The sequence below is a fragment of the Staphylococcus sp. FSL W8-0305 genome (assembly GCF_037966415.1).
Classification (GTDB): Bacteria; Bacillota; Bacilli; order Staphylococcales; family Staphylococcaceae; genus Staphylococcus; species Staphylococcus aureus.
On record NZ_CP150198.1, the window covers coordinates 2364531 to 2422201 of the forward strand.

Annotated in this window: 53 protein-coding genes and 3 pseudogenes (2 of these 56 cut by a window edge); 37 read left to right on the plus strand and 19 right to left on the minus strand. The window is 32.4% G+C overall.

Annotation, left to right across the window (positions count from 1 at the left end; genetic code table 11):
- The 18 genes from NST10_RS11420 to nreC all read left to right on the plus strand — a co-directional run.
- Window positions 1-33, plus strand: the 3' portion of a protein-coding gene (locus NST10_RS11420) for a type II toxin-antitoxin system Phd/YefM family antitoxin (protein ID WP_000584497.1). 219 nt of this gene lie to the left of the window's left edge; only the last 33 of its 252 coding nucleotides appear in the window; its start codon lies off the left edge, out of view; the stop codon is at window positions 31-33.
- Window positions 33-299: a Txe/YoeB family addiction module toxin gene (locus NST10_RS11425; RefSeq protein ID WP_000251928.1), complete on the plus strand. Its 267-nt coding sequence runs from the start codon at window positions 33-35 to the stop codon at window positions 297-299. Before NST10_RS11420 ends, NST10_RS11425 begins: the two co-directional genes overlap by 1 nt.
- 292 nt (window positions 300-591) lie before the next feature.
- On the plus strand, window positions 592-2139 hold the full coding sequence (gene adcA, locus NST10_RS11430) for a zinc ABC transporter substrate-binding lipoprotein AdcA (RefSeq protein WP_000727771.1): 1548 nt from the start codon (window positions 592-594) through the stop codon (window positions 2137-2139).
- Between the two features lie 185 nt (window positions 2140-2324).
- Window positions 2325-2792, plus strand: a complete 468-nt coding sequence (locus NST10_RS11435; protein WP_000153340.1) for an SRPBCC domain-containing protein — start codon at window positions 2325-2327, stop codon at window positions 2790-2792.
- An 86-nt stretch (window positions 2793-2878) separates the two neighbouring features.
- Entirely contained in the window at window positions 2879-3061 is a 183-nt protein-coding gene (locus NST10_RS11440) for a hypothetical protein (RefSeq protein ID WP_000079140.1), read from the plus strand.
- A gap of 202 nt (window positions 3062-3263) precedes the next feature.
- Entirely contained in the window at window positions 3264-4088 is an 825-nt protein-coding gene (locus tag NST10_RS11445; protein WP_000594640.1) for a formate/nitrite transporter family protein, read from the plus strand.
- A gap of 467 nt (window positions 4089-4555) precedes the next feature.
- A complete protein-coding gene (locus NST10_RS11450) occupies window positions 4556-5092 on the plus strand; it encodes a GNAT family N-acetyltransferase (protein ID WP_000024292.1) in 537 nt (178 codons plus the stop codon).
- 227 nt (window positions 5093-5319) lie between these two features.
- Complete coding sequence (locus tag NST10_RS11455) at window positions 5320-6072, plus strand: sirohydrochlorin chelatase (RefSeq protein ID WP_001014082.1); 753 nt, start codon at window positions 5320-5322, stop codon at window positions 6070-6072.
- A 45-nt stretch (window positions 6073-6117) separates the two neighbouring features.
- Window positions 6118-8523, plus strand: coding sequence for a nitrite reductase large subunit NirB (gene nirB, locus NST10_RS11460; protein WP_001118708.1), 2406 nt, complete (start codon window positions 6118-6120; stop codon window positions 8521-8523).
- Between the two features lie 3 nt (window positions 8524-8526).
- Window positions 8527-8841 (plus strand): nitrite reductase small subunit NirD, encoded by a 315-nt coding sequence (nirD, locus tag NST10_RS11465; RefSeq protein ID WP_000448227.1) that lies wholly within the window; start codon window positions 8527-8529, stop codon window positions 8839-8841.
- Complete coding sequence (gene cobA, locus NST10_RS11470; RefSeq protein ID WP_000115658.1) at window positions 8832-9809, plus strand: uroporphyrinogen-III C-methyltransferase; 978 nt, start codon at window positions 8832-8834, stop codon at window positions 9807-9809. Before nirD ends, cobA begins: the two co-directional genes overlap by 10 nt.
- A 306-nt stretch (window positions 9810-10115) precedes the next feature.
- Window positions 10116-13805 carry a nitrate reductase subunit alpha gene (locus tag NST10_RS11475; protein WP_000514375.1) on the plus strand — a complete coding sequence of 1230 codons (3690 nt, stop codon included), beginning with the start codon at window positions 10116-10118 and terminating at the stop codon, window positions 13803-13805.
- A complete protein-coding gene (gene narH / locus NST10_RS11480; RefSeq protein ID WP_000692652.1) occupies window positions 13795-15354 on the plus strand; it encodes a nitrate reductase subunit beta in 1560 nt (519 codons plus the stop codon). Before NST10_RS11475 ends, narH begins: the two co-directional genes overlap by 11 nt.
- Window positions 15347-15922: a nitrate reductase molybdenum cofactor assembly chaperone gene (gene narJ, locus NST10_RS11485; protein ID WP_000606763.1), complete on the plus strand. Its 576-nt coding sequence runs from the start codon at window positions 15347-15349 to the stop codon at window positions 15920-15922. Before narH ends, narJ begins: the two co-directional genes overlap by 8 nt.
- Window positions 15915-16592 (plus strand): respiratory nitrate reductase subunit gamma, encoded by a 678-nt coding sequence (narI, locus tag NST10_RS11490; protein WP_000934153.1) that lies wholly within the window; start codon window positions 15915-15917, stop codon window positions 16590-16592. The genes narJ and narI overlap by 8 nt, the downstream gene beginning before the upstream one ends.
- Window positions 16593-16611: 19 nt before the next feature.
- Window positions 16612-17064: a nitrate respiration regulation accessory nitrate sensor NreA gene (gene nreA / locus NST10_RS11495; protein ID WP_000186931.1), complete on the plus strand. Its 453-nt coding sequence runs from the start codon at window positions 16612-16614 to the stop codon at window positions 17062-17064.
- Window positions 17065-17087: 23 nt separating this feature from the next.
- Entirely contained in the window at window positions 17088-18122 is a 1035-nt protein-coding gene (gene nreB / locus NST10_RS11500; RefSeq protein WP_000606550.1) for a nitrate respiration regulation sensor histidine kinase NreB, read from the plus strand.
- A gap of 22 nt (window positions 18123-18144) precedes the next feature.
- Window positions 18145-18798, plus strand: coding sequence for a nitrate respiration regulation response regulator NreC (gene nreC / locus NST10_RS11505; RefSeq protein WP_000706314.1), 654 nt, complete (start codon window positions 18145-18147; stop codon window positions 18796-18798).
- 253 nt (window positions 18799-19051) lie between these two features.
- Here nreC and NST10_RS11510 read toward each other — a convergent pair whose 3' ends face one another.
- Both NST10_RS11510 and NST10_RS11515 read right to left on the minus strand, forming a co-directional pair.
- Window positions 19052-19792, minus strand: a complete 741-nt coding sequence (locus tag NST10_RS11510) for a MerR family transcriptional regulator (RefSeq protein ID WP_000332074.1) — start codon at window positions 19790-19792, stop codon at window positions 19052-19054.
- Window positions 19771-20685 carry a DUF2268 domain-containing protein gene (locus NST10_RS11515; protein WP_000276770.1) on the minus strand — a complete coding sequence of 305 codons (915 nt, stop codon included), beginning with the start codon at window positions 20683-20685 and terminating at the stop codon, window positions 19771-19773. The genes NST10_RS11510 and NST10_RS11515 overlap by 22 nt, the downstream gene beginning before the upstream one ends.
- 508 nt (window positions 20686-21193) lie before the next feature.
- Here NST10_RS11515 and NST10_RS11520 point away from each other — a divergent pair.
- A complete protein-coding gene (locus NST10_RS11520) occupies window positions 21194-22363 on the plus strand; it encodes a nitrate/nitrite transporter (protein ID WP_000278556.1) in 1170 nt (389 codons plus the stop codon).
- A gap of 107 nt (window positions 22364-22470) precedes the next feature.
- Here the strand turns inward: NST10_RS11520 and NST10_RS11525 are convergent, their stop codons facing one another.
- Both NST10_RS11525 and NST10_RS11530 read right to left on the minus strand, forming a co-directional pair.
- On the minus strand, window positions 22471-22899 hold the full coding sequence (locus tag NST10_RS11525) for an Hsp20 family protein (RefSeq protein ID WP_001801558.1): 429 nt from the start codon (window positions 22897-22899) through the stop codon (window positions 22471-22473).
- 216 nt (window positions 22900-23115) lie between these two features.
- Entirely contained in the window at window positions 23116-23562 is a 447-nt protein-coding gene (locus NST10_RS11530; protein WP_000289212.1) for a MarR family transcriptional regulator, read from the minus strand.
- A gap of 396 nt (window positions 23563-23958) precedes the next feature.
- On the opposite strand from NST10_RS11530, the gene NST10_RS11535 reads away from it, so the two are divergent.
- Both NST10_RS11535 and NST10_RS11540 read left to right on the plus strand, forming a co-directional pair.
- Window positions 23959-24324 carry a DUF3139 domain-containing protein gene (locus NST10_RS11535; RefSeq protein ID WP_000727537.1) on the plus strand — a complete coding sequence of 122 codons (366 nt, stop codon included), beginning with the start codon at window positions 23959-23961 and terminating at the stop codon, window positions 24322-24324.
- 181 nt (window positions 24325-24505) lie between these two features.
- Window positions 24506-25783, plus strand: a complete 1278-nt coding sequence (locus tag NST10_RS11540) for a cation:dicarboxylase symporter family transporter (protein WP_001173164.1) — start codon at window positions 24506-24508, stop codon at window positions 25781-25783.
- A gap of 243 nt (window positions 25784-26026) precedes the next feature.
- Here the strand turns inward: NST10_RS11540 and NST10_RS11545 are convergent, their stop codons facing one another.
- The 4 genes from NST10_RS11545 to NST10_RS11560 all read right to left on the minus strand — a co-directional run bounded on the left by NST10_RS11545 (window position 26027) and on the right by NST10_RS11560 (window position 31130).
- Window positions 26027-26383: a DUF4889 domain-containing protein gene (locus tag NST10_RS11545; RefSeq protein WP_000727325.1), complete on the minus strand. Its 357-nt coding sequence runs from the start codon at window positions 26381-26383 to the stop codon at window positions 26027-26029.
- Between the two features lie 277 nt (window positions 26384-26660).
- The gene (locus NST10_RS11550) at window positions 26661-27083 is read right to left on the minus strand and encodes a pyridoxamine 5'-phosphate oxidase family protein (protein WP_000071899.1); all 423 of its coding nucleotides are present in this window, start codon (window positions 27081-27083) and stop codon (window positions 26661-26663) included.
- A gap of 70 nt (window positions 27084-27153) precedes the next feature.
- Entirely contained in the window at window positions 27154-29259 is a 2106-nt protein-coding gene (rsp, locus tag NST10_RS11555) for an AraC family transcriptional regulator Rsp (protein ID WP_000128367.1), read from the minus strand.
- A gap of 1487 nt (window positions 29260-30746) precedes the next feature.
- Window positions 30747-31130 carry a YbgA family protein gene (locus NST10_RS11560; RefSeq protein ID WP_339209876.1) on the minus strand — a complete coding sequence of 128 codons (384 nt, stop codon included), beginning with the start codon at window positions 31128-31130 and terminating at the stop codon, window positions 30747-30749.
- Window positions 31131-31312: 182 nt separating this feature from the next.
- Between NST10_RS11560 and NST10_RS11565 the strand changes: the two genes are divergently transcribed.
- Window positions 31313-32755, plus strand: coding sequence for a sucrose-specific PTS transporter subunit IIBC (locus NST10_RS11565; RefSeq protein ID WP_001108122.1), 1443 nt, complete (start codon window positions 31313-31315; stop codon window positions 32753-32755).
- An 85-nt stretch (window positions 32756-32840) separates the two neighbouring features.
- On the opposite strand, the gene NST10_RS11570 is transcribed toward NST10_RS11565, so the two are convergent.
- Window positions 32841-33785 carry a magnesium transporter CorA family protein gene (locus NST10_RS11570; protein WP_000633068.1) on the minus strand — a complete coding sequence of 315 codons (945 nt, stop codon included), beginning with the start codon at window positions 33783-33785 and terminating at the stop codon, window positions 32841-32843.
- Between the two features lie 45 nt (window positions 33786-33830).
- Window positions 33831-34454, minus strand: coding sequence for a TetR/AcrR family transcriptional regulator (locus NST10_RS11575; RefSeq protein WP_000656768.1), 624 nt, complete (start codon window positions 34452-34454; stop codon window positions 33831-33833).
- A 160-nt stretch (window positions 34455-34614) separates the two neighbouring features.
- Between NST10_RS11575 and NST10_RS11580 the strand changes: the two genes are divergently transcribed.
- The 6 genes from NST10_RS11580 (at window position 34615) to NST10_RS11605 (ending at window position 38567) form a co-directional block, all read left to right on the plus strand.
- Window positions 34615-35892 (plus strand): YhgE/Pip domain-containing protein, encoded by a 1278-nt coding sequence (locus NST10_RS11580; protein ID WP_001020012.1) that lies wholly within the window; start codon window positions 34615-34617, stop codon window positions 35890-35892.
- Window positions 35893-36097: 205 nt separating this feature from the next.
- A complete protein-coding gene (locus NST10_RS11585) occupies window positions 36098-36529 on the plus strand; it encodes a DUF2871 domain-containing protein (RefSeq protein ID WP_001253464.1) in 432 nt (143 codons plus the stop codon).
- A 99-nt stretch (window positions 36530-36628) separates the two neighbouring features.
- A complete protein-coding gene (locus NST10_RS11590) occupies window positions 36629-36745 on the plus strand; it encodes a hypothetical protein (protein ID WP_001805726.1) in 117 nt (38 codons plus the stop codon).
- Between the two features lie 10 nt (window positions 36746-36755).
- Entirely contained in the window at window positions 36756-37790 is a 1035-nt protein-coding gene (locus NST10_RS11595; RefSeq protein ID WP_000655979.1) for an NAD(P)/FAD-dependent oxidoreductase, read from the plus strand.
- Between the two features lie 35 nt (window positions 37791-37825).
- Window positions 37826-38227 carry a GNAT family N-acetyltransferase gene (locus NST10_RS11600; RefSeq protein WP_000241604.1) on the plus strand — a complete coding sequence of 134 codons (402 nt, stop codon included), beginning with the start codon at window positions 37826-37828 and terminating at the stop codon, window positions 38225-38227.
- A 163-nt stretch (window positions 38228-38390) separates the two neighbouring features.
- The gene (locus tag NST10_RS11605; RefSeq protein ID WP_000687296.1) at window positions 38391-38567 is read left to right on the plus strand and encodes a hypothetical protein; all 177 of its coding nucleotides are present in this window, start codon (window positions 38391-38393) and stop codon (window positions 38565-38567) included.
- Window positions 38568-38791: 224 nt separating this feature from the next.
- Here NST10_RS11605 and NST10_RS11610 read toward each other — a convergent pair whose 3' ends face one another.
- Window positions 38792-39796, minus strand: coding sequence for an oxidoreductase (locus NST10_RS11610; RefSeq protein ID WP_000140783.1), 1005 nt, complete (start codon window positions 39794-39796; stop codon window positions 38792-38794).
- Window positions 39797-39985: 189 nt separating this feature from the next.
- Here NST10_RS11610 and NST10_RS11615 point away from each other — a divergent pair, with 189 nt between their 5' ends.
- Together NST10_RS11615 and NST10_RS11620 are read left to right on the plus strand one after the other, a co-directional pair.
- Complete coding sequence (locus NST10_RS11615; RefSeq protein WP_000907329.1) at window positions 39986-40501, plus strand: GNAT family N-acetyltransferase; 516 nt, start codon at window positions 39986-39988, stop codon at window positions 40499-40501.
- A 315-nt stretch (window positions 40502-40816) separates the two neighbouring features.
- Window positions 40817-41446: a hypothetical protein gene (locus NST10_RS11620; protein ID WP_000737711.1), complete on the plus strand. Its 630-nt coding sequence runs from the start codon at window positions 40817-40819 to the stop codon at window positions 41444-41446.
- A 153-nt stretch (window positions 41447-41599) separates the two neighbouring features.
- Here NST10_RS11620 and NST10_RS11625 read toward each other — a convergent pair.
- A pseudogene (locus NST10_RS11625) lies at window positions 41600-43273 on the minus strand (CDP-glycerol glycerophosphotransferase family protein).
- A 316-nt stretch (window positions 43274-43589) separates the two neighbouring features.
- Here NST10_RS11625 and NST10_RS11630 point away from each other — a divergent pair.
- Entirely contained in the window at window positions 43590-45188 is a 1599-nt protein-coding gene (locus tag NST10_RS11630) for an L-lactate permease (RefSeq protein WP_000960862.1), read from the plus strand.
- Window positions 45189-45568: 380 nt separating this feature from the next.
- Window positions 45569-47047, plus strand: coding sequence for a malate dehydrogenase (quinone) (gene mqo, locus NST10_RS11635; protein WP_000211357.1), 1479 nt, complete (start codon window positions 45569-45571; stop codon window positions 47045-47047).
- A 126-nt stretch (window positions 47048-47173) separates the two neighbouring features.
- On the opposite strand, the gene NST10_RS11640 is transcribed toward mqo, so the two are convergent.
- A complete protein-coding gene (locus NST10_RS11640; RefSeq protein ID WP_000696073.1) occupies window positions 47174-48256 on the minus strand; it encodes an ABC transporter permease in 1083 nt (360 codons plus the stop codon).
- Window positions 48253-48981 (minus strand): ABC transporter ATP-binding protein, encoded by a 729-nt coding sequence (locus NST10_RS11645; RefSeq protein ID WP_000388431.1) that lies wholly within the window; start codon window positions 48979-48981, stop codon window positions 48253-48255. The genes NST10_RS11640 and NST10_RS11645 overlap by 4 nt, the downstream gene beginning before the upstream one ends.
- A 133-nt stretch (window positions 48982-49114) precedes the next feature.
- Here NST10_RS11645 and NST10_RS11650 point away from each other — a divergent pair.
- A pseudogene (locus tag NST10_RS11650) lies at window positions 49115-49677 on the plus strand (TetR/AcrR family transcriptional regulator C-terminal domain-containing protein).
- A gap of 176 nt (window positions 49678-49853) precedes the next feature.
- Here the strand turns inward: NST10_RS11650 and NST10_RS11655 are convergent.
- From NST10_RS11655 to hssR, 4 genes and pseudogenes are all read right to left on the minus strand, one after another.
- A complete protein-coding gene (locus NST10_RS11655; protein ID WP_000793166.1) occupies window positions 49854-50309 on the minus strand; it encodes a DUF3021 domain-containing protein in 456 nt (151 codons plus the stop codon).
- A complete protein-coding gene (locus NST10_RS11660; RefSeq protein ID WP_000977031.1) occupies window positions 50306-50749 on the minus strand; it encodes a LytTR family DNA-binding domain-containing protein in 444 nt (147 codons plus the stop codon). Before NST10_RS11660 ends, NST10_RS11655 begins: the two co-directional genes overlap by 4 nt.
- A gap of 162 nt (window positions 50750-50911) precedes the next feature.
- Window positions 50912-52285 carry a heme sensor histidine kinase HssS gene (gene hssS / locus NST10_RS11665; RefSeq protein ID WP_339209884.1) on the minus strand — a complete coding sequence of 458 codons (1374 nt, stop codon included), beginning with the start codon at window positions 52283-52285 and terminating at the stop codon, window positions 50912-50914.
- A pseudogene (gene hssR, locus NST10_RS11670) lies at window positions 52278-52953 on the minus strand (DNA-binding heme response regulator HssR). Before hssR ends, hssS begins: the two are co-directional and overlap by 8 nt.
- Window positions 52954-53088: 135 nt before the next feature.
- On the opposite strand from hssR, the gene NST10_RS11675 reads away from it, so the two are divergent.
- The gene (locus tag NST10_RS11675) at window positions 53089-54144 is read left to right on the plus strand and encodes an ABC transporter permease (RefSeq protein ID WP_000761409.1); all 1056 of its coding nucleotides are present in this window, start codon (window positions 53089-53091) and stop codon (window positions 54142-54144) included.
- Complete coding sequence (locus tag NST10_RS11680) at window positions 54144-54809, plus strand: ABC transporter ATP-binding protein (protein WP_001229922.1); 666 nt, start codon at window positions 54144-54146, stop codon at window positions 54807-54809. The genes NST10_RS11675 and NST10_RS11680 overlap by 1 nt, the downstream gene beginning before the upstream one ends.
- Window positions 54810-55038: 229 nt before the next feature.
- On the opposite strand, the gene NST10_RS11685 is transcribed toward NST10_RS11680, so the two are convergent.
- Window positions 55039-56007 (minus strand): YdcF family protein, encoded by a 969-nt coding sequence (locus NST10_RS11685; RefSeq protein ID WP_001573541.1) that lies wholly within the window; start codon window positions 56005-56007, stop codon window positions 55039-55041.
- A 194-nt stretch (window positions 56008-56201) separates the two neighbouring features.
- Here NST10_RS11685 and NST10_RS11690 point away from each other — a divergent pair, with 194 nt between their 5' ends.
- Window positions 56202-56657, plus strand: coding sequence for a MarR family transcriptional regulator (locus NST10_RS11690; RefSeq protein WP_000238542.1), 456 nt, complete (start codon window positions 56202-56204; stop codon window positions 56655-56657).
- 239 nt (window positions 56658-56896) lie between these two features.
- Window positions 56897-57671: the 5' portion of a glycopeptide resistance protein TcaA gene (tcaA, locus tag NST10_RS11695; RefSeq protein ID WP_000833805.1), read on the plus strand. The gene runs 608 nt beyond the window's last position; 775 of the gene's 1383 nt are visible here — the first part of the coding sequence; it begins with the start codon at window positions 56897-56899; its stop codon lies off the right edge, out of view.

A 57671-nucleotide genomic window follows, 5' to 3' on the forward strand; every position in this document is an offset into this window, starting at 1 on the left:
GGGAAAACTGTAACGAAAGATATAGATGTATAATGGTTAGGTTAAATATTACGTTTTCGCCTCAAGCCTTTGAAGATTATAAGTATTTTCAGCAGAACGATAAAAAAATGGTGAAGAAGATTAATGAGTTAATTAAAAGTATTGACAGAAATGGTGCGTTGAAAGGTATAGGTAAGCCTGAAAAGTTAAAATCGAATCTGACTGGGTATTATAGTAGACGTATCAATCACGAACATAGATTGGTTTATACAGTAGATGACAATCATATAAAAATAGCATCATGTAAATACCATTATTAAATCTAAAAGTCACACTATAAAAATAGGGTAAGTTATTTTAGGACAATATGAAAGGCAATTTCTATTAGCAATATGATAGAGATTGTCTTTTTTCTTATATTACGACGTTCGTAAATACTATAAAGTTTTCTGTATCATATTTGTACAATAGTCATGTATTAGATAAAACGAAAAGTGGTAAATACCTAAAGTATGATTCGACTTTATATTATTTATAAAAACAGTGCTTGTATTTTAAGTAGCATGAGTATATAATTTTAAAACGTAAAGATTACTATTTAGGAGGGTGACTATGAAAAAGAAATTAGGTATGTTACTTCTTGTACCAGCCGTAACTTTATCATTAGCCGCATGTGGGAATGATGATGGAAAAGATAAAGATGGCAAGGTAACAATTAAAACGACAGTTTATCCATTGCAATCATTTGCAGAGCAAATTGGTGGAAAACACGTGAAGGTATCATCAATCTATCCAGCAGGGACAGATTTACATAGCTATGAACCAACACAAAAAGATATATTAAGTGCAAGCAAGTCAGACTTGTTTATGTATACAGGGGATAATTTAGATCCGGTTGCTAAGAAAGTTGCATCTACTATTAAAGATAAAGATAAAAAACTGTCTTTAGAAGATAAATTAGATAAAGCAAAGCTTTTAACTGATCAACACGAACATGGTGAAGAGCATGAACATGAGGGACATGATCATGGGAAAGAAGAACATCATCATCATGGCGGATATGATCCACACGTATGGTTAGATCCTAAAATTAACCAAACTTTCGCTAAAGAAATTAAAGATGAATTAGTGAAGAAAGATCCAAAACATAAAGATGACTATGAGAAAAACTACAAAAAATTAAACGACGATCTTAAGAAAATTGATAACGATATGAAGCAAGTTACTAAAGATAAGCAAGGTAATGCAGTATTCATTTCACATGAATCAATTGGATACTTAGCTGATCGTTATGGTTTTGTTCAAAAAGGTATTCAAAACATGAATGCTGAAGATCCATCACAAAAAGAATTGACTAAAATTGTTAAAGAAATTAGAGATAGCAATGCTAAATATATTCTTTACGAAGATAATGTTGCGAATAAAGTGACTGAAACAATTCGTAAAGAAACAGATGCGAAGCCTTTAAAATTCTACAACATGGAGTCTTTAAATAAAGAACAACAGAAAAAAGATAATATTACCTATCAATCATTAATGAAATCGAATATTGAAAATATCGGTAAAGCTTTAGACAGTGGTGTTAAAGTGAAAGACGACAAAGCTGAAAGTAAACACGACAAAGCAATTTCTGATGGGTATTTTAAAGATGAGCAAGTTAAAGACCGTGAATTAAGCGATTATGCTGGTGAATGGCAATCTGTTTACCCTTACTTAAAAGACGGTACGCTTGATGAAGTGATGGAACATAAAGCTGAAAATGATCCGAAGAAATCTGCTAAAGATTTAAAAGCTTATTATGACAAAGGATATAAAACTGATATTACTAACATTGATATAAAAGGAAATGAAATTACATTTACTAAAGATGGTACGAAACACACTGGTAAATATGAATACAATGGTAAGAAAACATTGAAATATCCTAAAGGTAACCGTGGCGTGAGATTTATGTTTAAATTGGTCGATGGTAATGATAAAGACTTACCGAAATTCATCCAATTTAGCGATCACAACATTGCACCTAAAAAGGCAGAACACTTCCATATCTTTATGGGTAATGATAATGACGCGTTATTAAAAGAAATGGATAACTGGCCAACATATTATCCTTCAAAATTAAATAAAGACCAAATCAAAGAAGAAATGTTAGCGCATTAATTCAACAGGTTTGCACACTCTACTCAACTGTTAATAGCTGAATAGAGTGTGTTTTTTATTTCGTAGTTATCAATTTCAACAGAGGGAATGATTAATATTACTATAGTTTATAACAAATGATTTGGTAACATATGTCACTCAATGCATGTTAAGATGAGTAAATATAAAAGATAGGGAGTGGGAAGATGACGATTAAAGTTGAAGATAATAAAATTATTTTTTCAAGAACGATAGAAGCACCGATTGAAAAGGTGTTTGATGCCTATACGACAAAGGCATTATTTGAAAAATGGTTTCATCCAAAAGACGCTAGTACCAAAGTGTTTCGCTTTAATGCTGTTTCAGGCGGTGATGCATTTTACGCGATTAAAACACCCACAATGACAAGCTATACATTAGCAGAATATAAAACGGTTAAGCGTCCATATTTAATTGAATATATTGACTCGTTTGCGACACCTCAAGGTGCAAAAGATACAAAAATGCCAAGCATGAAGATTACTTTGTCATTTTCCGAGTTCAATACAACGAAAACGACAGTGACATCAACATCGGTATTTCCAACTAAAGAAGCCGCTCAACAAGTCATAAACATGGGTGTTGAGCAAGGGATGAATCAAACATTGGATCAACTTGATGCTTTATTGAAATAAAGTTGTTGAAAATATGTAAAAAATTTTATATGCTATTCAGTTTATAATAATAACGTAATATTATTAATTGAATGAAGGGTGATTCGATGGCACAACGTTACATTAAAGTATTAATATTATATATTTTTACTACGCTTTTATCTTCAATTACTGTTACTTCGAAATGTGTACCAAATAAAGTTGTTAGATTTATTTTGCGTACAGTCGTAGGCTACGGTATATTTGCATATGGTTTACATTACTTTTCAAATTTAAAAAAGAATAAGTAATACTTACATAAAGCGAGATGAGCGCAATTAAAATGATACCAATTGTTTTATGTCGCGATATCTATCTCGCTATTTTTATGAGTAAATATTAGTTTTGAATTGGTAAAAAGAATTTTCTGAATTTTAATCTATGAATTACATCTAAATACTAATATAATTAATAGGTAAAATTTATTTGATAATAGTAAATGGGGGAAGTGCTGTGATAAAAAATAATAAAACAGTTGAAGATACGTATTCAACTAAAGCAATCGTAGACTCAATATCATCATCTGTTCAAATGAAACAAGTGATGGTACAGCAAACACCAGGACGATACATGCTTAAATCTATGATGGCAGGTTTCTTATTGTCCATTGTTACTGTTTTTATGTTTGGTATTAAAACACAATTCGCAAGTACACATGTTGATGGTCTCATTAATTTAATGGGAGCAATTGCTTTCAGCTTAGGATTGGTCTTGGTTGTACTAACGAATTCTGAATTATTAACAAGTAATTTTATGTATTTTACAGTTGGCTGGTATTATAAAGTTGTTTCTCTTAATAAGATGATGTGGATTTTATTATATTGTTTCCTTGGAAATATTTTAGGTGGTTTTGTATTATTCTTCTTAATGAAATATGCACATGTTATGACACCAGAAATGACACAAGCCTTAACTGCCTTAGTTCAGAAAAAGACAGTCGATTCGACTTGGTTGAATATTTTTACAAAAGGTATTTTCTGTAACTTCTTTATTAATATCGGTATTTTTATTTCTATGCAATTCAAAGGCGGATTGACAAAAGCATTCTTCATTGCTTGTGGTGTTATAGTCTTTGTATACATGGGATATGAGCACGTTGTATTCAATGCTGGTTTATATGCAGGTATGGTGTTCTTCAACCTTGATGCTGTATCTTGGTTACATGTATTAAAAAATATCGTTTTTGCATTCCTTGGTAACTTTGTAGGTGGCGGTATTTTTGTAGGACTTGTTTATGCATTTTTAAATGGTAAACGCAATCGTTTAGAGCAACAGTAATGAAGTAATAATTGAAGATGTTGTGACAACAATGAATTTAGAATCATCCTTTTTGGGGGCATCGTTCCCCAACTTGCACATTAATGTAAGCTGGCCTGCCGTCAGCTTCTGTGTTGGGGCCCCCGCCAACTTGCATTGTCTGTAGAATTTCTTTTTGAAATTCTCTATGTTGGGGCCACGCAGTCAGCTACTGCCAATATAACATTGTAGAGTCTAGGACATTATGAACTGCACGCTTCAAAGTAGACATTGAAAAATGAAAGCTTTGAAGCGTGCATATCATTAATTCATGTCCTAGACTTTTACTTTGCTTTCAATAATGAAATAATTGATGATCACATACTTATCTTATATCAATGAGGCATGTTATCTGACACATGTGCTAAATGTTGGTACGCTATAAAAGATAAGCATAGCTAAAATTAAAGATGATTCATTTAAAATAAACAGAAAGTGTGTGGATTCAAATGGCAAATACGACGATTCGACTCGCAAATGAAAATGATGCAGTAGCACTACATCAATTAATGCATGAGGCGTTTACACCGTTGAGAGAACTTGGCATAGACTGGCCTTCGGTAAATGCAAATTTAGATGCTGTGAAAGAAAATATAGATAAAAATACTACATTTGTCATGACAATTGATGATGAAATTATATCTACGATTACGGTTAGATATCCTTGGGGAAGTGTGAAAAGCATTTCGGGCTATCCTTTTGTCTGGTGGTTTGCGACAAATCCTGAGTATGAAGGGAAAGGCTATGGTAGTCAATTACTTACTTATGTTGAAGAAACATTTTTACGAGATACATTAAAGGCAGCTGCTGTAACTTTAGGTACATCTGCAAGATTGCATCCGTGGTTACTTAAAATTTATGAAAAAAGAGGTTATGAAATATACAGCGAACATGAAAATGATGATGGCGATTTAGGTGTGATCATGCGCAAAGTATTGATACCCGAGCGCTTTGACGAAACAATATTAGGCCAACCACCATTTTAAGATAATAATATACACTACAAGCGACCGATATATTGATGCTTGCTCAAATAAATGTTGAGTAGGGATTCATATATGGTCGCTTTTTTGATTTAACAAAAAGGGAAAATTTATAAGGAATATGCATGACTACAGGCATCAGGGAATTCCCTGATTTTACATTATAATGTGATTCTTTTCACAAAAACGAAATGATTTGGTATACAATACGTGTGAAAGGGTTGGTAAATGTGAATGGGAATATCATTGTTGCACATGGCATGAGGCGCGGTCGGCAGAATCAAGCGTTAGAAGCGTTTATATCTGAATTAGTAAAAGATGACATACATCATTACCATATTGCATTTTTAGAAAGTGAGCATCAGGATTTAGAAACAGTAATGACAACGTTGATTCAAAGTGGCGTTAAACAGCTTAAGATTGTACCTTTGCTTCTCTTTAGTGCCATGCACTATCTCAAGGATATACCGAATATCGTTCATGAAATGAAACGACGGTATCCAGACATAAAGGTAGAAGTAAGCGAGCCACTTGGCACACATCCTTTAATGACAGAAATAATCATGCAACGTATTGATGAGGTGCGCGTGGATGAAATGCAACAAGTCGGTGTTGTCGTTGTTGCGCATGGCAACATTAATGGCAAGTTTACAAAAGCACATGAAGAGTTACAGACATGCGTTCAACATTTGCAGATTAATAAACCTACTTATGCGAGAACGCTATATGGTGAGATTAGTTTTATACATGATTTAGAAGATATTGCGAGACAGTATCAAAAATTAATTGTCGTACCTTTATTTTTATATGACGGAAGACTTGTTAACAAAGTGAAGCAGCAAATGAATGACATGGTTATTAATACAGATATACACATCACACCTTCAATTAACTTCGACCCGATTTTAAAACAAATTATTAACGATAGATTAGAAAGTCTTAATGACTCCAATGAAAACATAAAAGCACTAACGAAAAGTTAACACCTTTTTTTGAAATAAATATTATGTAGTAAAGGGGCATATTTTATGGCAAAGCAAAAACTAGTAATGATTGGTAACGGTATGGCGGGCATTCGAACAATCGAAGAAATATTAGAGCGTGCCAATGATTTATATGATATTACGGTAATTGGTAAAGAACCTTATCCAAACTATAACCGCATCATGCTTTCAAATATTTTACAAAATAAAATGACAGTTGAAGAAACAATTATGAATCCATATGAGTGGTATGAAGAACACGATATTAAGTTAATTACCAATGATCCAGTAGTTGACGTGGATAGAGCAAATCAAAATGTAACGACTGCAAATGGTATTGAAGTAGCATACGATAAATTAATATTTGCGACAGGATCTAAAGCATTTGTCATTCCAGTGCCAGGTTCGACATTACCAAGTGTTATTGGCTGGAGAACAATTGATGATACTGAACAAATGATGAACATTGCTAAGACTAAAAAGAAAGCAATTGTAATTGGTGGAGGCTTACTAGGTTTAGAGTGTGCACGTGGTTTATTAGATCAAGGTATGGAAGTAACGGTGTTACATTTAGCTGAATGGTTGATGGAAATGCAGCTAGACCGTAAAGCTGGAAATATGCTTAAAGCAGATCTAGAAAAGCAAGGTATGAAGTTTGAAATGCAAGCCAACACAACTGAAATCTTAGGAGAAGATGATGTTGAAGGTGTTAAATTGGCTGATGGACGCGAGATTCCGACAGACTTAGTTGTTATGGCAGTAGGTATTCGACCATACACAGAAGTAGCCAAAGAATCAGGTCTAGATGTTAATCGTGGTATTGTTGTCAATGATGTGATGCAAACAAGTGATAGTAATGTATATGCAGTTGGTGAATGTGCAGAACATAACGGCAAAGTTTATGGACTCGTTGCACCACTATATGAACAAGGTAAAGTATTAGCTGATCATTTAACAAATAAAGAAACGAACGGATACAAGGGATCAACAACATTTACGTCATTAAAAGTTTCTGGGTGTGACCTATATAGTGCTGGTCAAATTGTTGAAAATGCTGAAATTAAAGGTATTGAAATATTTAATAGCGTTGATAATAACTATAAAAAAATCTTTTTAAAAGACGGTAATGTAGTTGGTGCAGTACTATATGGTGATATCGATGATGGTTCACGCTTTTATAACATGATGAAAAAAGGTGAATCTACTGAAGACTACACACTGGTATCATTGCTTACTAAAGGTGGAGAAGAGGCATCGCTATCAATTGCTGATATGGCTGATGATGAAACAATTTGTGGCTGTAATGGTGTCGATAAAGGCACGATAGTAAATGCAATTACGGAAAATGGTTTTACTACAGTTGAAGAAGTTACGGCTAAAACGAAAGCAGGTAATTCATGTGGTAAATGTAAACCGCAAATTGCTCAAATCTTACAGCACACGTTGGGCGATGACTTTGTTGCTGCTAAACCTGCAGGTATATGTGGTTGTACTGATTTGACACGTGATCAAATTGTTACGCAAATACGAGCGAAAGGTTTAAAAACATCTAAAGAAGTTCGACATGTTTTAAACTTTAAAAACAAAGGTGGATGTCCAAAATGTCGACCTGCGATTAACTATTATTTGAATATGGTTTATCCACATGATCATGAAGATGAAAGAGAATCAAGATTTGCTAACGAACGTTACCATGCGAATATTCAAAATGATGGTACATTTTCTGTTATACCTCAAATGCGTGGGGGTGTTACAGATGCAGACCAACTGATTCGTCTAGGAGAAGTGGCTAAGAAATATCATGTGCCACTAGTTAAAGTGACAGGTTCGCAACGTGTTGGTTTGTATGGAGTTAAAAAAGAAGAATTACCAAATATATGGGAAGACCTAGGTATGCGTTCAGCATCAGCTTATGGTAAGAAAACACGCTCAGTTAAAAGCTGTGTTGGTAAAGAGTTTTGTCGATTTGGTACGCAATACACGACACGACTTGGCATTCGTTTAGAAAAAACATTTGAATACATCGATACACCTCATAAATTCAAAATGGGTGTATCAGGCTGCCCAAGAAGTTGTGTTGAATCAGGTGTTAAAGATTTTGGTATTATCTCAGTTGAAAATGGATTCCAAATCTATATCGGTGGTAATGGTGGTACAGAAGTTGAAAAAGCTGAATTTTTAACAACTGTAGAAACAGAAGATGAAGTAATCAAATTATGTGGTGCTTTGATGCAATATTATCGCGAGACAGGTATTTATGCTGAAAGAACAGCACCGTGGTTAAGAAGACTAGGGTTTGAAAATGTTAAAGAAGTGTTGCTTGATCCAGAAAGACAGAATGAATTATTTGAACGTATTATGGATGCTAAAAAAGCAGTCGAAGCTGAACCTTGGGAAGCAATCACTAGTAATGCGCAAGCTCGAAAAATCTTTGAAGTGGAGAAGGTGTAATACATGGAAACGAAAGAGAAAATCAAAGTGACAACTTTAGATGAATTGACACCCTTAATTGGTAAAAAGGTTATTGTCAAAGGCAAAGAAATAGGATTGTTTTTAACTGAAAGTGGTACAATTCACGCGATTCACAATATTTGTCCGCATAAACAAGGGCCATTGTCAGAGGGAACAGTGAGTGGTGAATATGTATTCTGTCCACTCCATGATCAAAAGATTGATTTAAATACTGGGATTGTACAAGAACCTGATGAAGGTTGTGTAGATGTATATGAGGTAGAAGTTACAGACGGGAACGTATATATATGTCTGTAAATGGTTACGGCAAGGTTTACTTGATAGGTGCGGGCCCAGGTAATCCGAATTATTTGACTAAAAAGGCTGAGCGTTTAATACGCGAAGCGGATGTTATACTATATGATCGATTAGTGAATCCGTTGATTTTACAATATTCGAAGTCGACAACTGAGATTATAGATGTTGGTAAAAAGCCATATGCAAAACACATTCAGCAAGAAAAAATAAATGAATGTATCGTGGAAGCAGCACGTCGATATAACAAGGTTGTGAGGCTTAAAGGTGGCGACCCAGCAATATTTGGACGAGTTCAAGAAGAAGTTGACACACTAAACAACTTTAATATTGCGTTTGAAATTGTACCTGGTGTGACATCTGCGAGTGCTGCAGTTGCTACGATGCAAACAGGATTAACGATGCGTGCTGTTGCTAAAAGTGTTACATTTTCGACGGGGTATTTTAAAGATTCAGAAGAAAATGAAGTAGATGTCAACGCTTTAGTAAATGGTGGTACGTTGGCGATATATATGGGAGTTAAACGTTTAGAGAAAATTATCGCCCAGATACAACAGTACACAGATATTGATTATCCGATAGCGATTGTTTTTCAAGCATCTTGTTTTAATGAATTCGTCGTTAAAGGGCGCTTAAGTAATATTGTTGGGAAACTGGAGCATTACGCAATTGAGGCAAAACCAGGTATATGTATTATAGGCGAAGTAGTGGGTTATACAGAAAATGTCTCAACAACTTCTAATCCGACTCAGCAATTTTATGTAGTAAGTGGTTCTAAACCTGACGCTCTTATGCTCTGTGAACATTTATATGACGAAGGTTATGGCTGTTTGCTAAACCCAAATGATACATCGAATGGTACATATCATTCGTCGCAATATGATTACTATGATACGTTTATTAAGCAGCAAGAAAATGTAACATATATTTCAACCGATCGTGCAGATACTAATACAGTGTTATGTCACTAATTTATAAAAATAAATGAATAAGTAAGGTTTCAACCGAGAGAATATATTCGTGTTGAAGCCTTATTTGTCGTTGTGCCAAATTTGAACGATTTAGATTGGCAATAAGCATGACCACACATGATTGTGTATTATTTCAATGAAATCCCGTTATTGATAGGGAAATTCCTTAAGTAATTAGGTAATTCCCTAATATTTTATATTTGTGAAAAAATGTACAATCTAATTAAAGCAATAGTCTTGGGCATTTTTAGTATTTAAAAACACGACATCTACACATCGTATTTTTATACGTAGGAGGATATAAATATGGGAAAATTTGGATTGAATTTCTTTAAGCCAACAGAAAAATTTAATGGGAATTGGTCGATCCTAGAAAGTAAAAGTAGAGAATGGGAAAAAATGTACAGAGAACGTTGGAGTCATGATAAAGAAGTAAGAACAACACATGGTGTTAACTGTACTGGATCATGTTCTTGGAAAGTCTTTGTGAAAAATGGTGTGATTACCTGGGAAAATCAACAAACTGACTATCCAAGTTGTGGTCCGGATATGCCTGAATATGAACCGAGAGGCTGTCCTCGTGGTGCATCATTCTCTTGGTATGAATACAGCCCACTTCGAATTAAATATCCATATATTCGTGGGAAACTTTGGGATTTATGGACTGAAGCATTAGAAGAAAACAATGGCAATCGTGTGGCTGCATGGGCTTCTATTGTTGAAAATGAAGACAAAGCCAAACAGTATAAGCAAGCCCGTGGTATGGGTGGACATGTGCGTTCAAATTGGAAAGATGTTACGGATATTATCGCAGCACAATTACTATATACAATTAAAAAATATGGTCCTGACAGAATTGCCGGATTCACACCGATTCCAGCGATGTCTATGATTAGCTATGCAGCAGGTGCTCGATTCATCAATTTACTTGGTGGTGAAATGCTTAGTTTTTATGACTGGTATGCAGATTTACCACCGGCCTCTCCACAAATTTGGGGAGAACAAACAGACGTACCTGAATCAAGTGACTGGTATAACGCATCATACATTATTATGTGGGGGTCTAATGTACCACTAACGCGTACGCCAGACGCACATTTTATGACAGAAGTTCGCTACAAAGGAACAAAAGTTATTTCAGTAGCACCTGATTATGCAGAAAATGTGAAGTTTGCTGATAACTGGTTAGCACCGAATCCTGGTTCAGATGCTGCAATTGCTCAAGCAATGACACATGTTATTTTACAAGAGCATTATGTTAATCAACCGAATGAACGCTTTATTAATTATGCGAAACAATATACAGACATGCCATTTATCATCATGTTAGATGAAGATGAAAATGGATATAAAGCAGGTCGATTTTTAAGAGCAAGTGACTTAGGACAAACGACAGAGCAAAGTGAATGGAAACCGGTAATCCACGACACAATCAGTGACAGTTTAGTGGTACCTAATGGCACAATGGGTCAACGTTGGGAAGAAGGTAAGAAATGGAACTTAAAACTAGAAACAGAAGATGGTTCTAAAATTAACCCTACATTATCAATGACAGAAGGTGGGTATGAATTAGAAACAATTCAATTCCCATACTTTGATAGTGATGGAGATGGGATATTCAATCGCCCAATTCCAACTCGACAAGTCACTTTAGCAAATGGTGACAAAGTCCGTATTGCTACAATTTTTGACTTAATGGCAAGTCAATATGGCGTGCGTCGTTTTGATCATAAATTGGAATCAAATGGATACGACGATGCAGAATCAAAATATACACCTGCTTGGCAAGAAGCCATTTCAGGCGTAAAACAAAGTGTTGTCATTCAAGTAGCTAAAGAATTTGCGCAAAACGCTATCGATACTGAAGGGCGTTCAATGATTATCATGGGTGCGGGTATTAACCATTGGTTTAACTCAGATACGATTTATCGTTCAATCTTAAACTTAGTTATGTTATGTGGCTGTCAAGGTGTGAATGGTGGCGGTTGGGCTCACTATGTGGGACAAGAAAAATGTCGCCCGATTGAAGGATGGAGTACTGTCGCATTTGCGAAAGACTGGCAAGGACCACCACGTTTGCAAAACGGAACAAGTTGGTTCTATTTTGCGACAGACCAATGGAAATATGAAGAGTCAAATGTAGATCGTTTAAAATCTCCATTAGCTAAAACAGAGGAGTTAAAGCATCAACATCCAGCTGATTATAATGTGTTAGCAGCTAGACTTGGTTGGTTACCATCATATCCACAATTTAATAAAAATAGCTTGTTGTTTGCAGAAGAAGCTAAAGATGAAGGTATAGATTCTAATGAAGCGATTTTGCAACGTGCAATTGATGAAGTGAAATCAAAACAAACACAATTTGCAATTGAAGATCCTGATTTGAAAAAGAATCATCCAAAATCATTATTTATATGGCGTTCAAATTTAATTTCAAGTTCTGCAAAAGGTCAAGAATACTTTATGAAGCATTTACTTGGCACAAAATCAGGATTATTAGCTACACCAAATGAAGATGAAAAGCCAGAAGAAATTACGTGGCGTGAAGAAACAACAGGTAAGTTAGATTTAGTGGTCTCTTTAGACTTCAGAATGACGGCAACACCGTTATATTCTGACATTGTTTTGCCAGCAGCGACTTGGTATGAAAAACATGATTTATCATCAACGGATATGCATCCATATGTACATCCTTTCAATCCTGCTATTGATCCATTATGGGAATCACGTTCAGACTGGGATATTTATAAAACATTGGCAAAAGCATTTTCAGAAATGGCAAAAGACTATTTACCTGGAACGTTTAAAGATGTTGTGACAACACCACTTAGTCATGATACAAAACAAGAAATATCTACACCATATGGCGTAGTGAAAGATTGGTCGAAGGGTGAAATTGAAGCGGTGCCTGGACGTACAATGCCTAACTTTGCAATTGTAGAACGCGACTACACTAAAATTTACGACAAATATGTCACACTTGGTCCTGTACTTGAAAAAGGGAAAGTTGGAGCACATGGTGTAAGTTTCGGTGTCAGTGAGCAGTACGAAGAACTAAAAAGTATGTTAGGCACGTGGAGTGATACAAATGATGATTCTGTAAGAGCGAATCGTCCACGTATTGATACAGCACGTAATGTCGCTGATGCCATACTAAATATTTCATCAGCTACGAATGGAAAGTTATCACAGAAATCATATGAGGATCTTGAAGAACAAACTGGTATGCCGTTGAAAGATATTTCTAGTGAGCGTGCTGCTGAAAAAATTTCGTTCTTGAATATAACATCACAACCACGTGAAGTTATACCAACAGCAGTATTCCCGGGATCTAATAAACAAGGCCGACGTTACTCACCATTTACAACGAATGTAGAACGTTTAGTACCTTTTAGAACGCTAACAGGTCGTCAAAGTTATTATGTTGATCATGAAGTTTTCCAACAGTTTGGTGAAAGCTTACCAGTATATAAACCGACATTGCCGCCAATGGTATTTGGTAATAGAGATAAGAAAATTAAAGGTGGTACAGATGCTTTGGTACTGCGTTATTTAACGCCTCATGGAAAATGGAATATACACTCAATGTATCAAGATAATAAGCATATGTTGACACTATTTAGAGGTGGTCCAACGGTTTGGATATCAAATGAAGATGCTGAAAAACACGATATCCAAGATAATGATTGGCTAGAAGTGTATAACCGTAATGGTGTTGTAACGGCAAGAGCAGTTATTTCGCATCGTATGCCTAAAGGTACAATGTTTATGTATCATGCACAAGATAAACATATTCAAACGCCTGGGTCAGAAATTACAGATACACGTGGTGGTTCACACAACGCGCCGACTAGAATCCATTTGAAACCAACACAACTAGTCGGAGGATACGCACAAATTAGTTATCACTTTAATTATTATGGACCAATTGGGAACCAAAGGGATTTATATGTAGCAGTTAGAAAGATGAAGGAGGTTAATTGGCTTGAAGATTAAAGCGCAAGTTGCGATGGTATTAAATTTAGATAAATGCATAGGATGCCATACGTGTAGTGTGACATGTAAAAACACTTGGACAAATCGTCCAGGTGCTGAGTACATGTGGTTCAACAACGTAGAGACTAAGCCGGGCGTAGGGTATCCGAAACGTTGGGAAGATCAAGAACATTACAAAGGTGGTTGGGTACTAAATCGTAAAGGGAAACTTGAATTAAAATCTGGAAGTAGAATTTCAAAAATTGCATTAGGGAAAATTTTCTATAATCCAGATATGCCACTAATTAAAGATTATTACGAGCCATGGAACTATAATTATGAACATTTAACAACTGCGAAATCAGGTAATCATTCTCCAGTTGCTAGAGCATATTCAGAAATTACAGGGGATAATATTGAAATTGAATGGGGACCTAACTGGGAAGATGACTTGGCTGGTGGTCACGTTACAGGTCCAAAAGATCCTAACATCCAAAAAATAGAAGAAGATATTAAATTCCAATTTGACGAAACTTTTATGATGTATTTACCACGTTTATGTGAACATTGCTTGAATCCAAGTTGCGTTGCCTCATGCCCTTCAGGTGCTATGTATAAACGTGATGAAGATGGCATTGTATTAGTTGACCAAGACGCATGTCGTGGATGGCGTTACTGTATGACAGGTTGTCCATATAAGAAAGTTTACTTCAATTGGAAAACGAACAAAGCTGAAAAGTGTACATTCTGTTTCCCGAGAATCGAGGCGGGTATGCCTACGGTATGCTCTGAAACTTGTACAGGACGTATGCGATACTTAGGTGTTTTATTATATGATGCAGATCGAGTTCATGAAGCGGCTTCAGCAGTAGACGAGAAAGATTTATACGAAAAACAATTAGATATATTTTTAAATCCATTCGACGAAGAAGTCATTGCACAAGCTGAAAAAGATGGCATTAGTTATGATTGGATTGAAGCTGCACAAAACTCACCAATTTATAAGTTAGCGATTGAATATAAACTAGCATTTCCATTACATCCTGAATTTAGAACGATGCCGATGGTTTGGTATTGCCCACCACTTAGCCCAATTATGAGCTATTTCGAAGGTAAAAATACAAATCAAAATCCGGATGCGATTTTCCCAGCCATTGAAGAAATGCGCTTGCCGATTGAATATTTAGCGAATATTTTCACGGCAGGAGATACAAAACCAGTAAAAGAAGCATTGCAGCGTATGGCAATGATGAGAAGTTACATGCGTTCCCAAGTTACACAACAACCATTTGATACATCACGTTTAGAGCGATTAGGTTTAACTGAACGCCAAACTAAAGATATGTATCGCTTATTAGGACTTGCAAAATATGAGGATCGATTCGTTATTCCAACGTCACATAAGGAAACATATTTAGATACGTATCATGCTCAAGGTAGTACGGGATATAACTATGGTGGCGAACACTTTGGTGATAACTGTGAAGGTTGTGGTGTTGCAGTAGGTTCAGGAAAAACTGGTCAAGAAATTTATAATGAGAATTTCTATGGAGGGATTTTCCGTGATTAATTTCGATAATTTTAAAAAGTATCAAGAAAGTTTTGGATATATAGCGCAACAGCTATGCTTTCCGGAAAAATTAACATTTCATCCAAAGACTTTTGAAGAAACAATTTCGAAGGATCATCCAGGGTATGACGATTTAATAGCATTTAGAAATGTAATGATGACATTTTCATTATCAGAAATCAAAGCGATTTATACTGATACATTTGATTTTACAAAAAAAGCGCCATTATATATGACGTATAACAAGTTTGATACACAAAAAGAACGTGGGCAAATGTTAGCGAAACTAAAGGTATTGTACGAGATGTTTGGACTAGAAATGGTAGACAATGAACTTTCTGATTATCTACCGTTGATGTTGCAATTTTTACAAGTGGCAGAATGGCGAAATGATCCAAGAGCTGAAGAGAATATTCAATTAATCATTATGATTATTGAGGATGGAACATATGTGATGGCGAATGCACTTGGTGAAGATAACAATCCATATGCCTATGTGATTCAAGCACTTAGAAAAACATTGAAATTATGTTTGACATCACCAAAAGGAGTGAAACATCATGCTTAATCAGTTTTTATGGGTTATATTTCCGTATTTATGTTTAGTTGTCTTTGTCGCAGGTCATATTGCACGTTATCGTTATGATAAATTTTCGTGGACAGCAAAATCTAGTGAATTAATTGAAAGAAAAAGATTGATGTGGGGTAGTTTGCTATTTCACTTAGGTATCATTCCGGTATTTTTTGGACATGTTGTAGGATTATTAATACCTAAGTCGTGGATGGATGCTGCCGGTGTGTCTGAGCATTTATATCATATTGGTGCTGTTTATATAGGGAGTATCTTTGGTATAATTACATTGGTAGGGATGTTTTTATTAACAGCGAGACGTGTTACTACGAAAAGTATTCGCAGATTAAGTTCAGCGTCCGATATCTTTGTTAATTTCTTATTATTACTTATTGTATTTATGGGATGTTATGCAACATTAGTAACAAACGTACAGCATCCAGATTTTAACTATAGAACTTCATTATCAATTTGGTTTAGACAATTATTTATGTTGAAACCAGATGCATCATTAATGAGTGGTGTACCAATTGCATTTAAAATTCATATATTATTAGGTTTCACTATTATGGCTTGTTGGCCATTCACACGTTTAGTACATGTTTGGAGTGTACCTTTGACATATATAAATCGCAGATATATTATTTACCGTAAGAATAAAGTGTAAGTATAAGAGGTGAAAGGATTTGACACCAGAAGCAATTATTGAAGATCGTAGATTTCAAGAGACATTAGATAAAATACGCAAAGAAGAAGGTTATGATTTTGCGGCAATCGCTTTCTATGAATCTAACAAACCATCATCTCCAATAAAATGGCACTATGTTTCAGGTAATAAAAATAATCGGTTTAAATTAATTATTTTAAGAAAAGGCCGTGGATTAGCTGGAACTGTTATGAAAACAGGGAAGCGTATGATTATAGCTAATGTCGGTTTAGCATTGGGACCAGAAGAAAAGATTGACTATCCAATTTTATTAAGCGAATCATTAACAGCAGTCTTAGCTGTACCGCTTTGGTACAAAAATCAAGTGTATGGTGTACTATTATTTGGTCAAAGAGATGGACGTTCTTTACCAAAAATATTTGATAACGATGATATTCAACGCAAATTTGGAATTTTCAATGATGATAAATAATGAGATGAATTAGGGTGTAGGTCATGATTAATGAGGACAGTATACAATTAGAAGCTTTATTAAAAAAATACTATGAACATTCAATCGAAAAAATAGTATTTGCCGACGATAGTGGTAAAATTATTGCGATGAATGATGCAGCTAAAGATATATTATCCGAAGAAGATAATTATAGTGCAGTAGCGAATGCGATTTGTCACAGATGTGAAGGGTATACGAATGCCTATGACGTACAATCATGTAAAGATTGTTTCTTAGAGTCCATGCAAGTACAAGCTACGAATTTTCAAGTGTTTATGAAGACGAAAGATCAAAAAGTGATGCCGTTTACTGCAACTTATCAGCTTATTGATCAGGATAGAGGGATTCATGCATTTACGCTTCAAAATGTCTCATCACAAATTGAACAACAAGAAAAATTGCATCAACAACGTATGATGCGTAAAACGATTTCCGCACAAGAAAATGAGCGAAAACGAATTTCTAGGGAATTACATGATAGTGTGATTCAAGAAATGTTAAATGTAGATGTTCAATTGCGATTGTTGAAATATCAAGAAGATACAGCAAAGCTTTTGGAAGACGCAGAAAACATTGAATACATTGTCGCTAAATTAATCGATGATATACGTAATATGTCGGTGGAATTAAGACCAGCCTCTTTGGATGATTTAGGCCTTGAGGCAGCGTTTAAATCATATTTTAAACAATTTGAAGAAAATTATGGGGTTAAAATCATATATACTTCCAATATTAAAAATACCCGTTTTGATAGTGATATTGAAACGGTTGTTTACCGAGTAGTACAAGAAGCTATTTTAAATGCGTTGAAATACGCTGATGTAAATGAAATAAATGTAGGTATCCGTCAAACTGGGCGCCATTTGGTTGCTGAAGTAATAGACGCGGGAAATGGTTTTGATCCAAGTTCTAAGCCTAAAGGTTCTGGACTCGGTTTATATGGAATGAATGAACGAGCTGAATTAGTCAGTGGTAGCGTCAACATCGAAACGAAAATTGGTGAGGGCACCAATGTTACACTGAACATTCCAATTTGAAACATACATTGGGGGAATAAAATTGAAAATAGTCATTGCCGATGATCACGCTGTTGTCCGCACGGGATTCTCTATGATTTTAAATTATCAAAATGATATGGAAGTTGTTGCAACAGCTGCAGATGGTGTCGAAGCTTATCAAAAAGTAATGGAATATAAACCTGATGTGTTACTAATGGATTTAAGCATGCCACCAGGTGAGTCAGGTCTTATCGCTACGAGTAAAATTGCTGACAGTTTTCCAGAAACTAAAATTTTAATATTAACCATGTTTGATGATGAAGAGTACTTGTTCCATGTGTTGCGTAATGGTGCGAAAGGTTACATATTGAAAAATGCACCTGATGAACAATTATTGTTAGCTATTCGAACTGTATATAAAGGTGAAACATATGTAGATATGAAACTTACAACATCTTTAGTGAATGAATTTGTATCTAATTCAAATCAGGACACTGCAAACACATCAGATCCTTTTAAAATCTTATCAAAACGAGAACTAGAAATATTGCCACTTATTGCCAAAGGTTACGGGAATAAAGAAATTGCAGAGAAGTTATTTGTTTCTGTAAAGACAGTAGAGGCACATAAAACGCATATTATGACAAAGCTTGGCTTGAAAAGTAAACCAGAGCTCGTTGAATATGCATTGAAAAAGAAATTATTAGAGTTTTAGAGTTTGAAATTAATACCATACAAAGCGCCAGAGGAAATGATTATCTTCTGGCGCTTTTGTATGTTTCGAAATATATTTTTTTATAACCGTATGGAAGCTAATACTTTCTCCTTTTGGAAAGCCATACTTATTTTATTGGAAACGGAATAACTTTTAATATAGTTATTGATATAGAGAATAAATGAGTAGTTGTCTATTTTGGACATGACATGTTAGTTAGGGTGTATTCAGTGTTTTAGTCTCTAAGTGAGGATTAAAAATTGTCTTTCTTATTCTCATTGCTCAAAAAATAATTAACAGCTTCTGAAATATATGATGCTAAATTTTGATTATCATATGAATTAAAGTAATCTTTGAAACGCGTATCATTTTCATATGTTTTAGCAATACAGCATAATGTTTCATCATCAAAATCAGCGATTGTGTTCATAAAAGATTTCCATTCTTCCACGATATCATTACAGTCTTGGATTGGATAATGACTTAAAGACATTTGATTGAATTGATTGAAGATCATTGTCAATTTCTGTCTGATATCCTGTGATTGTAAGTTGTCTTGACGGTTAATAAATGATTGATATGCCTTCGTATGACCATACTTTATAGATGCTTCTTTATCATATTGTGTCTGTAGTGACTTGTTTAAAATGCTGGTATCTATTAGAGAGTGTCCTTTAATAAATTCACATACAGAGCGTCTAATTAATTGTAAGTCAGAAATCTTTTTATCTAACTTGCTTACTTGCTCTGATAATAACTTTCGCAATTGTTCATTATCATATGAAATGTATTGTTTTATTTTAGCGATATCAAAATCAAAAGACTTGAGTATTAAAATTTTTTGTAATTTTTCTAAGTCTTGCTGTTTATAAACGCGATAATTTTTATCATTTTTATTTGGAACTAATAATCCTATTTCATCGTAATAATGTAAAGTTCGTTTAGTTACACCTGTAATTTCAATAATATCTTTTAAAGTGTATGTGTATGCCAAAAATCATTCACCTCATTTATTATTTTTTGTGCTGGAAGTGTTGTGGCAACTTCAATAGGTATGTTTGTTTTTTGTAAAAAGTATTTCACCAAGTGATAGCCACATGCATACCCGGCAGCATGAGATAAGCCAACGATAGACCTACCTTGAAGTTTATTAATATCATCACCATAGAGAAAAGGCATCGATTCAAATATATGCTTTAAATGTAAATGATTATAAATAGTATTTTTAATTTTTACGTTATCACGACTCCAATTAGTATTTGTTACCCACGGTCCAATATGCGCTTTACCATACAATGATTCTACATAGTTTTCAGCTAATCCTTCTGCGATAATCAATTCAATCAAACTTCCGCCATCCCAATCAATATATTGATAGCGCATATTATGATTTACTTCATGTGCAATTAAGCTTTTCATAGAATTAATTGTACTTGTACTCGGCACTAAATAAATCATAATATAACCTGGTATGCCACCATCACCACCGCGATTTTTATTTAGATACATAAGTGGTTTTTGGCTATCTCCAAGTAATACTGTGAAATGATAGTTAGAAACTTGAGATGAGATACTATAATTTGCAAATTGATCTATAGCAACTTTTAAATATTTTTCGCAATTACTCCAGAAATCATTATTCAGGTATTGTATTGACATTTGGTCAGACATGCGTAAATCTTTGGGAGACTTTTGAAAGGCATCTAAAAATTGAATTGCACTCATTGTCTGCTTGGCATCATTATGAATAGGAATCTGTTGCACCTCAAATTTCTTTTTAAAAGGTACTAATATTTCTTTAGTGAAAATTGAATCACGGTCGTTTAATGGTGTCTTGAGTATATTCTTATAGACGGAATCTGATCTAATAATATTGATTTTATACATGATAAACCTCCTTACGTTGTCAGCATAAAGGGTAACGTAACGTGATTTTCAAGCAGTAATTGTAACTAATTGAAAAAAATTTAAGAAATGCATGTGAGTGATCCTTAATAATCTGATTAAAATGATGACAAAATAGTGTCTAAATGCATCGTAAAGGGACATTGTATAGGGGGAATTACACCATAAATAAGGGAAAATCCTTATGTTCACTTTTTCACAATCATAATAAAATAAATGTGTAGTCAATACTTTGTCTATATTGGGGAGTGGGACAGAAATGATATTTTCGAAAAATTTATTTCGTCGTCCCGCCCCGGCAAGGTTGACTAGAATTGAAAAAAGCTTGTTACAAGCGTATTTTCGTTCAGTCAACTACTGCCAATATAACTTCGTAGAGCATGGAACATTGATTTATTTCCCAGGCTCTTTAAATAACATTGACCTCTAACATATAGGCAGAGTATTGATATCTATTAAAAAATAAATGATTTTGGTGAAGGTGAAACGTATGTACAAAACAAAAGGTGGCTTTCAACTTACATTACAAACATTAAGTTTAGTGGTTGGATTTATGGCTTGGAGTATTATTGCTCCTTTAATGCCTTTTATTAAACAGGATGTCAATGTAACTGAAGGTCAAATATCAATCATTTTAGCGATACCAGTTATTTTGGGATCAGTGCTCCGTGTGCCATTTGGTTATTTAACAAATATTGTTGGTGCTAAATGGGTATTCTTTACAAGTTTTATCGTATTGTTATTCCCGATATTTTTCTTGAGCCAAGCACAAACGCCGGGGATGTTAATGGCATCAGGATTTTTCCTTGGCGTAGGTGGCGCAATTTTCTCTGTTGGTGTTACATCAGTTCCTAAATATTTCCCTAAAGAAAAAGTAGGTCTAGCAAATGGTATTTATGGTATGGGGAATATCGGTACAGCAGTTTCTTCATTTTTAGCACCACCGATAGCGGGTATTATTGGTTGGCAAACAACAGTTAGAAGTTACTTAATTATTATCGCTTTATTTGCATTAATTATGTTCATTTTTGGTGACACACAAGAACGTAAAATTAAAGTGCCATTAATGGCCCAAATGAAAACATTATCTAAAAACTACAAATTATATTACTTAAGTTATTGGTATTTCATTACTTTTGGTGCTTTTGTTGCATTTGGTATTTTCTTACCTAACTACTTAGTAAATCATTTTGGAATTGACAAAGTAGATGCTGGTATTCGTTCAGGTGTATTCATTGCGCTGGCAACATTCTTGAGACCAATAGGTGGTATACTAGGTGATAAATTTAATGCAGTTAAAGTACTGATGATTGATTTTGTTATTATGATTATCGGTGCCGTTATTTTAGGTATTTCAGACCATATCGCATTATTTACTGTAGGTTGTTTAACAATAAGTATTTGTGCAGGTATTGGTAACGGCTTAATTTTTAAATTAGTACCATCATACTTCTCAAATGAAGCAGGATCAGCAAATGGTATCGTATCAATGATGGGTGGTTTAGGAGGATTCTTCCCACCGTTGGTCATCACATACGTAGCTAATTTAACAGGTTCAAGCCATTTAGCATTTATTTTCTTAGCGGTATTCGGATGCATTGCATTATTTACAATGCGCCATTTATATCAAAAAGAATATGGTTCATTGAAACACAGTTGATATGTAATACGAAGCATTTTTAAATTTAAATGATAAAGCCTTAATACCATGTGTAACGTTAGTAGCATGACATTAAGGCTTTAGTAATGTATTCATTTTAAATTTAACTAAGAAATTGGAATAGATGTTGATGAAGTAGTGTCATTGCTTGGTTTGATTTTAGGCAGGGTAATGGTTAATAGCCCATTTTCAAAACTAGCAGTAATATTTTGCTTATCAACAGCTTCAAAATCAAATTGGCGTATTAATGATTCGAAGTTTCGCTCATCTAAAATGAGTTTTCCGGATTTATATTTAGCACTTCTAGTAGCTTGAATAGTAAGCACATTATTATTGAAATCGATACTAATGTCTTCTTTATTTGCACCTGCTAGCTCAGCTTCTAAGTAATATAATTCGTCTGTTTCATATATATTCGTTACAAATGAAGGTGTTGTAAAGTAATTAAATACTTGTTTACCTAAATCTTTAAATGTATCACTTGGATTACCGTTAAAAAAGTTTTGATTCTCGAATTGATTGAAGTTCAATATCATCACTTCCATTATATAAATTTGTATTACAAAGTCATTATATGAGTAGAATAAAAAAAGATAAAGTAAAAGGGGGGGATAAAAAAGTTATAAATGGATAGATTTGTGCCTGATAAGGAATCAGGGCAAAAGAACTGAGCATCGAGATTTATACAAGCAATAAAGATAATGAATAAACATAGCGATGCATACTTCTGCCCATCATCTTATGATAGGGAGTTACTTTTTGTCGGAATTGTCGAAATTTTTCGAAACAAAATTCCGCAAATTATTAACAATGTCTGATGCTTCTCGTTCTGAAATGTTGAATTCATTAAATACTTTAACAGAAATTTCAGCAAGAGGACTTTTTATTGCTTTACCTTGTTCTGTTAGAGAAATTTGTAGGTTTCTTTCATCTTTCTCTTCACGTGTTCGAACAACGTAATCTTTCTTTTCTAATTTCTTTAGTAATGGTGTCAGTGTTCCAGAATCTAAGAATACACGTTCACCTAATTTTTTGATGTTAAGTTTTTCATCATTTTCAATCGCCATTAAAACAATGTAACCAGTATAGGTTAAATCATAATCCTTAAGATAGTTTGTGTATTTTTTAATTATTTCTTTTGAAGAAACATAAAATAAAAAACACAACTGTTTGCTAAGATAGCTGTTTTCTACATACATCCAATCACTCCTTGTTAAAATAAACAATATTATGAAGTGTAATAGTTGTCAAGTACTGATTTCATCGCAATTATCGAATTGTCTATAATTGAATTTAAATGTTAAATAATGCAAAACATATCAATATCTTAGTATTTTCATCGGTAATGACTGATATGACTGATTTTTTGAATTGAAAAAAATGTAATTGTATCATTCTTAATTGTTAAAAGTAGTCAATTATTTTGATAGATAGTAAAATGAAATTTGTTATTAAATTTTTTAAAAGCATCGTGTATGTAATTCGATTTCTATAATAATATTGAGAAGAAAAAAATTGTTACAATCTGGTAAAAACTCTTTATTAAATAAATTGATTCGTTCATACTGAATAGATAAGCAAAAAGGAGTTACATAATGAAGAAGAAAAAAAACGCGATTAAAGTTATCATTATATTATTTATTTCATTAATTGTTGCTGTAGCATTTTTCTTTGGTCTGAAAACATATCAAGGCCATAAGAATATTCAACTTATTGACAGTTACTTGGAAGAGAAAAATCTAAAAGATAAAATTAAATCAGAAAAAACAGAGTATAGTGCTAAAAAAGGTCTCTTCTATAAGGAAGTTACGTTTAAAGATGAACCTGGTGTAACTTATGTTGTGCAACCAATCAGTACTAATAAAGGATTATTTGTTGAAGGCTTTGATACAGAGACTAAGAAAAGTTTGAAAACTGCAAAGCATAAATATTTCAATCAGAATTATAAACCATCAAAATAGTGAAACGTATAACTGGTGAAACAGTTTAGTGCCTGCAATTTTAATTATTTAAGGTAAACAGTTTTTGTATGGAAATTAGTGATTTTTGACATCTATAAAAGATAAATATTTTAATTTTTTATAGATAATTATCAATTTTCTGATATAATTGAGTGATGTCAGATGAAGGGGAGTTTGTACTATGGCTCTATTCAAGAGAAAAATTAGCCTACCTATGCAAGTAGTTATTGCATTAGTGTTAGGTGTTGTCGTAGGACTTTTATTATATGGACAAGAAAACGTAGCAAATTACATTAAACCATTTGGTGACGTATTTTTAAATTTAATTAAAATGATCGTTATACCAGTTGTATTTTGCTCACTAGCGCTTTCTATTTCGAACGTTGGGGAATCGAAAACTGTAGGGCGTTATGGCTGGAAAACAATTTTATACTTTGAAATTATTACAACAATCGCAATAGGTTTAGGGATTATCTTCGGTAACCTATTTAAACCAGGTGCTGGATTAGACCCAACAAAATTACCTAAAGGTGATATTTCTAAATATCAATCAACTGCACATGCAGCAGAACAATCTACATATGGAAATCATTTTATTGATACCATTGTACATATTATTCCGACAAACTTTTTTGAAGCTTTAAATAAGGGTGAATTATTACCTATTATCTTTTTCGCAGTATTCTTTGGATTAGGATTAGCTGCAGTAGGTAAAAAAGCAGAACCAGTTAAAGAATTTTTAAGCGGATCGCTTGAAGCTGTGTTCTGGATGATTAATAAAATTTTAAAATTAGCACCACTTGGAGTGTTTGCATTCATTTGTACTACAATTATTACATTTGGTGCATCAGCATTATTACCACTATTAAAATTAGTATTAGTTGTTGTCTTTGCAATGGTGTTCTTTGTATTCGCTATACTAGGACTAGTTGCATGGATGTGTGGTATTAATATCATGAATATTATTAGAATCTTGAAAAGTGAATTGCTTTTAGCATTTTCTACATCAAGTTCGGAAGCTGTTCTTCCTGTAATGATGAAGAAAATGGAAAACTTTGGTTCACCAAAAGATATTACATCCTTTGTTATACCGATTGGCTATACGTTTAACTTAGACGGATCAGCACTTTATCAATCTATTGCAGCATTATTCGTTGCACAGATGTATGGAATGCACTTAACATTATCAGAGCAAATTGTGTTGATGTTAACATTAATGATTACATCTAAAGGTATGGCGGCAGTACCAGGAACTTCAATCGTTGTTTTATTAACAACATTAGGCGCCATGGGCTTACCGGCACAAGGTTTAGCATTAATTATTGGTGTTGACCGTATCTTAGATATGGTACGTACATGTGTAAACGTTATTGGTAACGCATTATCAACAATTGTTATTGCTAAATGGGAAAACGTATATGATAAAGCAAAAGGTCAAGAATATTTAAAATCAATTTAAAAAATACTATCTGACATTTAAAGCCCCTTACAACCTCTGGTTGTTAGGGGCTTTTATGCATGCGCAAAGCGCAGGCGAACTGAAGCGAAGTGTAGGGGCTTTTATGCATGCGCTAAAGCGCAGGGCATTTGCAAATAAACTGGTATATTTATTCTCAAAAAAACAGCAGTAAGATGATTTTCAATTAGAAATATCTTACTGCTGCTTTTAATATCTTATATATTACTCAAAATTAAAGCTTAATTAGTGTTTCATGTGCATTTTGCCCATGTCATGAATTTTCATCATTAAACCATGTGGTACATCGTCATGATCAACTTTTTTTACTTTAACAATTTTATCAGAATCGGCTAATTTATAAACAATTACAAAGTCGCCTTTTTTAACTGAAACGTCTGCATCTGAAGGTAATTTAACGTTCTTCTCAATGCTTTCATCTTTTTCACTAATCATTTTTTCAATTGTAGCATTGTCTTTCATAATTCCATAATATGTATCTTTCTTTCCACCAGTCATCATCATGATTACTAGTACAATACATACAATCAACATGATGGCAATTAAACTAATACCAAGACCAAAACCTTTTTTCTTTTTCACGGTTCATCAATCTCCTTAAATGTAGTTAATTCTGTTATACCTAAAAGTACAACAGTTTGCAAATGCAGTATTTATATTACATAAAATTAATTTAAAAAGACACACCTTAATCACAATAAATGTGAATAAAATGTGTCTAAAATATTGTTATATAATAAAAATATAGTTAAAAGTATTAAACGCTTTCAAAATCGAAATATATATAAATAGGATACTGTTGAAATTTATAGCTAACATGTTCAATTGCTGACTAATTTTAAAACTAAAAACTTACATATTATAAATCAATTTTAATAGGTGTATCTAATGATTTATCATTCATTAGCTTAATGGATTGTGGAACTACTCTTAAAACACATAACTCTGGGTCTTCTTTTGAACTGAAAAAGCTTTTGTCTTGTGTTTCCCATAGCCAATCAATCACTTCTTGTTCTGTAACGATTTCGATTGTCGCTTCCATTTCAACGAAACTACGATTAGTTGTGTCGTTATAGCCTAATAAAACATATGCTGCTGGATTATCTTTAATTTCTTTGACCTTAGCAGAATGGATATTCGTTTTAGTATATAAAGTAAGACCATCATTATAAAAGATCATATATCTACTATTAGGTTTGTTATTATATGCAGTTGATAATACACCAACTTTTGACGTTGCTAGCACGTTTTCAATTGCTTGAATTGCTTGTGAGTTACTCATCCTATATCATCTCCTTATGATATAAATAGCCTTTAACGTAAGAAACTAAACACAAGAGGACTGTTAGTATTTAGCTTGGTTTAAAGCAAATATATTTAACCTCGTCGTGATTTAACTTGAGTTCAAATGTACGACCAGTTTCTTCTTGAACTGCAAGCTCCGTTTTAGGGTAATTCGTTTTGTCTAATTCATCTAGAATTTCTTTTTCTATATAGACAAGTTGATCGCTTGTTGGAAGCAAATGTTGAATTGAACCATGTTCATGATTCAATGTTTTAATAATCATCAAAGAGTCTTGAGGTAATTCATTATGGAAAATGAAGTCTTGTTTTACGTCTGACATATATCGGTCATTAATTTTATTGAATAATAAGAAATGGTAGTTATTATCTTTACGACTCAATACATAATTATTTGTAATTTCAATGTCTTCATTAACAAAAGGTCTAAACATTTTATATAAATGCATTAATGGTAGGGGGCTACCATATTTGTTGTACAAGGAAATATAATTTGAATGGTCATCTAATAATTGATAGCTAATGCCACCGCCATATCGCAATAATGCGATTAAGTGATACACTATGTCAGATAATTGAATTGGATTCTTACCATCATTAGTATATTTAAATCCACTTACAGACAGGTTATTATATACAAATTGTGTTGATGATATACCTGAATCTAAAATAAATTTCTTATACTGTTCAAAATGAGTGTCAGTTTGATGATAGTGTTGGTTTTTAGTGATAAGATGTGTTGCAGTTTTTGAATTTTCAATATCAATAAAGTAATAATGGAATTTAAGACGCTGCATGACATCATAAACTTGTTCCACGGTTGAATAAGTTTCTAAAAAGCCATCGACTGTCACACTATATTTAATTTCTTTATTTTTGTTTTTAATTTTAAGATGACATAAATGAATTTCTTCTGCTGTCATAGAGTTAGAGCAAAATACGAGCATAAATTTAACTAATTTCTTGCTTGTCTTATAGTCTTGATTGCCTTGTAAAAATGTTAGTATTAATTGCTTCATCGTTTCGAATTGTTGTGTTGATTTAATAGCGATTGCTAAACCTATATTTTTTTCGAAAAGCTTTTCAAAACATCTATTTAACAGGTTGTAATTCGTTTGGCTAATCTCAATATCGTGAATATCGTCAATGAAAACGACAGGTTTTGGTAGGTGCTCAAAGTTAATATCGTAATATTCATTGAAAATAAATTGAAATAGTTCATTGAAATTACTAAATCGAACAAATACTTTGGCACGCTGACTTCGATCTTTCGGATTAAAATCATCTATATGAATATCTGTTGTATTTGTAGCCAGCTGAGCTGTTAAATCAATTGTTGAAATTAACTCAGTGAATTGTGATACGTTATCTTGTTGGAAGTGTATTTGTGGTGGTTCAGTAATCTTGGAAACGAGTGAACGGAACTGTTTAGGACTAAAATGCAAGTAATTCTTAAATTGATTTGCAAAATTTGTATGACTGTTAAAACCGGCCAATTCAGAAACAGTTGTAATAGAATGTTTTGTAGAAAGTAATAAATTGATGGCGTTAACAAGTTTAATACTTGTAAAATAATCTTTAAAATTCATACTTAAATATCGAACAAAAAGATTAGAACAATATGATTCAGAGATGTTGCAATGCATCGCTATATCTTTTAAAGACAAGTGCGCATCAATATTGTCATGAATATAGTTTACACAGTCTATAAACACCGGATTGCTTAAAGCAATATTTGGTAAATATTCATGATCTATTCTTATAAAAGCTTCTTTAAGTAAAGTGTCTATAATACTTTGACCTATATTTTTTCCCATTAAAGAAGAACTTGTTGGTGTACTGATTAAATCGGCAATTAATGACTTAATATAATTACTTGATTGTAATAAATGACGATCTAAATAACCATTAAAGAAATCATCATCTTGTTGATAAAAATAAAAAACGGGTATCATTAATTCGATTATATTTTCGCCGTGGTTAATATTATAAATATCACCATGGTTAATTAAGATAATATAATTACTTACGTCTTTGGTTTCACCATTAATCGTAATATTGAGTTTACTTGTAAGTGAAAATAGCACCATAATATTATTGATATTACGACTTGGTATTGTCGATAATGTATGATGTATTTTAAGTTGGCATGTCATATTTCTCTCTCCTGCCTAATATATATTGAAATCTATCATTTAAATGTAAAACATGGAAATTTTTAAAATCATGGATAGTATACCTATTATAGTTGAATATTTTTGAAAAGGTAATAGTGAAAAATAAAAGAAATTAAAGAAAACTCCTAGGAAAACGCTTGTTTTTATCCATCGTGCACAATATAAAAGTAAAATTAGAAAGATAGTAAGCAAAATTTGGAAATTTTCGATAGAGTCTAATTAAATTATTTGGTGCATAATTAATATAGATTTCAAACCTATGTATTTCAAAAAACAATACATAGCCATTTTGAACTAACTTGCTAATCTTTTATTGATATTCAACTATGTTATAAAAAAAGCAAATTGACCAAAATGGAAGTTTGAATCAAAAAACATTAAATGTACCCATGACTTAAATTTTATCGCCATTATTTAAGTTTGGACATACACTTTTGTCATCAAACGCTGAAAATTAGTTCGATTGAAATCACTTCTTGTTATAAAAATTCTTAGTAGCCCTGTTACAAAATATTCGCTACAAATTATTCAAATCAACAACAATAACCATCAACTAAGAAATTTTAAACAATCTACTAAAAAATAAAGCGTTTAAAAGTTCTGTTTAGAAAACATCAAGATAAGTATAAACATCTAGAAAAGTGAACATCTAAGAAAATCCATCTAGTTATTGCCGTAACAATTAGAATAATCATTTGAAAAAGTGCATTAGACAACGAAATTCACCATCAAGATAATGAAGCAACAAGAAACAGCACACATCAATGAATTAACACCTTAGATTCATCATGAGAAAATGCATGGCACAACTAGATTTACCATCAAGATAATTCTTAAGCAGCGAAGAATTAACATCTAGAAATGCATAAACATCTTAGATTTTACATCAAGAGATGCGATAACTATAAACAACTAGAAACGTCACCAAGATAGTGCAACAACAAAGAATCAGCATCTTGAAATCGCACTAACATCTAAGAATCAACATCAAGTATTATATTAACATCATAGATAACTTCATCAAGACAGGCATCCACATCTAAGAAACTCATCTAGAATAGCTAACACCTAACATCAAAGAATATTCATCAAGAACAGTATCTAACAGAACTTTTTGACTATATATGAATTAATTATGTTACTAGCTAAATCATCTATTATTAACTTTCACACTCAATTTCTACATCTAATATCAATTTATTAACAATAGAATTAGCAGCAACAAGATATTACTTAAAATTACTCCCCCGAATTTAAAATATAAACAATGTAATAATTAAGGGTATAAATTGATTTATGCTGTAACTAATTAAATGTGTATGGTATCTTCTAACATCATGAAACGCATTTTAATATAGATATGTACATTTAAACCTTGAGAGATAGATTATAGTAAACTTTAGTACAAAGTATGAATTGCTGAACTCCAATGACTACTATTTGTCCGTTACAACTAAAGTTTCAATCTATCTCTTTCTTTTTGTGTTTAAAACACGACTTTGTAGTAAATATTGAACATCATATTTATTAGCAAGTTCTGCTAAAAAACCTAATAAAGTTTGGGTGTCGATTTTACTATTAATAAAATCAGCTTTAAGTAGTTTTGATTGTTGTCTTTCTTCTTCATTCGCACATTTTTTAAAATATCCCCACATATGATCAAAAGCATTACATACACTTCCTATACTCGGTTCAATTAACAAAGCATCATCAATCATTTGTTGGACTTGATGAAGTGATAAATTCTTTTTTAAAGCATTCCTTATCATTTGGTAAGACTGTTGACTGTGTAACAATACATGATATTTTTCTTCACGCCAAAGCTGTTCGATATGGCCACGTTCTTTCATAAAATTACCTCCGATAATTAATGTTAATATACTTGCATGTAGTATAGCAATAAAAATGAATGCGCTATCAAAAGTGATGTAATTGTTTATATAAAATGATAATAGAGTGTTGCAAATATTTTTGGAACCGGTTACAATAAAGTGGAATAAATGGAACCGGTTCTAATTAGGAGGCTAAATATATGAATTATAAGCAATCCGCAGAAGATATTTTGAACGCGATAGGCGGAGAAGAGAATTTAGATGCAATGGCGCATTGTGCAACGAGACTACGATTAGTTTTAAATGATGAAAGTTTAGTAAATGAAGAGGCGCTAAACAATATGGATGTAGTTAAAGGGACATTTTCTACTGGGGGACAATACCAAATTATTATTGGGTCTGGTACAGTCAATAAAGTATTTAGTGAACTGGAAAAATTAACTGGAAAAGAAGCATCAACCACTTCGGAAGTCAAAGCACAATCTGCTAAAAATATGAATCCGGTACAGCGATTTGTAAAAATGCTTTCAGATATCTTTGTTCCGATTATACCAGCCATCGTTGCTGGTGGTTTATTAATGGGGTTAAATAACATTTTGACTGCGAAAGATTTATTCTTTTCAGGTAAATCATTGATAGATGTATATAGTCAATTTGCTGGTTTAGCTGAAATGATAAATGTTTTTGCGAATGCACCATTTACATTATTACCAATTTTAATTGGATTTAGTGCAGCAAAACGCTTTGGTGGCAATCCGTTTTTAGGTGCTGCATTAGGTATGATATTGGTTCATCCATCGCTAATGAGCGCATACGATTTCCCAAAAGCAGTTGAAGCAGGTAAGGCTATTCCATATTGGGATGTATTTGGTTTGCATATTAATCAAGTAGGTTATCAAGGACAAGTCTTACCTATGCTTGTAGCAGCTTATATCTTAGCCTCAATTGAAAAAGGGTTACGCAAAGTTATTCCAACGGTGTTAGATAATTTGTTAACACCATTGTTATCTATTTTTATAACAGCATTTCTAACATTTTCATTTGTAGGTCCAATCACTCGACAATTAGGTTACTGGTTATCAGATGGTTTAACATGGCTTTATGAATTTGGTGGTGCAATTGGTGGATTAATTTTCGGATTATTGTATGCTCCGATTGTTATTACAGGTATGCATCATAGCTTTATAGCTGTAGAAACGACATTAATTGCAGATGCCACTAAAACAGGTGGATCATTTATATTCCCAATTGCGACAATGTCTAATGTTGCACAAGGTGGTGCAGCAATTGCAGCGTTCTTTATTATTAAACAAAATAAAAAGTTAAAAGGTGTGGCATCTGCCGCAGGTATTTCAGCATTACTTGGTATTACAGAACCGGCTATGTTTGGTGTTAACTTAAAACTAAGATATCCATTTATTGGCGCTATCGTTGGATCAGGTATTGGTTCAGCATATATTGCTTTCTTCAAGGTTAAAGCAATCGCATTAGGAACTGCTGGATTGCCTGGATTTATTTCAATCAATCCAGTACATGCAGGATGGTTACACTACTTTGTTGGTATGACAATATCATTCATCGTTGCTATAACAGTTACTTTAATTTTATCGAAAAGAAAAGCAAATAAAGAAGTTGTAGAATAAAAAAAGAGGTATGACAGTAATCAAAGTATCAGTCATTGCAAATGCAATAGGATGAAACTTTAAGCTGTCATACCTTTTAATTTAGTTATAATTTCTGTTTTCGCCATAAGAAAATACTAACAATTACGACAAGAATTAATGAAATACCTACCACAATAATCCAAGATATATAACTATGGTCATCAATTGGCAACGGCACATTCATACCGAAGAAACTAAATACGAGCGTTGGTAACGTTAATAGTACCGTGAAAAGTGTTAATGTCTTCATAATCGTATTCATATCATTAGATAATAAGGAAGCGTATGATGTTGTGATACTTTCTAAGATACGTTGATGTAATTCTGTTGTTTCGATGGCTTGGTTATTTTCAATGATTAAATCTTCTAGTAATTCTTCATCTTCTTCAAAACGTTTAATTGCAGGTAAACGGAATAATTTTTTAATAATTGTATCGTTACCTTTTAAGGCAGCTAAAAAGTATACTAAACTTTTTTCAACTTCCATTAATTTGAAAAGTTGTTTGTTAGTAATGTTATTTTTTAGTTCTTTCTCAATACGAATTCTACTTTTATTAAGTAATCGTAAGTTACGATTATAATGGTCGGCAATAGTAGTTAAAATTTCTAATGCAAATCTGCTGTGAAATTTTAAATTAATATCACGCTTAGGTAAATTTTCTAAAAATTCATTTTCAGCGTCACAAACTGTTACGATAATACCGTTGCCAATAATAATGCCTAATGGAATCGTTACAAAAGATAGAACGCTACGATTAGTTGAATTGACGATAGGTAAATCAATAATGATTAATGAGTAACCAGTATCTTCGTCATATTCAATACGGGAACTTTCTTCTGAGTCCAAAGGGTCACGTATAAAGTCTTCAGGTATATTATATTGTTCCATAAGATTTTCAATTTCTTCTCGGTCTGGTTCTACTACATTAATCCATGACGCTGTATGATCTAATGGTGTTTTTATAATATGTTTATCTATATCTTCAGAATGTCTGAATGAAGTAATCATGATATATAGTTCCTTTCTAAAGGATTTAGGAAAAGCGAGTATTACTTAAGTTAGTGAATCAAGGTTTGATTTATGCAAACGGTTTTCTGCCATTATTCTTAATGGACCATTAAAAACAATATTATGCACATGTTTAGCCAATTCATCAACTGAAATGGGCTGTTTGTCCATTACCCAGTATTTAATAATTGAAATTGTTGCTCCGGAAACGTAACTGTAAAAATACATCTCTGGAATGCCTCCGATAGAATGATTGATACTAATATAACGTTGCATATTATTTTTAATATGTTCGTTGATTTTCAATTCTAATTGACTCGTGCGTTCCAATTGTAAAATAGTATGATAAAACTCTAAATTATCATGAATATGCTGGAAAATATTTTTGAGTATATTATTTACAAAAGTATTCGCAATGTCTTCTATTGAAGAACCGCGTAACAAATCAAATTGAGTATATGTCGTTAGTTCTGAAATATACTCATCTTCCATATCTGCGAGTAACATATATTTATCCTCGTAATGTAAGTAAAATGTCCCTCTATTGATATCAGCGCGTGTTGTTATGTCGCGAATGGTAATCTTTTCTAAATCTTTTTCTTGTAGTAATTTAGTGAACGCTTGTTTAATGGAGGACTTTGTCTTTCTAATTCGCCTATCTTCTTTCAAAAATAAATCAACCTCCTTGTGTTATTGAACAATGTGGGTGTATTTGTCTATTAATAAACGTATTGATGAACATTGTGTATTGTTTATTCCCACTTACATATTATAATAGACAACATGCGAAATATTCAACACATTGTCTAATAAGGAGGTAATTAATAAAATGAATATATTTAAAAATAAATTATTATGGATTGCACCAATAGCAACTATGATTATCTTGGTAATTTTTTCTTTAGCTTTTTATCCTGCATATAATCCTAAACCAAAAGATTTACCAATTGGTATATTAAACGAGGACAAAGGTACAACGATTCAAGATAAAAATGTTAACATTGGTAAAAAATTAGAGGATAAATTATTAGATAGTGATTCTAATAAAATTAAATGGGTTAAGGTTGATAGTGAAAAAGACCTTGAAAAAGATTTGAAAGATCAAAAAATCTTTGGAGTAGCTATTATTGATAAAGACTTTTCAAAAGATGCTATGAGTAAAACACAAAAAGTAGTTATGGATAGCAAAAAAGAAGAAATGCAACAAAAAGTTGCTTCAGGTGAAATTCCGCCACAAGTAGTTCAACAAATGAAACAAAAAATGGGGAATCAACAAGTAGAGGTTAAGCAGGCTAAATTTAAAACGATTGTAAGTGAAGGATCAAGCTTACAAGGTTCACAAATTGCATCAGCTGTATTAACTGGTATGGGTGATAATATTAATGCTCAAATTACGAAGCAAAGTTTGGAAACATTAACGAGTCAAAATGTTAAAGTCAATGCCGCGGACATCAATGGTTTGACGAATCCAGTAAAAGTGGATAATGAAAAACTTAATAAAGTTAAAGATCACCAAGCAGGTGGTAATGCACCATTCCTAATGTTTATGCCAATTTGGATAGGTTCAATCGTAACGTCTATCTTATTGTTCTTTGCATTTAGAACTAGTAACAATATCGTCGTGCAACATCGTATCATTGCTTCAATTGGACAAATGATATTTGCAGTTGTTGCAGCATTTGCAGGTAGCTTTGTTTATATTTATTTCATGCAAGGCATTCAAGGATTTGATTTTGACCATCCAAATCGTATCGCAATTTTTGTAGCACTTGCGATTCTTGGTTTCGTGGGCCTTATTTTAGGTGTTATGGTATGGCTAGGTATGAAGTCAATTCCAATTTTCTTCATTTTAATGTTCTTTAGTATGCAACTTGTAACGTTACCTAAACAAATGTTGCCTGAAAGTTATCAAAAATATGTATATGATTGGAATCCATTCACACACTATGCAACAAGTGTAAGAGAACTATTATACTTGAATCATCATATTGAATTAAATAGTACAATGTGGATGTTTATAGGGTTTATGATTTTTGGCGCTGTATCAAGTTTAATTTCAGCTATTGTTAGAAAACATAGCACAAAACGTACTGAAGTGCCGTCATAATTTAATAAATAGGAATATAGCTATACAAGACGTTTGTAGCGAGCGTCATGGTATAGCTATTTTATTTGTATAGCACTTGATGTAAAGTTATTTTAGCTGTCATACTATGTGCTAAATCAAATTCAGTTGTGTCATATCTTCGCTTTTTTGTCACTGTTATAATAGGTATAATCGGATATAATGAAAAGGTGAGGGAGGATTCAAAATGCGTAGGTTATTATATTCATTTCTTTTTTATATGATCATAGGTTTATTTAGTGGCTTTTTCTATAGAGAGCTAACAAAAGCATATGATTTTACTGGTACAACACAATTATCACTTGTACACACACATACACTTATTTTAGGTATGTTTATGTTTTTAATATTATTACCATTGGAGAAGTTATTTAAATTATCAAGTTACTACTTATTTAACTGGTTCTTCTATGTATATAACATAGGTGTTATCGTTACTATAGGTATGATGGTGACAAAAGGATTCTTCCAAGTCACTGGTAAATCATACTCTCCAGAAGCATTTGCAGGCTTTGCAGGTATTGGGCACACAGGTATGCTTGCAGGTTTATTGTTGCTATTTTTCCTTTTAAGACAAGCAATTCTTAAAGAACCACGTGATGAGTCTTTTAAAAAATAATATGAACTAAAAAATATACACATCTTTCAAAGGAACATTGTTGTTTCGTACTTTGAAAGGTGTGTTTTTATATTGTGATGGGATAGTTATTGATAATTCATGGCTAACTATGCGATTTATTTTAACAATATAAATATTAATAGTATAATGTCTTTAAATGATAATAATTATCAATTTGAGCGCGTTAATGAAAGAAATGAATATAGAGAGTCATAGGAGGCACATAATGAAAGACGTTACAATCATTGGTGGCGGTCCGTCTGGTTTGTATGCAAGCTTTTATGCTGGATTGCGAGATATGTCTGTAAGATTGATAGATGTTCAATCTGAATTAGGGGGTAAGATGAGAATTTACCCTGAAAAAATTATTTGGGATATTGGCGGCATTGCGCCAAAACCTTGTCATGAAATTTTAAAAGATACAATTAAGCAAGGATTATATTTTAAACCGGAAGTTCATTTGAATGAACGTGTGGTAGATATTAGGAAAAAATCAGAACGTCATTTCGAAGTTGAAACAGAAGCGGGAGAAATATATACATCGAAAGCAGTTATCATTGCTATTGGTGCAGGTATTATTAATCCAAAACAATTAGATGTTAAAGGTGTAGAGAGATATCAATTAACTAATTTACATTATGTTGTACAAAGTTACAGACGTTTCAAAGATAAAGATGTATTAATATCAGGTGGAGGAAATACAGCATTAGATTGGGCGCATGATATTGCTAAGATTGCTAAAAGCGTGACAGTTGTTTATCGAAAAGAAGATGTAAGTGGTCATGAAGCGATGAAAACGCTGGTGACAGATTTAAATGTGAAACTATGCCCGAAAACACGTATTAAATACTTGGTCGGCAATGATGATGAAACGCATATAAGTGAAGTTGTTTTGGAACATGTTGAAAGTGGTGATACGCATGCAGTTAAATTTGACGATGTCATTATTAGTCATGGTTTTGATCGTTGTAATACATTATTGAGTGAAACATCTTCAAAGCTAGATATGCATGATGATTGTCGTGTTAAAGGATTTGGTAATACGACAACTAGTATACCTGGTATCTATGCGTGTGGAGATATTGTTTATCATGATGCAAAATCACATCTAATTGCAAGTGCATTTAGTGATGGTGCAAATGCAGCGAATCTTGCTAAAACATATATCCAACCAGATGCGAATGCAGAGGGTTATGTTTCAAGTCATCATGAAGTGTTTAAAGAAGCGAATAAGACTATTGTAAATAAACATTTATACTAGGTTGATATATTGTGTGATGAAAAGTGGGGTAAATAATGGTTAAAGTGACATATGATATTCCGACTTGCGAGGATTATTGCGCATTAAGGATTAATGCAGGTATGAGTCCAAAGACGCGCGAAGCAGCTGAAAAAGGATTACCTAATGCCTTATTTACAGTAACCTTGTATGATAAAGATAGGTTAATTGGTATGGGTAGAGTGATTGGCGATGGAGGAACTGTTTTTCAAATTGTTGATATTGCAGTTTTGAAAAGTTACCAAGGTCAAGGTTACGGCAGTCAAATTATGGAACATATTATGAAGTATATTAAAAATGTGGCTGTCGAAAGTACCTACGTAAGTCTGATCGCAGACTACCCGGCGGATAAATTGTATGCAAAATTTGGATTTATGCCTACCGAACCAGATTCAGGCGGTATGTATATCAAATACTAAAAATGAAAAATCGTACCGATAAACATACTGAGTTTTCTACACAGCTTAACTTAGTATGTTTTTGTTTTTCTAAGTAATGATATTAAAAAATGTGTGTTTTATGGTAAAGTTCAAGTTGATATGATATAGAAGTTTCGACTTTGTAACTAAGGGAGTTAGAACAATGAAAATCGATACATTAAGACAAGCTATAATATATTATTTTGTTGCACTTGTGTTATCAGCTTTAATGATCTATTTATTTTTAACAAACATTGAGAGAGTTATTTTGTATAGTTGTGTATTCACAGTCGTTTATTGGGCAATATATGCCTTTGATGTATATAGAAAGAGAAATTAAATTTTATTTTTAGACACAGGCTGGGACATAAATCAATATTCTATGCTCTACGAAGTTATATTGGCAGTATTTGATTAGTGTTGCAAGTATGATAGGGGCGGAGAATACATGATTCCCTAAAATGTATTAAAGTAAAGTGCTATTTGATGAAGTATCAGAAATTTTATAAACCAAAAGAAATTAAAAAAGACATCTCGCATAACGGGATGTCTTTTTCATGAATACTATTTATCTACACCGAAATCGATAACAATGCGGCCTTTATTTTCATGTTTAATTACTTTGTTAAGTTGTTCTGGAAGTTCATCAAATGTAATAACTTGCTTGATCTCATGTAAATTTTCAGGCTTTAAATCTTTTGCGAGACGACGCCAAACGCGCTGTCTTAATTTCATAGCAGTAAATACTGAGTCAATTCCTAAAATGTTTACGCCTCTTAAAATGTGAGGGAATACAGAATTAGTATAAGTATTACCGGCAGTCATACCAATAACTGCAATTGATCCACTATGATTTAAACGCTTTGTAACATAATTAATACCTTCACCACCAACAGGGTCTACACAAGCTTGCCAAGTTGATGATGCGAGTGGCTTTTTATGATCATCTTCAACAGGAAGTCGATCGATAACTTCTTTGGCACCAAGTTCAAGTAATTGATTGCTAACATCTTGTTTACCTGTACTTGCGATAACTTTATAACCAAGTTCATTAAGCATGAGTACTGCTAAAGTACCGACACCACCTGAAGCACCGCGAACGAGTACAGGACCATCTTCAATATTCATTCCAACTTTTTCAAGTCTTTCAATTGCTAAACCGGCAGTATAACCAGCTGTGCCATATATCATTGATTCTTCTAATGTTAAAGTATCAGGAAGCTTGACAATCCATTCTGATTTTACACGCGCATATTCACTAAAACCGCCATAATGGCTGACACCTAGGTCATAACTCGTTACAATTACTTGTTCTCCTTTTTCAAAGCCTGGTGCTTCGGATTCAACAATTGTACCAGCTAAATCTATTCCTGGAATCATAGGATACGATTTTACGACTGCATTATGATCTTGAGTCGCTAAAGCATCTTTATAATTTATACCAGAGTAATGTACTTTAATCAGCACATCTCCTTTAGGTAAATCAGTAGTCGATAATTGTTTGAAAGTTGGTGTCACTTTACCGCTCTCATCTTTATCAATTACAAACGCTTTAAATGTTTCTGTCACAACGATACATCCTCTCTTTTTCTCTTTTAAAAATACGGCCATTTTACTGGAATAAATGTATCATTTATTGATGTTACACACAATCAATACAATTTGTAATTGATTTGTGTTAATGTATTTTTAAATAGTTTTGGCAGAAAAATACATAAGTAATATTTTGATTCGATTACTGTTTATTGGAGGATTTATATGGCTGGGATAATCAAAGAAATTTCAAAACAAGATGCTAGTGAATTAGTTGAATTAGCAACTAGAACATTTTATGACACGTTTGGTTCTTACTATGATGACAATGATTTTGATCAATTTTTTAAAGATAATTATACTGTGGAAAAATTTACACAAGAGATTAACCATGTAGATTCATTTCATTATTTTTATCAAGAAGATGGTGCGAATGTTGGTTATATAAAGATGAATATTAATAGTGCTCAAACTGAAGAAATGGGGGAGACCTATTTAGAAGTACAGCGCATATACTTTTTGAAAGACTTTCAAGGTGGTGGAAGAGGTTCACAATTGATAGCATTGGCCGAAAAAATTGCACAAGAACATAATAAACATAAAATTTGGCTAGGAGTTTGGGAGCATAATCCTCGTGCTCAAGCATTTTATAAACGTCATGGATTTAAAGTGGTTGGTGAACATCATTTTCAAACAGGTGATGTAACGGATACAGATTTAATTATGGAAAAAGAGTTATAGCAGTAACTTCTGTTGTCGATAAAAAGAAATTGCTGTTGTAATCATTGAATATGTATAGAAATGTAAAATGTGTAATAAAATTGTTGAGTAAAATGATTAAATGTATAAAAAACATAAAATTCGCAAAAATTAGATAATAATGATTAAAATTTAGGGTATAATAAAAAGAACCATAGATGATAGTTGTTGATATTGGGGGAAATAAAACACCATATTATTGTTGACGTCTTTGGTAACAATCCATGAAATGATACACATGGTAGATATGTATTTCAAGCTTATTCAATGAATATCGAATTATAGGAGGAGATATGTATGAAAAAATTAGTTACAGGGTTATTAGCATTATCATTATTTTTAGCTGCATGTGGTCAAGATAGTGACCAACAAAAAGACAGTAATAAAGAAAAAGATGATAAAGCGAAAACTGAACAACAAGATAAAAAAACAAATGATTCATCTAAAGATAAGAAAGACAATAAAGATGATAGTAAAGACGTAAACAAAGATAATAAAGATAATAGTGCAAACGATAACCAGCAACAATCTAATTCAAATGCAACAAACAATGACCAAAATCAAACGAATAATAACCAGTCAAACAGTGGACAAACGACTAACAATCAAAAATCAAGTTACGTTGCACCATATTATGGACAAAACGCAGCGCCAGTGGCTCGTCAAATTTATCCATTTAATGGTAATAAATCACAAGCATTACAACAATTGCCTAATTTCCAAACAGCTTTAAATGCAGCTAACAACGAAGCAAATAAATTTGGTAATGGTCATAAAGTTTATAATGATTATTCAATTGAAGAACATAATGGTAACTATAAGTATGTTTTTAGTTTTAAAGACCCAAACGTAAATGGAAAATATTCAATTGTAACGGTTGATTATACTGGACAAGCAATGGTTACTGATCCAAACTACCAACAATAATGTTAATGTAATTATGATGCAAGTTAAAAAATTAAAACGGTAAACTCTATAATATGAATTAGGGTTTACCGTTTTTTGCGTATTTTAAAGTAAAAAGGTTTACGTTCTATAGTACTTTTAAACCTCATTCACAGCCACTGAGGAATTTAAGCACTATTTATTAGATGTCATTTTAGACAATATAAGTTGTGAAATAGATTCTAATGGTTGTTCTTTCTGTTGTATTTGTGGATATTTAATCACTGGTATTGCCTGGGAAATTAAATTATTAATTAATAATTGTCGGTCTGTATACCAAATTTTTGATAGATGACGCCAAATATCTTCGTTAACACCTTGAGACTCAATATATTGACTGTGATTTGGAGTGTATAATGCTACTGTTTTGTCTATAGCCATCGCATCAAATATTATATTTGAGTAATCAGTGATAACGACATCAGACATTAGAATTAAGTCTTGAGCACTGAGATACTTTGGTGCAACAAGCGCCTCTTCTGGTAACATCGTTTCATCAACACCCTGAACCACAACATGATAGGCTTTGAATAAAGCATCTGATAATGGTAATTGTTGCGCACTCACTAATCCAATAGGTGCATATAATAAAACTGGTTTTTGATCATTTATTTTAAACGATTTCTTATACTGTTGTTGAGTAGTACTTTCGTTACGCTTTTGTAGTAAATATTGGTGTTTAGGATTACCATAAGCCAATACATTTGCTTGGTGACTAGGAAAAGCCGTTTGATAAAAGTGGCTAATATCATCAGCAGAATGTATAACATAATCGAATTGCAACCAGCGATTATACCTTTTAGCACGATAAAAAGGTGTTTATATATTTTTAATAGGTTCTTTACTATCTAAAAATAATTGCATTATTGGTGTGCCTTGATGTAATTGAATTAAAGTACCGTTTGGTTGCAACGTTTCAGGTATATCATTTTCAACTAAAACGACACGTGCGCTGTTAATCAATTCGTCAGCTTTTTCAGACTTAGGTGATATGAAATGTGGTCCGCGACGATCGTCAGTAACAAAATAACAGGCAGTCATTGGATTATGTTTAACGAAGTAAGTAAATAAATATTTTGAATTACCTATATATTGATAATGATCACCGATAAAAACGATGTGATCTTTTAAAACGTTTGGTTGCTTCGTATACAGGCCGAGGTTTTGTAATTGTTTGTTATCAGCACGTTGCTTTGCTATTTTATATAACCATTTAGGTAGCATAAACTTGGTAGAATACAACCAACTATCTGGCCAATTAAGTTGTTCTGAATCCTCGATAAAAAGGTTGCGAAAAGGTATAGGATGATGATCAATATAAGCCATTTTATTCAAATAAAACTGAGACATCATATCAAAATCTTCAATAGTTTTAATAGTTTCCCATATTGAAGCACTTGTTGCTAAAGGGGCTTTAAAATCAAAAACGACATGACCATCGATTGATAAATCACCTTTCAGAAGTGTCAATAAAGCTAAATCGAAAATCGTTTCTACAGAGTAATAATGTATTAAATCAAGAGTCTGTTGAATCGCATATATCAGGTTAGGATAATAATTATTGTTTTGAGCCCAATCGGCAATGTTGATCGATGATTGACCGAAATAGTGACAATCATTTTTGTATTGTCCATCCACAGTATAATCAACCACGATAGACTTAGGATATAATTGAACCGCATCTAACATAGATTGATAAATCATTATCTCATTGGCATATGGAACGGCATGTGTATAACCTTCAGACTGAGCTTTCATTAATTGAGATTCAAACTTTTGCATATTAGAAACATTTATCTGTTTAATCATTGCTATAACTTCCATTTCTCATCGTAGTATCTTCCTTATTTTAGCACGGTCTTATGTAAAATTCATGAATAGTATAAGTTACTTCATTACATTAAGTACAATTCATTTTGATGAACAGATTTAAAATGAAAAATAAAACAATTAAATAGGAAAGTGATATTGTTAATAGTCTGAAAAAATGGTATATTTTAATTGTGAAAAAAATCACATTAATCTCACTGTTCTGTAAAATGTTATCGATAACAAAATGCTATAGCCAGAGCATGATTTTAATGAAGCAATTACACTACTACTTTATGGAAAGAAGAGTCAGCCTATGTTAGTAAATACGTTTAACCCATTTGATAATTTATTATTATCGTCTTTAATTGCAGCAATACCGATTGTACTGTTTTTACTTTGTTTAACTGTTTTTAAAATGAAAGGTATTTATGCAGCCATTACAACACTTGTTGTAACATTACTAATTGCAATACCATTTTTCAAATTGCCAGTTGGTATCGCTTCTGGTGCAGTAGTCGAAGGTTTCTTCCAAGGCATCATTCCGATTGGCTATATCGTTATGATGGCGGTATTGTTATATAAAATTACTGTTGAATCTGGACAATTTTTAACAATTCAAGATAGTATTACAAATATTTCACAAGACCAACGTATTCAAGTTTTACTTATTGGATTTGCATTCAACGCATTTTTAGAAGGTGCAGCAGGATTTGGTGTACCAATTGCAATTTGTGCACTTTTATTAACACAATTAGGATTTAATCCGTTAAAAGCTGCGATGTTATGTTTAGTCGCAAATGCAGCGTCTGGTGCTTTTGGTGCGATTGGTATCCCTGTAGGTGTTGTAGAAACGTTGAAATTACCTGGAGATGTTTCAGTATTAGGTGTTTCTCAATCAGCAACTTTAACATTGGCAATCATAAATTTCATTATTCCATTCTTACTTATCTTTATTATTGATGGTTTTAGAGGTGTTAAAGAAACATTACCAGCAATTTTAGTAGTTTCAATCACTTATACACTTACGCAAGGATTATTAACTGTTTTCAGCGGACCTGAATTAGCAGATATTATTCCGCCGTTATTAACAATGTTAGCATTAGCAGTATTTTCTAAAAAATTCCAACCAAAACACATTTATCGTGTTAATAAAGATGAAGAAATTGAACCTGCAAAAGCACATTCTGCAAAAGCAGTATTACATGCATGGAGTCCATTCATTGTATTAACAGTCATTGTAATGATTTGGAGTGCGCCATTCTTTAAAAACTTATTCTTACCAAATGGTGCTTTATCATCATTAGTATTTAAATTCAACTTACCTGGAACAGTCAGCGAAGTTACGCATAAACCATTAGTATTGACTTTAAATATTATTGGACAAACAGGTACAGCTATTTTATTAACTATTATTATTACAATTTTAATGTCTAAAAAGGTTAACTTTAAAGATGCAGGTAGATTATTCGGTGTTACATTTAAAGAATTATGGTTACCAGTTCTTACAATTTGTTTCATCTTAGCAATTTCTAAAATCACAACTTATGGTGGTTTAAGTGCGGCAATGGGTCAAGGTATTGCTAAAGCAGGTAATGTCTTCCCAGTTCTATCACCAATCTTAGGTTGGATAGGTGTGTTTATGACAGGATCAGTTGTAAATAACAACTCATTATTTGCACCAATTCAAGCTTCTGTTGCACAACAAATTGGAACAAGTGGTTCACTTCTTGTATCTGCTAATACAGTTGGTGGTGTAGCGGCAAAATTGATTTCACCACAATCTATTGCAATTGCAACTGCAGCAGTAAAACAAGTTGGTAAGGAATCAGAATTATTAAAAATGACATTGAAATACAGTGTATGTTTACTAATATTCATCTGTATTTGGACTTTCATCTTGTCATTATTATAAATAAACGTATTTCAAAATATAAATATACAGAGGGTGAGATGTTTTCTAACATCTCATCTTTTTTTAATGGATCATTGATGAAAGAAGTTTGACATTATAATAATGGTAGCGCTTTATGTTAAAATGAAGAGTGAGTAATCAGCAATCAAATTAAATTGGTTGATAGGTGTTAAGGTTTGTGGTTTTGTCTTTGTGCTATCGCACATAAAGTATATAATTAAAGTAGTTTCGTTATTATAAAATATTAATATACATAGTAGATAGTAATAGAGCATCACCATGAGAACCTGTTGAGACACTTATTGATTCAAAGTGGTATTAATATGTCGTATTTCTCGAACGTTCCATTATTCATTTTAAAAAGGGGGACTGTATTTGTTATGACAACACAACATAGCAAAACAGATGTCATCTTAATTGGTGGCGGTATTATGAGTGCAACATTAGGAACATTACTTAAAGAATTATCACCTGAGAAAAATATTAAAGTGTTTGAAAAATTAGCACAACCTGGCGAAGAGAGTTCAAATGTATGGAATAATGCCGGTACAGGGCATTCAGCACTTTGCGAGTTGAACTATACAAAAGAAGGTAAGGATGGCACAGTTGATTGTAGTAAAGCAATTAAGATAAATGAGCAGTACCAAATTTCAAAGCAGTTTTGGGCATATTTAGTTAAAACAGGACAATTAGATAACCCAGATCGCTTTATTCAAGCGGTGCCACACATGAGTTTTGTCATTGGCGAAGATAACGTAGCTTTTATAAAAAGTCGTGTTGCAACGTTAAAGAAAAATGTTTTATTCGAAAAAATGAAATTATCGCAAGATGAAGAAGAAATGAAATCTTGGGTACCGTTAATGATTGAAGGGCGTAAGTCTGATGAACCAATTGCTTTAACTTATGATGAAACTGGTACAGATGTTAACTTTGGTGCGTTAACTGCAAAGTTATTTGATAATTTAGAACAACGTGGTGTGGAAATTCAATATAAGCAAAATGTATTAGACATCAAGAAACAGAAATCTGGAGCATGGCTAGTTAAAGTTAAAGATTTAGAAACTAACGAAACGACAACATATGAATCTGATTTTGTATTTATTGGTGCTGGCGGTGCGAGTTTACCATTACTCCAAAAGACTGGAATTAAACAATCAAAACATATTGGTGGTTTCCCGGTAAGTGGATTATTCCTGCGATGTACAAATCAAGAAGTGATTGATCGTCATCATGCTAAAGTGTACGGAAAAGCAGCAGTGGGTGCGCCACCAATGTCAGTGCCACACTTAGATACACGTTTTGTAGACGGCAAGCGTTCATTGTTATTTGGTCCATTTGCAGGTTTCTCACCTAAATTTTTAAAAACAGGTTCACATATGGATTTAATTAAATCGGTTAAACCAAATAATATCGTGACGATGTTATCTGCAGGTATCAAAGAAATGAGTCTTACGAAGTATTTAGTGTCACAATTGATGTTATCTAATGATGAGCGTATGGATGATTTAAGAGTCTTTTTCCCAAATGCTAAAAATGAAGATTGGGAAGTGATTACAGCAGGGCAACGTGTCCAAGTAATCAAGGATACGGAGGATTCTAAAGGTAACTTACAATTTGGTACCGAAGTCATTACGTCAGATGATGGCACATTAGCTGCATTACTTGGTGCATCACCTGGTGCGTCAACAGCTGTAGATATTATGTTTGATGTTTTACAGCGATGCTATCGTGATGAATTCAAAGGATGGGAACCAAAGATTAAAGAAATGGTGCCGTCATTTGGTTATCGCTTAACAGATCATGAGGATTTATATCACAAAATTAATGAAGAAGTAACTAAGTATTTACAAGTTAAATAATAAACGAAACGGTAATGTCTTTTTAAATGTGATAGACATTACCGTTTTTTAGTGGTTCTTTTTATTATCAGTGCTTTATATTTAGAAGCTTATCTTGATTGAAGTCATTTAAAAGTTTTGGAGAATTTATACCTGTCTGTATCGTTTTAAACCAACAATATTTAAGATAATAAAGACTATGATAAAGATCATTAGAATTAGTAAATCGAACCATATATTACTCCAACCTTGCCCCTTAATCATAACATTGGTTAAAGCATCACCAGCATATCTGAGAGGGAAGATATAGCCAATGTTTCCTAGCCAATCAGGCATATTTTCAAGTGGAAAAATTCCTGAAAAGAATACCTGAGGTACAGCAACTAGTGGAATAAATTGAATCATTTGAAACTCAGAATTAGCAAACGTTGAAATGAAAATTCCCATAGATAATGCTGTAATAGCTAAACAAATATTAATCAAAATTACATACCATAAGCTACCTGCTAAATTAATGTTCAATAAATATATTGAAAATAGGACTATGATTAATGTTTGAATGATTGCGAATATACCATAGCCAATCAGATAACCAAGAACGATTTCACTTCGACGAATTGAAGTTGATAATACACGTTCTAACGTACCTGTTGTACGTTCACGTAATAAAGCTATACCTGATATTAGAAATACAAATAAAAATACAAAGAAGCCCATTAGTATTGGAAACATTTTATCGAAATAAGTACTATCAGAATTACCGTATAAATAGGAATGTGAAATCTTAATATCTTGTTTGTTTGGTTCTTTCATGGTCGGAGGTGCTTTTTCAATTAGATGCTTTATACTGCTTATTTTATCTTGTTGTATAGCTTTGCCAATCATTTGTTTGATCATATTAGATTTGTTAGGGTCTTCATTTGTATAAATGACATATAATGTTTGATTTTCTTGGTAAATATAACCATCAAGATGATTATTCTCGATTTTAGATTTGATATTTTCATGAGAATGGAACGTTTGAGTTTTTATGTCGGACGATGGCAATTGTTTTGTTATATTTGATGAAACAGATGTATCGATACCGATTTTTAAATCGTTTTCATCACCGTTAAAAATAAAATACATAAGCGTCAATATTAAAATTGGTGCTAGAAACATTAGCGCGAGTGTACGTTTATCACGTAACATTTCTTTTAATACTCGTCTAACAATAGCTAAAATTTTCATGATTGACAAACCTCCTCAGCTTTAATAAATACCGCTTCAATTGTATCTACATTAAATCTTTGTTTTAAATTGGTTGGCGTATCTATAGCAAATATTCTTCCGTCGACAATAAGTCCAACTTTATCACAACGTTCCGCCTCATCCATAACATGTGTTGTGATGACGACACTCTTTCCGTCTTTGGTCATTTGCTTGAACTGTTGCCATATTTGTTGGCGCAATTTAGGGTCAATGCCTACAGTTGGTTCATCTAATATGATTAATTCCGGTTCGGCCAACAATGTTATTGCTAAAGATAATCGGCGTTTCATGCCTCCTGAAAACTGTGCAACTTTTTTATTTAACGCTTGCTCTAAATTCACTAGAACGATATGTTTTTCAATATTATCTTTTAATATATTTCCTTTCAGACCTGACAAACGACCGTAAAACTCTAGGTTTTCATGAGCAGTTAAGTTTTCGTATAATGCATCAGTTTGCCCCATATAGCCTAATCGATTTAAAGCTTTGCGATTAGGCATCTTATGAGCGAAAATTTCTGCAGATCCAGAATCTATCTTTTCCATACCTAGTAAACACTTTATTGTTGTTGTTTTACCAGAACCACTAGGACCTATTAACCCTAGCAGTTCACCTTTATTGATTGACATACTAATTTCGTTTAATACGTGATGCTTGTTATACGTTTTTACAACTTTATCCAACTTCGCGATAGTTGCTTCCATGATAACCCCTCCAAAATTGAGATACATTTCACTTTATTTATATATCATCATAAGCGTATATTAAGATTGCGAATAAAATATTAATAGATAGTGAACATATTTGTTTTTAGTGTTCAGAAAAAAGGTGGGGCATATGGATCAAACAGCTTTTACGGATAGTCGTGTAACGAAAACGATAAATCGCATACATGATGGAATGGTAAATCTATTAAAAACGAAGGCATATAATGATATAACTGTTAAAGATATATGTGAAAAGAGTCAAATAAGTCGGACAACCTTTTATACACATTACAAAACTAAAGATGATTTTATATACAGCTATCTTAATACATTGTTAAAAGAAGCAAAAAAGAAATTTCTTAAAAGTGAAACTCTGACACAAGCAATATTTTTTAAAAAGATGATTTATTTTTGGCTAAGCGAAGGTCAGCTCATTTTGATGTTATTAGGTGATGAGAGTGCTTATAAATTACATCAAGTCATAAAAAATCACTACAACAACGTATCGAAATTAATTTTGTACCAGTATTAAATACAAAAATGTTAACGACGAAGGAAAAGTATTTTTTACTTATTTTTATGTGTAATGCAATCATTGGTGTGTTACAAGATTGGGTCAAACGAGGATATAAAGAGAGTCCTAAAGAAGTAGCAGAAATTATGAATAAAATATTTGAAAATGCATTTCGATAGGTTTTTATCATGATGAGTTGATGTCGTAAAGGACAGTTGCAGTTACAATTTAATTTGAAAATAGTAAAAATATATTATTCAGTTCATGCGTATTTAAAATAAATACGACATAAAGCTATACATTGCAGAAGAGACTACTTTAATGCAATATATAGCTTTTATAATTTTAATAAAAATCATTTTAATTGTTTCAGTTGCTCGTTAATAGTGTCTACGTAGTTCTTGTTTTTAAAGAATTGAATAATCCAAATCAATGTGTAAACCACAATAAAGATAATTGTAAATATGATTAGGTAATTTATTGTTAGTGGAAACCAACCGGCAAGTATTGCTAAAGGTAAGAATCCGACATACGTTGTTATGAAATGCACTATAGTTGCTTTAGTAATGCCCCAATCTGTGTATTTAAAGATAAAATCTCCAAGGAAAAAGACGACGCCTATGAGTAACCATAAAATGATAGAAATCAACATTACGGTAGTTTCTGTGAAATGCGTATAATACAATATGCCAATAGTTGATTGTGGGTTCAGTGGATAATATTTGCCGTCTGCAAATAACATACTAAAGAACAGTGAAAGGGATAAACCAATGATTAAGCTAATAAATAATGAGTTTTTCAAATTTTTCATATTGATAAGCGCTCCTTTATAGATTTTAAAAAACGTCTAGAAGAATAGGTGTAGTGTGCATCTTTAAGATACATACGTATAAGTCCATTTGGCTCTAATAATAATTTTTCAATGTAATACTTGTTGACGATTTCTGATTTGGAAATGCGAATGAAATGTTGTGGTAATTGTTTTTCTAGTTCATAAAGTCGTAATTTTAGTTTGAACTTTTGATTGCTTGTAATGGCTGTTACATTTTTATTAATAACTTGGAATGTTATAACATCTGATACATTAATGATATGGATTTCTTTGTCTATGTATCCGACTAATGTATGTGATTTGTCTAAATCATTGACTGCATTAATAATACTTTGAACGTGATCATTCATTTTAGGTGCATGTATATCAATATAAGATTCCGTCTCATTTGCATTGATAAATAAATTGAGTTTCATCATAGGTTAATGCCTCCTTCAAAATTATTAAACCATAAACGACCATTGATATATTTAAAATGTGTTGAATGGTAGAAATTAAATGTTAAGTGGCTAGAAAGCGCTAATCAATATAAAAGATACCTCCTGAAATAAAAACAGAAATGTTCTTTCAGGAGGTAGAGATTAATGTGAATGATTTGGCAGTGTAATAGTAAAGGTGGTTACATACGCGTTACTTTGTGTGAATTGGATTGTACCATGATGCAATTCAATGATGGATTTTGTAATTGCGAGACCTAAACCATTACTATTATCATGTTTGCTCACTTTATAGAAACGTTCAAATAAACGTGCTTCAGCTTGTGGACTAATTGGTGAACCATCATTACTTATTGTGAAAATGATGTTGTTGTGACTATGTTGCAAAGCGATGTCAATGGCACCACCAACATCTGTATACTTAATAGCATTTATTAATAAATTACTCAATGCTTGATGTAACAAACGTTGATTTCCTAGGAAATCGATTGATTCTAGGTCAGCTAAAATGATTAACGACTTTTCATCAGCAGCAAATTGTTCATGTCGAATGATATCTTTAATGAGTTGATCGACTTGAATCTTATCATCGAATAATAAATGTTGGTGATTATCTAATTCGGATAAGAGCAACAATTCAGTTGTTAATCCGCTCAGCTGCGTTGTAATAGTATAAATATCATTTATATATTGTTGTCGTAATGTTTTATCAGAAGTTTGTTGTAACTCGCTTAATAAATGATGAATATGTGTTAATGGTGTTTTGATTTCATGAGATACATTTTGTACAAAATGCTGCCTCATTTGATCAACTTGTCCCAATGACTCTCTCATCTTATTAAAGTGATACTGTAATGTTCCAATTTCATCTTTGCGTGTTTGTTTGATAGGTGTTTCAAAATCACCAGCAATTAAGCGTTCGGTCGCTAGCTTTAACTTTTTTACTGGACGAATGATTGAATAGGTTGATGCGATAACTAATGAAATTGAGATAAATAATAACAATATTAACAAGACGGCTAAGAAAGTTCTAAACTCGCTAAATGTTTCTCCAATATCTGGACGCATAAATACTGCTATTGAACCGTCGTTTGTCTTAAAGTTAATACCAACAGTATTATCTGTTACATTGTCGAAAAATCCAGTTACGAATAATGCGAATGGTTTATCTTTAATACCATGGTAATCTTTATTATTTAACACGTTGTTAATAGCATTTTGTGATAAAGTATCTTCTCTAAAAGGTTCCCCATAAAATGTCTTATGACCTTTGTGATCAATGGTCATTATTTGGTAATTCATTTGCCCTAAATGTTTGAAATATTGTTGAATGTGCGTTGGTTTAGCTGATTGTTCATATTGTCTTGCTTCTTTAAGCGTCTTCATGATTTTCGCGTCATTAGATGCTTTTAAATTATAATGATAGTAAACATTTGTTAATACAAAACTTATTAATGCACTAAATAAAATAACCGTAATGGAATAAATCGCAATTCTAGCATAGAGTGTTTTAAACATGATTCTCCACCTTATAGCCTTGTCCTCTTACTGTTTCAATTGTAAGTGTGGCATTTAATTTTTTTAATCTTTGGCGTAGTCGCTTAATATGAACGTCAACTGTTCGTTCATCTCCTTCATAATCATAGCCCCAAATTTTTTCTATTATCTGTTCGCGAGTAAAGATTTGCTTAGGACGTGCTGCAAGCATAAATAATAATTGAAATTCCTTGTTCGGTAACGTCATCGTTTTATTAGATACTTGGAGTTCCAAATAGGATTGGTTTAGCGTTAAGTTGCCAATGGTCATTTCTGAATTTGAATTGATATTATATCGACGTAATACCGCACGAATTCTAAAAATAAGTTCCTTAACCTCAAAGGGCTTGGTTACATAATCGTCAGTACCACTTATAAACGCACGCTCTTTGTCACTAAGTGCATCCCGTGCTGTTAACATAATAACTGGTATATCATAATCATTTTTTTAATGTATTACATAATTGAAAGCCGTCCATACCATCCATCATAATATCTACCACTGCAATATCGACACGCTGTTTTTCTAAAAGTTTTAATGCAGCTTCACCACTTGGTTGTGTGAATGCATCAATGTGCTCTGTTTGTAAATGGCTAGCTATATAATTTAGGATTCGAGGATCGTCATCGACAACAAGACATTGCACCATAACTATAAACTCCCTTATCTTTTTCATTTATTATACATGTAAAATATTTTTGCGTAAAAAAACAATTGTTCATATTGAGTTCATATTTCAACCTTATACTGACGCTAAAGAAGAAATAGGGAGAAGTGAATTGATATGAAATTAGCGATAAAAGAGATTATGTTTTACAAATTTCGTTATATTTTAATCACATTAATCATTCTTTTATTAAGTATTATGGTGTTATTTATTAGTGGTTTAGCTCAAGGGCTTGGTAGGGAGAATATTTCGTTATTTGAACACTTTGATAATGATGAATATGTTGTTCAAAAAATGAAAGAGCCGCAAATTGAGAAATCGCAACTTAGTGATACGCAACAGAATCAAATTAAAAAGGTTATTCATCAAGAATCATATAAAATGAATATTCAAACATTGAAATTATCTAATAAAGAACAAGATGTGATTACAATGAATGACGTTAAACAACAACGCATACAACTTAAAAAAGGTGATTATCCTAAAAATGCTCATGAGGTCGCTATTAATGATAAGTTAGCTGCAGACAACATTAGAGTCGGAGATAGATTACATTTTAAAAATAATTCAACTAGTTATAGAGTTTCTGGTATTTTAAACGACACAATGTATTCGCATAGTTCCATTGTGCTATTGAACGATAACGGATTTAATGCATTGAATAAGGTTAATACGGCATTTTATCCAGTGAAAAATTTAACGCAACAACAACGTGATGAGCTTAATAAAATAAATGACGTTCAAGTTGTGAATGAAAAAGATTTAACAGATAATATTGCGAGTTATCAAGCAGAGCAAGCACCGTTAAATATGATGATTGTGAGTTTGTTTGCTATTACAGCAATTGTTCTAAGTGCATTTTTCTATGTTATGACGATTCAAAAAATATCACAAATTGGCATTTTGAAAGCAATTGGTATTAAGACAAGACATTTATTGAGTGCGTTAGTTTTACAAATTTTAACACTAACAATAATTGGGGTAGGTATTGCTGTGATCATCATAGTAGGACTATCATTTATGATGCCTGTAACGATGCCTTTTTATTTAACAACGCAAAATATTTTATTGATGGTGGGGATATTTATATTAGTAGCGATTTTAGGTGCCTCACTATCATTTATCAAATTATTTAAGGTGGATCCTATCGAAGCAATTGGAGGTGCAGAATAATGGCATTAGTTGTTAAAGATATCGTCAAAAATTTCGGAGAAGGTTTGTCTGAAACAAAAGTTTTAAAAGGTATTAATTTTGAAGTGGAACAAGGGGAATTTGTCATTTTAAATGGTGCCTCTGGTTCTGGGAAAACAACATTGCTAACGATATTAGGCGGATTGTTAAGTCAAACGAGTGGTACAGTGCTTTACAATGATGCACCATTGTTTGATAAACAGCATCGTTCTAGTGATTTACGATTGGAAGATATTGGTTTTATTTTTCAATCTTCACATTTAGTTCCTTATTTAAAAGTGATAGAGCAATTGACACTCGTAGGCCAAGAAGCGGGAATGACCAAACAACAAAGTTCAAAAAGAGCAATACAACTTTTGAAAAATATTGGTTTAGAAGATCGCTTGAATGTATATCCGCATCAGTTATCTGGCGGTGAAAAGCAACGTGTTGCGATTATGAGAGCATTTATGAATAATCCGAAAATCATTTTAGCAGATGAGCCTACAGCAAGTTTAGATGCCGATAGAGCAACAAAAGTTGTTGAGATGATACGTCAACAAATTAAAGAACAACAAATGATTGGTATTATGATTACACACGATCGAAGATTATTTGAATATGCAGATCGAGTGATTGAATTAGAAGATGGCAAAATAACTGATTAGTGGCTTGTAAAGACGCTAAATGTTAATAATTTAAGACATAGTAGTATAAAAGTTAGATAACAGAATACGATTTGGGTTTACAAAAAGCACGTCACTATTATATAAAATGATGACGTGCTTTAGTTTATTTATTTTCAATATAACAATTGTCTAATCAAGGATTAACGAATATTTAAAGATAGTTTGACGCAATATTAGAAACAACCTATAATAATAGTTTATTTGTGGGTTAACTATTATAAATAAAAGCAGCGTATAGACATATAAACCAACTACTTGAACAATATAACGTTAATAACAATCTATACTGATACATTACGCCTAGATAATCTTTAATGAGCACATGTAAGAAAAAGTGATATGGTGTATGGCTTCCGACACCATCGATAGATAAACCTAATTTTTGGGCTAGTCGTAAGGCGCGTAATACATGAAACTGACTTGTTACACAAACAATTTTAACTGCTTCATGATACAAATTGTTGATGATTTGTTTAGAATATAAAAAGTTTGTGTATGTATTTATAGAGTGAGATTCCATTAGTATATCTGTTTTATCAACACCATGTGCAATCAAATAACGTTGCATAGCTAAAGCTTCAGGAATTGGTTCGTCTGGTCCTTGTCCGCCAGATACAATGATCTTTGTTGCTGATGCTTGTTGTTGATATATATCAAGTGCACGGTCTAAACGCGCTGCAAGCATTGGTGTGACAAATTCGGTAAAAATACCAGCACCTAACACAATTATGATATCAACTTCTTTGTTGTATGATCTATTTCTATATGATACTGTCCAAACGAGATAACAAATAAAGGTTAGTAACAGGGAAAGACATAATATAGCTAACCACATAGACAAACCTTTCACAATAGGTGACTGAATCGTACTTATAAATAGAAGTGCTGATGTGTAGAGTACAAATTTATATGAAAAAGATAATAATTTTTTAATAAATAAGCGACTAGAAGTATGAGAAAATAAATATCTATGTTTGAATAGCATGATAATACTGATTATTATAAATGTAACAAACATAGACCAAGGGAAAGTATAGGTCATGATGCTATAGATGAGTGACAAAAATATCGATATGACAACTAAGATGTAGCATGTTAAATTTAACGTCAGAGTATAGTTGAGAATTAACGGACAAATAACGATAAGTATAAATATTAATAATAAATTCAATAACATACTGACACCTCGCTTATAATAAATATTAAGTATAAATGTAGATGATTTAATTTATTAAAGCAAGGAGAACGTAGCAACATGTAAGTCTTAATTTGTTATATTTTATATGGGTCAATATTTTTGTGTTTTTTAGATGTGCGATACAATGATTGCTGAGGATACTTTATAAAAATAGTAATTAGGGAGAAATAATTATGGTAAAACATTTACAAGACCATATTCAATTTTTAGAGCAGTTTATAAATAACGTTAACGCATTAACTGCAAAAATGTTGAAAGATTTACAAAATGAATATGAAATTTCATTAGAGCAGTCTAACGTATTAGGTATGTTAAATAAAGAACCTTTGACAATTAGTGAAATCACGCAAAGACAAGGTGTAAATAAGGCCGCAGTAAGCCGACGAATTAAAAAGTTAATCGATGCTAAATTAGTTAAGTTAGATAAACCAAATTTAAATATTGATCAACGTTTGAAATTCATAACCTTAACTGACAAAGGTAGAGCATATTTGAAAGAACGTAATGCGATTATGACAGATATTGCGCAAGATATTACTAATGATTTAAATTCTGAAGATATTGAAAATGTAAGGCAAGTATTAGAAGTCATCAATCATCGCATTAAAACATATAGCAATCATAAATAGGTTTTTGAAGGTGTTCAAATATAAGACTAAATATGTATGTATTGAACACCTTCTTTTTAGTTATAATTGAGAGAGTACTTTCATAAATAATGTAATAAGGTACAATTCTAAAGTAAAGTTAATCATTTCTTGAATTGTATTCTTGGGATAATATTTGTAAAATAATAATGGTAAAATAATAAAATAATTTTTATGATATACATATAACGATTGAAGAGGAACAGAATTGAGGTGAAAGTATGAAATCTTGCCCGAAGTGCGGACAACAAGCACAAGATGATGTACAGATATGTACACAATGTGGACATAAATTTGATAGTCGTCAAGCATTATATAGAAAGTCAACCGATGAAGATATACAAACTAATAACATCAAGATGAGAAAAATGGTGCCTTGGGCAATTGGTTTTTTCATTTTAATCTTAATTATTATATTGTTCTTTTTACTAAGAAACTTCAATTCACCTGAAGCGCAAACTAAAATATTAGTGAATGCGATTGAGAATAATGATAAACAAAAAGTAGCAACATTATTAAGTACTAAAGATAATAAAGTAGATTCTGAAGAAGCGAAAGTATACATTAACTATATCAAAGATGAAGTTGGGCTTAAGCAATTTGTCAGCGACCTTAAAAATACGGTACATAAATTGAATAAGAGTAAGACCAGTGTAGCTTCTTATATTCAAACCAGATCTGGTCAAAATATATTACGTGTAAGTAAAAATGGCACGCGTTATATCTTTTTCGATAATATGAGCTTTACTGCACCTACCAAGCAACCAATTGTTAAACCGAAAGAAAAAACAAAATATGAGTTTAAATCTGGTGGTAAGAAAAAGATGGTTATAGCTGAAGCAAATAAAGTGACGCCAATAGGTAATTTTATACCGGGGACATATAGAATTCCAGCTATGAAATCAACTGAGAACGGTGATTTTGCAGGCCATTTAAAATTTGATTTTAGACAAAGTAATTCTGAAACGGTAGATGTTACTGAAGATTTTGAAGAAG

Bases quoted from the DNA above. Each gene is read 5' to 3' on its own strand.
- NST10_RS11620 (WP_000737711.1), top strand. From the start codon at position 40,817: ATGAAAAAATTAGTTACAGGGTTATTAGCATTATCATTATTTTTAGCT.
- NST10_RS11540 (WP_001173164.1), top strand. From the start codon at position 24,506: ATGGCTCTATTCAAGAGAAAAATTAGCCTACCTATGCAAGTAGTTATT.
- cobA (WP_000115658.1), top strand. From the start codon at position 8,832: ATGTCTGTAAATGGTTACGGCAAGGTTTACTTGATAGGTGCGGGCCCA.
- NST10_RS11630 (WP_000960862.1), top strand. From the start codon at position 43,590: ATGTTAGTAAATACGTTTAACCCATTTGATAATTTATTATTATCGTCT.
- NST10_RS11640 (WP_000696073.1), bottom strand. From the start codon at position 48,256: ATGAAAATTTTAGCTATTGTTAGACGAGTATTAAAAGAAATGTTACGT.
- NST10_RS11605 (WP_000687296.1), top strand. From the start codon at position 38,391: ATGAAAATCGATACATTAAGACAAGCTATAATATATTATTTTGTTGCA.
- nirB (WP_001118708.1), top strand. From the start codon at position 6,118: ATGGCAAAGCAAAAACTAGTAATGATTGGTAACGGTATGGCGGGCATT.
- NST10_RS11560 (WP_339209876.1), bottom strand. From the start codon at position 31,130: ATGAAAGAACGTGGCCATATCGAACAGCTTTGGCGTGAAGAAAAATAT.
- NST10_RS11440 (WP_000079140.1), top strand. From the start codon at position 2,879: ATGGCACAACGTTACATTAAAGTATTAATATTATATATTTTTACTACG.
- NST10_RS11655 (WP_000793166.1), bottom strand. From the start codon at position 50,309: ATGAAAAATTTGAAAAACTCATTATTTATTAGCTTAATCATTGGTTTA.
- NST10_RS11580 (WP_001020012.1), top strand. From the start codon at position 34,615: ATGAATATATTTAAAAATAAATTATTATGGATTGCACCAATAGCAACT.
- NST10_RS11685 (WP_001573541.1), bottom strand. From the start codon at position 56,007: ATGTTATTGAATTTATTATTAATATTTATACTTATCGTTATTTGTCCG.
- NST10_RS11475 (WP_000514375.1), top strand. From the start codon at position 10,116: ATGGGAAAATTTGGATTGAATTTCTTTAAGCCAACAGAAAAATTTAAT.
- NST10_RS11690 (WP_000238542.1), top strand. From the start codon at position 56,202: ATGGTAAAACATTTACAAGACCATATTCAATTTTTAGAGCAGTTTATA.
- NST10_RS11520 (WP_000278556.1), top strand. From the start codon at position 21,194: ATGTACAAAACAAAAGGTGGCTTTCAACTTACATTACAAACATTAAGT.
- NST10_RS11435 (WP_000153340.1), top strand. From the start codon at position 2,325: ATGACGATTAAAGTTGAAGATAATAAAATTATTTTTTCAAGAACGATA.
- NST10_RS11615 (WP_000907329.1), top strand. From the start codon at position 39,986: ATGGCTGGGATAATCAAAGAAATTTCAAAACAAGATGCTAGTGAATTA.
- NST10_RS11565 (WP_001108122.1), top strand. From the start codon at position 31,313: ATGAATTATAAGCAATCCGCAGAAGATATTTTGAACGCGATAGGCGGA.
- NST10_RS11590 (WP_001805726.1), top strand. From the start codon at position 36,629: ATGGCTAACTATGCGATTTATTTTAACAATATAAATATTAATAGTATA.
- nreB (WP_000606550.1), top strand. From the start codon at position 17,088: ATGATTAATGAGGACAGTATACAATTAGAAGCTTTATTAAAAAAATAC.
- NST10_RS11570 (WP_000633068.1), bottom strand. From the start codon at position 33,785: ATGATTACTTCATTCAGACATTCTGAAGATATAGATAAACATATTATA.
- NST10_RS11595 (WP_000655979.1), top strand. From the start codon at position 36,756: ATGAAAGACGTTACAATCATTGGTGGCGGTCCGTCTGGTTTGTATGCA.
- NST10_RS11660 (WP_000977031.1), bottom strand. From the start codon at position 50,749: ATGATGAAACTCAATTTATTTATCAATGCAAATGAGACGGAATCTTAT.
- NST10_RS11585 (WP_001253464.1), top strand. From the start codon at position 36,098: ATGCGTAGGTTATTATATTCATTTCTTTTTTATATGATCATAGGTTTA.
- NST10_RS11600 (WP_000241604.1), top strand. From the start codon at position 37,826: ATGGTTAAAGTGACATATGATATTCCGACTTGCGAGGATTATTGCGCA.
- rsp (WP_000128367.1), bottom strand. From the start codon at position 29,259: ATGACATGCCAACTTAAAATACATCATACATTATCGACAATACCAAGT.
- NST10_RS11450 (WP_000024292.1), top strand. From the start codon at position 4,556: ATGGCAAATACGACGATTCGACTCGCAAATGAAAATGATGCAGTAGCA.
- NST10_RS11675 (WP_000761409.1), top strand. From the start codon at position 53,089: ATGAAATTAGCGATAAAAGAGATTATGTTTTACAAATTTCGTTATATT.
- NST10_RS11525 (WP_001801558.1), bottom strand. From the start codon at position 22,899: ATGATATTGAACTTCAATCAATTCGAGAATCAAAACTTTTTTAACGGT.
- nirD (WP_000448227.1), top strand. From the start codon at position 8,527: ATGGAAACGAAAGAGAAAATCAAAGTGACAACTTTAGATGAATTGACA.
- NST10_RS11515 (WP_000276770.1), bottom strand. From the start codon at position 20,685: ATGTATAAAATCAATATTATTAGATCAGATTCCGTCTATAAGAATATA.
- NST10_RS11535 (WP_000727537.1), top strand. From the start codon at position 23,959: ATGAAGAAGAAAAAAAACGCGATTAAAGTTATCATTATATTATTTATT.
- adcA (WP_000727771.1), top strand. From the start codon at position 592: ATGAAAAAGAAATTAGGTATGTTACTTCTTGTACCAGCCGTAACTTTA.
- mqo (WP_000211357.1), top strand. From the start codon at position 45,569: ATGACAACACAACATAGCAAAACAGATGTCATCTTAATTGGTGGCGGT.
- NST10_RS11530 (WP_000289212.1), bottom strand. From the start codon at position 23,562: ATGTATGTAGAAAACAGCTATCTTAGCAAACAGTTGTGTTTTTTATTT.
- hssS (WP_339209884.1), bottom strand. From the start codon at position 52,285: ATGTTTAAAACACTCTATGCTAGAATTGCGATTTATTCCATTACGGTT.
- NST10_RS11680 (WP_001229922.1), top strand. From the start codon at position 54,144: ATGGCATTAGTTGTTAAAGATATCGTCAAAAATTTCGGAGAAGGTTTG.
- NST10_RS11550 (WP_000071899.1), bottom strand. From the start codon at position 27,083: ATGAGTAACTCACAAGCAATTCAAGCAATTGAAAACGTGCTAGCAACG.
- narI (WP_000934153.1), top strand. From the start codon at position 15,915: ATGCTTAATCAGTTTTTATGGGTTATATTTCCGTATTTATGTTTAGTT.
- NST10_RS11645 (WP_000388431.1), bottom strand. From the start codon at position 48,981: ATGGAAGCAACTATCGCGAAGTTGGATAAAGTTGTAAAAACGTATAAC.
- NST10_RS11425 (WP_000251928.1), top strand. From the start codon at position 33: ATGGTTAGGTTAAATATTACGTTTTCGCCTCAAGCCTTTGAAGATTAT.